The 57,671-nt window shown below is 37.1% G+C and carries 51 protein-coding genes, 1 tRNA gene, 1 pseudogene and 1 other annotated feature (2 of these 54 cut by a window edge); of the genes and pseudogenes, 13 read left to right on the forward strand and 40 right to left on the reverse strand.

Annotation, left to right across the window (positions count from 1 at the left end):
* The 15 genes from dnaJ to AC6R0T_RS07420 form a co-directional block, all read right to left on the reverse strand.
* Positions 1-766, reverse strand: the 5' portion of a protein-coding gene (gene dnaJ / locus AC6R0T_RS07350) for a molecular chaperone DnaJ (RefSeq protein ID WP_206902723.1). It extends 404 nt beyond the left edge of the window; the window shows 766 of its 1,170 coding nt (coding positions 1-766); the start codon lies at positions 764-766; its stop codon lies beyond the left edge, outside the window.
* 144 nt (positions 767-910) lie between these two features.
* The gene (dnaK, locus tag AC6R0T_RS07355) at positions 911-2,740 is read right to left on the reverse strand and encodes a molecular chaperone DnaK (protein ID WP_230710760.1); all 1,830 of its coding nucleotides are present in this window, start codon (positions 2,738-2,740) and stop codon (positions 911-913) included.
* Between the two features lie 43 nt (positions 2,741-2,783).
* On the reverse strand, positions 2,784-3,317 hold the full coding sequence (gene grpE, locus AC6R0T_RS07360) for a nucleotide exchange factor GrpE (RefSeq protein WP_206902721.1): 534 nt from the start codon (positions 3,315-3,317) through the stop codon (positions 2,784-2,786).
* A gap of 34 nt (positions 3,318-3,351) precedes the next feature.
* Positions 3,352-4,392: a heat-inducible transcriptional repressor HrcA gene (hrcA, locus tag AC6R0T_RS07365; protein WP_206902720.1), complete on the reverse strand. Its 1,041-nt coding sequence runs from the start codon at positions 4,390-4,392 to the stop codon at positions 3,352-3,354.
* A gap of 167 nt (positions 4,393-4,559) precedes the next feature.
* A complete protein-coding gene (hemW, locus tag AC6R0T_RS07370; RefSeq protein ID WP_282462498.1) occupies positions 4,560-5,723 on the reverse strand; it encodes a radical SAM family heme chaperone HemW in 1,164 nt (387 codons plus the stop codon).
* 227 nt (positions 5,724-5,950) lie between these two features.
* The gene (trhO, locus tag AC6R0T_RS07375; protein ID WP_303753969.1) at positions 5,951-6,844 is read right to left on the reverse strand and encodes an oxygen-dependent tRNA uridine(34) hydroxylase TrhO; all 894 of its coding nucleotides are present in this window, start codon (positions 6,842-6,844) and stop codon (positions 5,951-5,953) included.
* Positions 6,845-7,386: 542 nt separating this feature from the next.
* Complete coding sequence (locus AC6R0T_RS07380; RefSeq protein ID WP_206902717.1) at positions 7,387-7,899, reverse strand: adenine phosphoribosyltransferase; 513 nt, start codon at positions 7,897-7,899, stop codon at positions 7,387-7,389.
* An 11-nt stretch (positions 7,900-7,910) separates the two neighbouring features.
* Complete coding sequence (gene recJ, locus AC6R0T_RS07385) at positions 7,911-10,211, reverse strand: single-stranded-DNA-specific exonuclease RecJ (protein ID WP_303753968.1); 2,301 nt, start codon at positions 10,209-10,211, stop codon at positions 7,911-7,913.
* Positions 10,212-10,560: 349 nt separating this feature from the next.
* Positions 10,561-11,352 (reverse strand): SDR family NAD(P)-dependent oxidoreductase, encoded by a 792-nt coding sequence (locus tag AC6R0T_RS07390; protein WP_303753967.1) that lies wholly within the window; start codon positions 11,350-11,352, stop codon positions 10,561-10,563.
* Between the two features lie 5 nt (positions 11,353-11,357).
* Positions 11,358-12,296: a ribonuclease Z gene (gene rnz / locus AC6R0T_RS07395; protein ID WP_303753966.1), complete on the reverse strand. Its 939-nt coding sequence runs from the start codon at positions 12,294-12,296 to the stop codon at positions 11,358-11,360.
* 84 nt (positions 12,297-12,380) lie between these two features.
* Positions 12,381-12,953, reverse strand: a complete 573-nt coding sequence (locus tag AC6R0T_RS07400; RefSeq protein ID WP_206902713.1) for a DUF1269 domain-containing protein — start codon at positions 12,951-12,953, stop codon at positions 12,381-12,383.
* Positions 12,954-13,130: 177 nt separating this feature from the next.
* Positions 13,131-14,444 (reverse strand): GTPase ObgE, encoded by a 1,314-nt coding sequence (gene obgE / locus AC6R0T_RS07405; protein ID WP_230710744.1) that lies wholly within the window; start codon positions 14,442-14,444, stop codon positions 13,131-13,133.
* Positions 14,445-14,535: 91 nt separating this feature from the next.
* Complete coding sequence (locus tag AC6R0T_RS07410) at positions 14,536-15,471, reverse strand: alpha/beta hydrolase (RefSeq protein ID WP_303753965.1); 936 nt, start codon at positions 15,469-15,471, stop codon at positions 14,536-14,538.
* 20 nt (positions 15,472-15,491) lie between these two features.
* The gene (locus tag AC6R0T_RS07415) at positions 15,492-16,112 is read right to left on the reverse strand and encodes an NUDIX hydrolase N-terminal domain-containing protein (RefSeq protein ID WP_303753964.1); all 621 of its coding nucleotides are present in this window, start codon (positions 16,110-16,112) and stop codon (positions 15,492-15,494) included.
* A 203-nt stretch (positions 16,113-16,315) separates the two neighbouring features.
* Positions 16,316-17,407 (reverse strand): DUF871 domain-containing protein, encoded by a 1,092-nt coding sequence (locus tag AC6R0T_RS07420; RefSeq protein WP_206902710.1) that lies wholly within the window; start codon positions 17,405-17,407, stop codon positions 16,316-16,318.
* Between the two features lie 175 nt (positions 17,408-17,582).
* Between AC6R0T_RS07420 and AC6R0T_RS07425 the strand changes: the two genes are divergently transcribed.
* A complete protein-coding gene (locus tag AC6R0T_RS07425) occupies positions 17,583-18,323 on the forward strand; it encodes a peptidylprolyl isomerase (RefSeq protein WP_303753963.1) in 741 nt (246 codons plus the stop codon).
* A 63-nt stretch (positions 18,324-18,386) separates the two neighbouring features.
* On the opposite strand, the gene AC6R0T_RS07430 is transcribed toward AC6R0T_RS07425, so the two are convergent.
* Positions 18,387-18,821 (reverse strand): 3-hydroxyacyl-ACP dehydratase FabZ family protein, encoded by a 435-nt coding sequence (locus tag AC6R0T_RS07430; protein ID WP_206902708.1) that lies wholly within the window; start codon positions 18,819-18,821, stop codon positions 18,387-18,389.
* Between the two features lie 210 nt (positions 18,822-19,031).
* On the opposite strand from AC6R0T_RS07430, the gene fabI reads away from it, so the two are divergent.
* From fabI to AC6R0T_RS07445, 3 genes are all read left to right on the forward strand, one after another.
* Positions 19,032-19,787 carry an enoyl-ACP reductase FabI gene (gene fabI / locus AC6R0T_RS07435; RefSeq protein WP_206902707.1) on the forward strand — a complete coding sequence of 252 codons (756 nt, stop codon included), beginning with the start codon at positions 19,032-19,034 and terminating at the stop codon, positions 19,785-19,787.
* 352 nt (positions 19,788-20,139) lie between these two features.
* A complete protein-coding gene (locus AC6R0T_RS07440) occupies positions 20,140-21,861 on the forward strand; it encodes a Na/Pi cotransporter family protein (protein WP_206902706.1) in 1,722 nt (573 codons plus the stop codon).
* A gap of 147 nt (positions 21,862-22,008) precedes the next feature.
* Complete coding sequence (locus AC6R0T_RS07445; RefSeq protein ID WP_303753962.1) at positions 22,009-22,926, forward strand: mechanosensitive ion channel family protein; 918 nt, start codon at positions 22,009-22,011, stop codon at positions 22,924-22,926.
* Positions 22,927-23,025: 99 nt separating this feature from the next.
* Here AC6R0T_RS07445 and cbpB read toward each other — a convergent pair whose 3' ends face one another.
* The 8 genes from cbpB to AC6R0T_RS07485 form a co-directional block, all read right to left on the reverse strand.
* On the reverse strand, positions 23,026-23,523 hold the full coding sequence (cbpB, locus tag AC6R0T_RS07450) for a cyclic-di-AMP-binding protein CbpB (RefSeq protein ID WP_206902704.1): 498 nt from the start codon (positions 23,521-23,523) through the stop codon (positions 23,026-23,028).
* A 98-nt stretch (positions 23,524-23,621) separates the two neighbouring features.
* Positions 23,622-24,134, reverse strand: coding sequence for a metallophosphoesterase (locus AC6R0T_RS07455; protein WP_303753961.1), 513 nt, complete (start codon positions 24,132-24,134; stop codon positions 23,622-23,624).
* 44 nt (positions 24,135-24,178) lie between these two features.
* Complete coding sequence (gene rph / locus AC6R0T_RS07460; protein ID WP_206902702.1) at positions 24,179-25,525, reverse strand: ribonuclease PH; 1,347 nt, start codon at positions 25,523-25,525, stop codon at positions 24,179-24,181.
* A 4-nt stretch (positions 25,526-25,529) separates the two neighbouring features.
* Positions 25,530-26,342, reverse strand: a complete 813-nt coding sequence (racE, locus tag AC6R0T_RS07465; protein WP_303753960.1) for a glutamate racemase — start codon at positions 26,340-26,342, stop codon at positions 25,530-25,532.
* A 233-nt stretch (positions 26,343-26,575) separates the two neighbouring features.
* Positions 26,576-27,232, reverse strand: a complete 657-nt coding sequence (locus AC6R0T_RS07470) for an amino acid ABC transporter permease (RefSeq protein WP_206902700.1) — start codon at positions 27,230-27,232, stop codon at positions 26,576-26,578.
* Positions 27,233-27,247: 15 nt separating this feature from the next.
* Positions 27,248-27,895 carry an amino acid ABC transporter permease gene (locus tag AC6R0T_RS07475; protein ID WP_206902699.1) on the reverse strand — a complete coding sequence of 216 codons (648 nt, stop codon included), beginning with the start codon at positions 27,893-27,895 and terminating at the stop codon, positions 27,248-27,250.
* Between the two features lie 12 nt (positions 27,896-27,907).
* Positions 27,908-28,714: a transporter substrate-binding domain-containing protein gene (locus tag AC6R0T_RS07480; protein WP_303753959.1), complete on the reverse strand. Its 807-nt coding sequence runs from the start codon at positions 28,712-28,714 to the stop codon at positions 27,908-27,910.
* Positions 28,715-28,765: 51 nt separating this feature from the next.
* On the reverse strand, positions 28,766-29,503 hold the full coding sequence (locus AC6R0T_RS07485) for an amino acid ABC transporter ATP-binding protein (protein WP_277988633.1): 738 nt from the start codon (positions 29,501-29,503) through the stop codon (positions 28,766-28,768).
* A 340-nt stretch (positions 29,504-29,843) separates the two neighbouring features.
* Between AC6R0T_RS07485 and trpS the strand changes: the two genes are divergently transcribed.
* Complete coding sequence (gene trpS / locus AC6R0T_RS07490; protein WP_206902697.1) at positions 29,844-30,854, forward strand: tryptophan--tRNA ligase; 1,011 nt, start codon at positions 29,844-29,846, stop codon at positions 30,852-30,854.
* A 389-nt stretch (positions 30,855-31,243) separates the two neighbouring features.
* Positions 31,244-31,911 (forward strand): annotated as a pseudogene (locus AC6R0T_RS07495) (YoaK family protein).
* An 80-nt stretch (positions 31,912-31,991) separates the two neighbouring features.
* Here AC6R0T_RS07495 and pheT read toward each other — a convergent pair.
* From pheT to lepB, 6 genes are all read right to left on the reverse strand, one after another.
* Positions 31,992-34,409 carry a phenylalanine--tRNA ligase subunit beta gene (pheT, locus tag AC6R0T_RS07500; RefSeq protein ID WP_303753956.1) on the reverse strand — a complete coding sequence of 806 codons (2,418 nt, stop codon included), beginning with the start codon at positions 34,407-34,409 and terminating at the stop codon, positions 31,992-31,994.
* Between the two features lie 6 nt (positions 34,410-34,415).
* On the reverse strand, positions 34,416-35,459 hold the full coding sequence (gene pheS / locus AC6R0T_RS07505; protein WP_206902694.1) for a phenylalanine--tRNA ligase subunit alpha: 1,044 nt from the start codon (positions 35,457-35,459) through the stop codon (positions 34,416-34,418).
* Positions 35,460-35,569: 110 nt separating this feature from the next.
* Positions 35,570-35,778: a binding site (T-box leader), on the reverse strand.
* 38 nt (positions 35,779-35,816) lie between these two features.
* The gene (locus AC6R0T_RS07510; RefSeq protein ID WP_206902693.1) at positions 35,817-36,140 is read right to left on the reverse strand and encodes a winged helix-turn-helix transcriptional regulator; all 324 of its coding nucleotides are present in this window, start codon (positions 36,138-36,140) and stop codon (positions 35,817-35,819) included.
* A 60-nt stretch (positions 36,141-36,200) separates the two neighbouring features.
* The gene (gene addA, locus AC6R0T_RS07515; protein ID WP_303753955.1) at positions 36,201-39,881 is read right to left on the reverse strand and encodes a helicase-exonuclease AddAB subunit AddA; all 3,681 of its coding nucleotides are present in this window, start codon (positions 39,879-39,881) and stop codon (positions 36,201-36,203) included.
* On the reverse strand, positions 39,874-43,404 hold the full coding sequence (locus AC6R0T_RS07520; RefSeq protein WP_303753954.1) for a PD-(D/E)XK nuclease family protein: 3,531 nt from the start codon (positions 43,402-43,404) through the stop codon (positions 39,874-39,876). Before AC6R0T_RS07520 ends, addA begins: the two co-directional genes overlap by 8 nt.
* 128 nt (positions 43,405-43,532) lie before the next feature.
* Positions 43,533-44,084 (reverse strand): signal peptidase I, encoded by a 552-nt coding sequence (lepB, locus tag AC6R0T_RS07525; protein WP_303753953.1) that lies wholly within the window; start codon positions 44,082-44,084, stop codon positions 43,533-43,535.
* A gap of 174 nt (positions 44,085-44,258) precedes the next feature.
* Here lepB and AC6R0T_RS07530 point away from each other — a divergent pair, with 174 nt between their 5' ends.
* The gene (locus tag AC6R0T_RS07530) at positions 44,259-44,855 is read left to right on the forward strand and encodes a nitroreductase family protein (RefSeq protein ID WP_206902689.1); all 597 of its coding nucleotides are present in this window, start codon (positions 44,259-44,261) and stop codon (positions 44,853-44,855) included.
* A gap of 48 nt (positions 44,856-44,903) precedes the next feature.
* On the opposite strand, the gene AC6R0T_RS07535 is transcribed toward AC6R0T_RS07530, so the two are convergent.
* Positions 44,904-45,380 carry a hypothetical protein gene (locus AC6R0T_RS07535; RefSeq protein WP_303753952.1) on the reverse strand — a complete coding sequence of 159 codons (477 nt, stop codon included), beginning with the start codon at positions 45,378-45,380 and terminating at the stop codon, positions 44,904-44,906.
* 157 nt (positions 45,381-45,537) lie between these two features.
* On the opposite strand from AC6R0T_RS07535, the gene AC6R0T_RS07540 reads away from it, so the two are divergent.
* On the forward strand, positions 45,538-46,065 hold the full coding sequence (locus tag AC6R0T_RS07540; RefSeq protein WP_230710709.1) for an HdeD family acid-resistance protein: 528 nt from the start codon (positions 45,538-45,540) through the stop codon (positions 46,063-46,065).
* A 101-nt stretch (positions 46,066-46,166) separates the two neighbouring features.
* Complete coding sequence (locus AC6R0T_RS07545) at positions 46,167-46,613, forward strand: hypothetical protein (protein WP_206902686.1); 447 nt, start codon at positions 46,167-46,169, stop codon at positions 46,611-46,613.
* Between the two features lie 142 nt (positions 46,614-46,755).
* On the opposite strand, the gene AC6R0T_RS07550 is transcribed toward AC6R0T_RS07545, so the two are convergent.
* On the reverse strand, positions 46,756-47,694 hold the full coding sequence (locus AC6R0T_RS07550) for a DNA/RNA non-specific endonuclease (RefSeq protein WP_369598790.1): 939 nt from the start codon (positions 47,692-47,694) through the stop codon (positions 46,756-46,758).
* Between the two features lie 180 nt (positions 47,695-47,874).
* On the opposite strand from AC6R0T_RS07550, the gene AC6R0T_RS07555 reads away from it, so the two are divergent.
* The 4 genes from AC6R0T_RS07555 to AC6R0T_RS07570 all read left to right on the forward strand — a co-directional run bounded on the left by AC6R0T_RS07555 (position 47,875) and on the right by AC6R0T_RS07570 (position 49,303).
* Positions 47,875-47,958: transfer RNA gene (locus AC6R0T_RS07555), tRNA-Leu, on the forward strand.
* A 34-nt stretch (positions 47,959-47,992) separates the two neighbouring features.
* The gene (locus AC6R0T_RS07560; protein ID WP_303753951.1) at positions 47,993-48,298 is read left to right on the forward strand and encodes a hypothetical protein; all 306 of its coding nucleotides are present in this window, start codon (positions 47,993-47,995) and stop codon (positions 48,296-48,298) included.
* Between the two features lie 370 nt (positions 48,299-48,668).
* Positions 48,669-49,031, forward strand: coding sequence for a hypothetical protein (locus tag AC6R0T_RS07565; RefSeq protein WP_206902683.1), 363 nt, complete (start codon positions 48,669-48,671; stop codon positions 49,029-49,031).
* 2 nt (positions 49,032-49,033) lie between these two features.
* Entirely contained in the window at positions 49,034-49,303 is a 270-nt protein-coding gene (locus AC6R0T_RS07570) for a hypothetical protein (protein WP_206902682.1), read from the forward strand.
* A gap of 324 nt (positions 49,304-49,627) precedes the next feature.
* On the opposite strand, the gene AC6R0T_RS07575 is transcribed toward AC6R0T_RS07570, so the two are convergent.
* From AC6R0T_RS07575 to AC6R0T_RS07610, 8 genes are all read right to left on the reverse strand, one after another.
* Positions 49,628-51,412: an FAD/NAD(P)-binding protein gene (locus tag AC6R0T_RS07575; RefSeq protein ID WP_303753950.1), complete on the reverse strand. Its 1,785-nt coding sequence runs from the start codon at positions 51,410-51,412 to the stop codon at positions 49,628-49,630.
* 559 nt (positions 51,413-51,971) lie between these two features.
* A complete protein-coding gene (locus tag AC6R0T_RS07580) occupies positions 51,972-52,283 on the reverse strand; it encodes a hypothetical protein (protein WP_206902680.1) in 312 nt (103 codons plus the stop codon).
* Positions 52,284-52,652, reverse strand: coding sequence for a hypothetical protein (locus AC6R0T_RS07585; RefSeq protein ID WP_206902679.1), 369 nt, complete (start codon positions 52,650-52,652; stop codon positions 52,284-52,286).
* A gap of 673 nt (positions 52,653-53,325) precedes the next feature.
* Positions 53,326-54,369 (reverse strand): WxL protein peptidoglycan domain-containing protein, encoded by a 1,044-nt coding sequence (locus AC6R0T_RS07590; RefSeq protein WP_526159204.1) that lies wholly within the window; start codon positions 54,367-54,369, stop codon positions 53,326-53,328.
* 59 nt (positions 54,370-54,428) lie between these two features.
* Complete coding sequence (locus AC6R0T_RS07595; protein ID WP_303753948.1) at positions 54,429-55,067, reverse strand: hypothetical protein; 639 nt, start codon at positions 55,065-55,067, stop codon at positions 54,429-54,431.
* Positions 55,068-55,117: 50 nt separating this feature from the next.
* Complete coding sequence (locus AC6R0T_RS07600) at positions 55,118-55,678, reverse strand: WxL domain-containing protein (protein ID WP_303753947.1); 561 nt, start codon at positions 55,676-55,678, stop codon at positions 55,118-55,120.
* Complete coding sequence (locus tag AC6R0T_RS07605) at positions 55,671-55,985, reverse strand: LPXTG cell wall anchor domain-containing protein (RefSeq protein WP_303753946.1); 315 nt, start codon at positions 55,983-55,985, stop codon at positions 55,671-55,673. The genes AC6R0T_RS07600 and AC6R0T_RS07605 overlap by 8 nt, the downstream gene beginning before the upstream one ends.
* 14 nt (positions 55,986-55,999) lie before the next feature.
* Positions 56,000-57,671, reverse strand: the 3' portion of a protein-coding gene (locus AC6R0T_RS07610) for an L-type lectin family protein (RefSeq protein ID WP_303753945.1). The gene runs 1,154 nt beyond the window's last position; only the last 1,672 of its 2,826 coding nucleotides appear in the window; the start codon falls outside the window, past its right edge; the stop codon is at positions 56,000-56,002.

Here is a 57,671-nt window from a genome sequence, read left to right on the forward strand (position 1 = left end):
GTCCACCGTTTTCACCAGCTTCTCCTTGGTTTTGTAGACGCATTTGTTGCCCATCTTCCACTCCGGCAGGGACAGTCACTTTTACTTCATGAGCTTTCTTTTCATGACCTGATCCATGACAAGTTGGACATGGATCTTTGATTTCTTTACCTGTTCCATGACATACATCACAAGTCTGACGACTCATCATCCGTCCTAGAGGCGTTTGGCGTTCAACATTAATCGTACCAGAACCATGACATTTTGAACACGTCACGGGTTGTGTACCTGGTTTAGCACCATTTCCGCCACAAGTATGACAGACTTCTTCACGATTGTATTTAACCGTTTTTTCCACCCCAAAAATGGCTTCTTCAAACTTTAAATTAACCGCATACTGTAAGTCAGCACCTTGTCTTGGTGCATTGGGATCAGCAGAACGACCGCCGCCACCACCAAAGAAGGATTCAAAAATATCTTCAAAACCGCCAAAACTACCGCCACCGCTGAATCCACCATAATTACCGCCGCCAAAGCCACCATAGCCTCCGCCGTAATTCGGATCAGTACCAGCATGACCATATTGATCATATGCCGCCCGTTTTTGCGGATCGCTTAAAATTTCATAAGCTTCCGAAATTTCTTTGAATTTGTCTTCTGCATCAGGTTCTTTATTAATATCAGGATGATACTTTTTGGAAAGCTTGCGATATGCTTTTTTGATTTCGTCATCGGAAGCTCCCTTTTGTAGCCCGAGGACTTCGTAATAATCACGTTTGTCTGCCATAGGCTTTCCCTCCACATACATTTAGTCTCACTTGGGTATTTTAACACATTTTGTTAGGAAGCTGAACTATCTCATAGAAAAAGCCAAAGCTAGGCCTTGGCTTTTTTCTAATCCTACACAGCGAACTATTTCACTTTTACAAAATTATTTATCGTCGCCGTCAACTTCTTCAAAATCAGCATCGACAACGTCATCAGCGCCACCTTGTGCTTGTGTTGGGTCAGCATCAGCTTGTTGTTGTGCTGCTTGTTCGTATAATTTAACTGTTAAATTTTGGACGATTTCGTTTAACGCATCGCGTTTTGCTTTCATATCTTCTAAATTATTAGCTTCAACAGCAGCTTTTAATTCATCCCGCGCATCTTCTGCTTTTTTCACTTCATCTGCGTCAACTTTACCTTCTAATTCTTTTAATGTTTTATCAACAGAGAATAATAAAGCATCTACATCATTGCGCAAGTCAACTTCTTCTTTACGTGCTTTATCAGCTTCCGCATTTGCTTCTGCATCTTTTACCATGCGTTCGATTTCGTCGTCTGATAAACCTGATGAAGATTTAATCGTAATTTTTTGTTCTTTTTGTGTACCTAAGTCTTTAGCAGATACATTTACAATCCCGTTTTTATCAATATCAAATGTTACTTCGATTTGAGGAATACCACGAGGTGCAGCTGGAATATCTGTCAATTGGAAACGACCTAATGTTTTGTTGTCTGCAGCCATTGGACGTTCACCTTGCAACACATGAATATCAACAGCAGGTTGGTTATCTGCGGCAGTTGAGAATACTTGTGATTTGCTCGTTGGAATGGTTGTATTGCGGTCAATTAATTTTGTAAAGACTCCACCCATTGTTTCAATACCTAATGATAATGGGGTTACATCTAGTAAGACAACATCTTTAACATCACCTGTAATAACACCACCTTGAATAGCAGCACCCATTGCTACAACTTCATCTGGGTTAACAGATTTGTTTGGTTCTTTACCAGTTTCTTTGCGAACTGCTTCAACAACCGCAGGAATACGAGTTGAACCACCTACTAAAATTACTTCGTCTACTTCTGATTGTGATAAACCAGCATCTTTTAGCGCTTGGCGAACTGGTACTTTAGTCCGTTCAACTAAGTCAGCTGTCAATTCATCAAATTTTGCTCGTGTTAATGTCATTTCTAAGTGCAAAGGACCAGCGTCTCCTGCAGTGATAAATGGTAAGCTGATTTGTGTACTTGTCACACCAGATAAGTCTTTTTTGGCTTTTTCTGCAGCATCTTTCAAACGTTGCATTGCCATTTTGTCATTTGAAAGATCGATGCCGTTGTCTTTTTTGAATTCTGCTACCATGTGATCGATGATTTTATTGTCAAAGTCATCCCCACCTAAATGGTTATCCCCAGCAGTTGATAATACGTCAAAGACACCATCGCCTAATTCCAAGATTGATACGTCAAAAGTACCACCACCAAGGTCAAAGACTAAGATTTTTTCATCACGATCTGTTTTATCCAAGCCATATGCTAAAGCAGCGGCGGTTGGTTCATTGACAATCCGTTCTACTTCAAGACCGGCAATTTTACCAGCGTCTTTAGTTGCTTGACGTTGTGCATCGTTAAAGTATGCAGGAACTGTAATAACAGCTTTTTCTACTTTTTCACCTAAGTAGTCTTCTGCAAAGCCTTTAATGTATTGTAATACCATTGCTGAAATTTCTTGTGGTGTATAAGATTTTCCTTCTACTTCAACTTTGTAGCCTGCTTCGCCCATGTGGCGTTTAATAGAAGAAACAGTATTTGGGTTGGTTACAGCTTGACGTTTTGCTACTTCCCCAACTTGAATTTCGCCATTTTTAAATGATACAACAGAAGGAGTTGTTCGGTTACCTTCTGGGTTTGCAATAATTTTTGCTTCGCCGCCTTCTAGGACTGCGACTGCAGAGTTTGTTGTACCTAAGTCAATACCAATAATTTTACTCATAATAAAACGCTCCTTTAATAGTTACTCGTAATTTTTTTAAAATTTATTGGGCTACAATAACCATACTTGGTCGTAAGACGCGATCGTGTAACTTGTAGCCTTTTTGTAGTACCTGCACAATTGTATTGGCAGGTGCATCATCACTTGCTTCAACAGTTTGCACACCTTGATGGAAGTTGGGATCAAAAGCTTCGCCTTCAGCAGCAATCTCTTCAATTCCTTCTTCTTTTAAAGCTTGTTGCAAACTAGCTAAGGTCATTTCAACACCTTTTTTCAAATTAATGCCTTGTTCATCCGAGACATCTGTTGCCATTGCTCGCTCCAAATTGTCAATAGCCGGTAATAGTTTTTTTGCTAAGTCTTGTGAACGATAACGTTGTAAAAGTTCTCTTTCATTACGGTTACGATTGGTAATATTCGCAATTTCTGCTTTTGCCCGTAATAATTGGTCGTCCATTTCATCAATTTTTGCTGTCAGTTCAGTTAATTCATCTGTGACAGATTCTTGTTCCAAATCTTTTTGTTCAGTAGCTTCCGCTACCTCTTGATCTTTTAATTCTTGATCTTTTTCTGACACTGAACTTGCCACCTTTCTACGCAAATTTCTTTTTTTAACTTGTTGCGTCGAGCGAACGATAATACTCCGCCAATTTCTCGGCTAGTTCTCTGGAAAACACATCAAGTAAACCAAACATTTTAGAATACTGCATACTTGCAGGACCTAATAATGCAATCACACCTTTACCATGACCAGAAATATCATAACTGGCTTGAATTAAGCTCATATTATGAAATAAGTCATTGCCCAACTCATCACCAATACGAATATCAATGTTATCTGTTGGTGGAATTAAAAGCTGCATCAACTCTTCAGGGTCTTTCATAAAGCGGTAAATTGATTTGAACTGATCCACATCAGTAGCAGGTTCAAAATCAATCATATTCATGCGACCGCCGACAAAGACCTTTTCTTCAAAAACTTGACCCAACATTAAATCAAATAAATCTAAAATACCTTCTGTTGTTTGAAAGTATTTATGCAAGATCATCGGAATCTCAGTACGCAGACGTTGGTAAACCGTTAGTAACGGCTCACCCACTAATTTGTCGTTGATGATCCGTACCATCTTTTCCAAGTCAGCTCCGCTGACACTTTGCGGCAAGGCAAAGACTTGACTTTCAACATTGCCTTGATCCGTTACGATAATCGCAATCACTTGACGACTATTTAACGGGACAATTCGAAAACCGGTCAGACGTCTATCCTTCATATCCGGACCCAAGGACAAGGCAGTATAGCTGGTTAAATTGGATAAAATTTCAGCAGATTGTTGAATAATATCGTTAATCTCATGAAATTCTTTTCCAAAAGACCGCTTGATTACTTGCATATCCGTTTTTGCTACACGAGTAGGCTTTAAAAGATGGTCAACGTAATAACGGTAACCCACCATCGAAGGAATACGACCAGAAGAAGAATGCGTCTTTTGTAAGAGACCTGCTTCTTCTAAAGCTTTCATATCATTGCGGATCGTTGCTGAACTAGCATTAATTCCTGCTGCCATTAAAGACTTAGAACCCACCGGCAAGCCGGTCTTCGTATAATGTTGGATAATGAGACGCAGAATATCTTGTTGTCTTTTTGTCAACATATTCATCACCTCGTATTTAGCACTCCGTCTATCTAAGTGCTAACACATATTAATATACCACAAGAAAGTTTAATGTCAAGAATTAAGCAACAAAAAATTAGCACTCTTTGATATAGAGTGCTAATCGTTTTTTTCAATCATATCAAGGCTTACATCAATTTAGAAAATCAATCTAATAAAAACTTCTCAAAAATTTCATTTCCAATCAATAACCCTTTTTCAGTGAGCCTGACATTGTCCTTTGTTTCAAGCAACCATTGTTTGCTTACCAAATCTGCCAAAACATTTCCGTAAACAGCCGTCAGCTCTTGCCCAAATTTTTCTGCAAAATGAGCTTTAGAAATACCAGCTTTTTTACGTAATCCCAAAAACATTTCTTCTTCCATTTGGTTATTGCGACTTAACTCTTCTGTTTCATAAATAGGAAGTTGATCGTTTTTCAATGGTTTTAAATAGTGTTGAATTGGACCAAAATTTTTATAACGCGTTTTTCCTAGATAGCCACTTGCTCCAGCGCCAAAACCAAAGTAGTGTTCATTATTCCAATAAACTAAATTATGTTGGGATTCAAATCCTGGCTTAGCAAAATTACTAATTTCATACTGAAATTTTCCGGTATCATGCATAGCTAACATCGTTTCTTCAAACATCTGACCTTCAATTTCTTGATCCGGCATCTCCAAGCGCCCTTGTCTCACCCAGTTCATAAACATCGTCTTGTTTTCTAAAATCAAGGAATACAACGAGTAATGGGGTAAATCTAATTCAATTGCCCGTTTTAAGGTATCGCGAAAACTTGCTAATGTTTGACCCGGAAGCGCATAAATCAAATCAATCGAAACATTTTGAAAATCTGCTTTTTCTAAGAAGTCCATCGTGTCATAGACGTCTTTAGCCGTATGTTTACGTCCAATCTTTTTTAGCAAAACATCGTCAAATGTTTGCACGCCCATAGAAAGACGGTTCACACTGTGATCTTTCATCACTTGTAATTTGTCTAAAGTCAAATCACCAGGATTTGCTTCCACGGTAAATTCAGTAACAGTCTCCATTGGGAAAAGATCATTAATTCCCCTTAAAAGGGTATCTAGTTGGCCAGCTGAAAGTGAAGTTGGTGTTCCACCTCCAACGTATAAAGTTGGACTTTTTTTTATGGGATTTTTTTCTAGCGTAAGTTTCATTTCTTTTAAAAGACAAGCGATGTACTCATCGACAGGCTGCCCTTCTAAAAAGACCTTATTAAAATCGCAATAATAACAGATATGTTCACAAAAGGGAATGTGGATATAGGCTGATATTGCCGCGTCCTTTGGTTTTTTCATTTGTTGCATGGTTTAATTCCTCTCAATTAACATTACTTTTTTAGTAATCGTTTCATTTTCTCGTCTATCTTACCACAAGTAAATTCCTTCGTGGAAAAATGGCGGGTTTTTAACCAACTCTTTTAAAATTACCGTCTATTTTTTTAACTCTATGACAAGCTAAATTGAGAAATTATAAAAAGGTTGAATCTAGATTCAACCTTTTACTTCATATTGTTTTTTTGTTATTACTTGGCTTAAGTATTTTGACGATAACGATTTTGAGGGTGGTTTCGACAAGCTTGACTGCAAGCACCTAAATATTTCGTCTCATTTTCAACCGAAGCCAGAATACGGCGATTACATTCCGGATTGCTGCAATTAATGTAACGCTCACAAGGAGTTCCGTCAAACCAATCACGGCCAACAATCTTTTTATCAACGTGATTGATTTCTACACTAATCCGTTCATCAAAAACATACATTTTACCATCCCATAATTCTCCTTTAACTTCTGGATCTTTGCCATAAGTTGCAATCCCACCATCTAATTGTCCGACATCTTTAAATCCTTCTTTTACTAACCAGCCTGAGAATTTTTCACAGCGAATCCCACCGGTACAATAGGTGACTACCCGTTTTTCCATAAACTCTTCTTTATGTTCTTTGATCCACTGAGGTAATTCGCGAAAATTACGAATTTCTGGTCGCACAGCACCCCGAAAATGGCCCAAATCATATTCATAATCATTGCGAGCGTCAATCACAACGGTATCTTCAGCCAACAAAGCTTCTTTAAATTCTTTTGGCGACAAATATGCGCCTGTAACTTCATTGGGACTAAAATCATCGGATAATTGCAATGACACAATTTCTCGCCGCGGACGGACAAACATCTTTTTGAAGGCGTGTTCCGTTGCTTCATCACTTTTAAACGTAATATTTTTAAAGCGAGGATCATTTTTCAATGCTTTTTTATATGCCGCAGTTGCTTTTTTTAATCCTGAGACAGTGCCGTTAATACCTTCTTTTGCAACTAAAATCCGTCCTTTTAATCCTAATTTTTTACAAAAGGCCAGATGTTCTTGTGCAAATACTTCCGGTTCCTCAATTGTTGTGTATTTATAGTAAAGCAATACTTCATAATCCATCTTCATTCCCCTTTCTTATGTAGTATAGCCAATCACAAACTTGGAAGAAATTTCTCTGCTTGTGGCAAGTATCTCAAAATCCGTCTTTTTTTCTTAAAAAAAACTCTGCCAATTTTAAATTACATTTTTTCTCCTTTCAAAATAACATTTTTACAACAATTCCTTTTCATCTCACAAAGGAAATGATTCACAAAACGCAAAAAAAATATAAAAATAATTTACCCACATTGAAAAGCTGCTATTTTATAAATAGTGATAACCAGATTTTTCATTCTAAACTCACACTAGTATGAGCAATAATTATTTCCTTTCAAATAAACAATAACCACAGCTAAGAAAAGTTTTTCAAACTCTTCACACACCTACAATAAGGCCGAACTTCAATATATTGCATCACAAATTTCTTAAAATTTTAACTTATTTCTTGCAGAGTTAGTGCGATGCTAGATGGCGCTAAAGCAGCTAAATCAATGCTTTTTATTGTAAAAAATCTTAAAAAGATAAAAAAAACCTTGCAATCTTTATTGCAAGGTAAGAGGTGCTTAATATTCCATCAATGTAATCATATCGTAGTCTTTAATTTTGTCTCGACCGTGTAAGTCCATTAGTTCAATTAGAAAAGCACAGCCCACAACTACGCCACCTAATTCTTCAACCAATTCTGTCGTTGCTTTAATCGTTCCCCCGGTTGCCAATAAGTCATCACAAATTAAAACGCGTTGGCCAGGTTTAATAGCATCTTCATGAAGTGTCAGTGTATCTGTCCCATATTCTAAGTCATAGGTTACTTCAATTGTTTTGCGAGGTAATTTACCTTTTTTACGAACCGGAGCAAACCCAACACCTAATTCATAAGCAACTGGACAGCCCACAATAAACCCACGTGCTTCTGGTCCAACTACCATATCAATTCTTTTTTCTTTTGCATAGTCTACGATTTGTTTTGTTGCTTCCCGATAAGCCAGACCATCAGCCATTAAAGGTGAAATATCGCGAAAAACAATACCTTCTGAAGGGTAATCGGGAATACTTGCAATATAATCTTTTAAATCCATGTTTTTTCCTCCTAGTTTTCAAACCAAGTTTTTAAAGTTGCCATATCACTTAGCAATAAAAATTCTTCTGTTTTGATTTTTTGTTGTCTACGTTTATAAACTGCACTGGTAGTAAGATCTTTTTTGCCATCAACTTCTGTCTTGTGTAAAAGACCATCGCTTATTGTAACAAATTCTAAATCAAAAAACACCTGAATCATAAAAATTAATAATTTTTCTGGTATTTTTAAAAATTGCGCAATGCTAGGAAGTTTATATCGGACATCTAGCGTATCTTGTTGTGCAATTAGTTTAAAGAGTCGACCATACTGTTCCCTTGTCCCCAAACCATCTAAATACGCATCATCATCGGCGTTTAAGACTAAATACAACTGATGAAAATCCGTCAGCGACAAAATTTCTTTTAAAACGAGGGCATCCATCGGACAGTCCAAAAATGCAATACTGGAATAATTTTCCTCTTGTACCACCAGTTTTAAATGTGTTAAGTCTTTAAAATGATGCACCTGTGTTAGAATTTGAGTTTTTATATCTGTAGGAACTTTATTACCAAAACAAACAAACAGTGTGTTCGCATCAAATTGAAGATTTTGTCGCTTCTTTTTGGCACGTAAATCCACTAGCTGTAAGCCTACAGCTGCAAAATCTATCAATTGCAACTGTGGTGATTGTCGGCCATTCCATTCATTCAATTGTAGTTGCCCTACAATTAAAAGTTCGTTGTTTTCAATTGAAGTTAATTGATTACCAAAACCAAAGCCAATCGTAGTTAATTGCGTATTTTCACCGTCAGTTGCATTAAATTTCAAATGATTATTATCAGCACCAATCGTTTTTAAATCACGAGCAAAGATATGCTGCAACATAAAATAAGGTTGCGGATTGTCCATGCCAAAAGGCGCCAGTTGTTTCAACTCTTTGATTAAAGGAATTGTGGCATCTGCTATATTCAAAATACCGTCAATAGCTAGCGTGTTACCGACCAGCTGTTCTTTATGTCCAGCAGCATAAGCAGCAACATTTTCTTTGAATTGATCAAGGGCTGCAACAGGAACACTAACACCCACAGCAGCATGATGACCACCAAAGCTTGTGAATAGTTCCCGCATTTCATCTAACATTGCAAACATATTCAATGATGCAATACTACGACCAGAACCTTTTGCGATACCATCTTCTTTTATCGTCAAAACAATTGCCGGCTTACCGGTTTCTTTTAAGATTCTGCCGGCTACAATCCCTAATACCCCTTCATGCCAACCAGAATGCGCGACAATGTGAATTGCATCTTGGCTATTGATTAACGCAAGTGCCTCTTTGGTGATTTCTTCAACTAAGCTTTTACGCTTTTGATTAATTTCATCTAAATCCTTTGCAAGAGAGATTGCTTTTTGTTCATCAAAAGTCTTTAACAAGTCGACAGCTTCATTAGGATCAGACAGGCGACCAATGGCATTTAAACGCGGGGCCAAAGCAAACCCGATACTTTGTTCGTCTAGTTTACTTTCTTCTACCCCACTAATTTTTAACAATGCTTGCAAACCCAATCTTTGCGTCTGCCGCAAAGCTTTTAAACCATAAGTTACTAAAACCCGGTTTTCATCAGTCAATGAAACCATATCAGCAACAGTTCCAATAGCTACTAAGTCAAGAAACTCTGCGGGTACTTCTTCTAGTAACGCACACGCAACTTTAAAAGCCACCCCAACACCGGCTAATTCACCAAAAGGATAACTACCAGCAGGATGCCGGGGGTGAATAATGCCAAATGCAGCTGGTAATTCTTTTGGCAATTCGTGATGATCCGTTACGATAACATCCACACCTTGGCCATTAGCATAATTAATCGCCTCATGACCTGAAACGCCGTTATCGACCGTGATAATTAACTGAATTCCCGCTGTAATTTTTTCTCGATAAACTTCCAAATTAGGTCCGTAACCGTCTTTAAAGCGATTTGGCAAATAAAATGAAACATCCGCTCCTAAAAGCTCTAGTGCTTCTGTCATAATTGTCGTACTGGTTATGCCATCAGCATCGTAATCCCCATAAACTAAAATTCGTTCCCCATTCATAATTGCGGTTTGAATGCGCTCAACGACCTTGTCCATTTCAAACAACGCAAAGGGATCGTGTAACTGATCAATTTGTGGTTGTAAGAAGGCAGTTAACTGGTTTTCTGTTTTTATTTCACGTTGCCAAAGCAGTTTTGCCAAAGTTGTATTTAAATTATATTTTTCGCAAATTTGAACAAATTCTTTTGGCACTTCCTTATTTTCTGGAAGTTGCCAATTATACATAGAGCTACTCAAAAAATCACTCCCAACCAGATTATTATAGCAAAGAGACGAATAGATGGAAAGTTTTCCGGTACTTTAAACCAACTTTCTTTAAATAAAAAATAACATCTTCCTCCTGTAAACAACACGAAAAATTGCCTTTTGAACTCCTTTTGCCTTCAAACTTCAAGAAGAGATTTTAATAAATTGCCTTTCAATTTCTTGAAATTTTTTTTAACCGGTCGGTAAAATCTGTTCGTAAAACCTGATAGGGATTATTTTGCCGCAAGCTGATTTCTTCATTTGAAAATTATTGTATTTCCATATAGTCACAGTCAAAAAAAAGGAGTTAACAACTCCCGCGAGTTGTTAACTCCTTTTACTATTTTTGATTAAACATTCCACCGGCTAACCAGTCGCCAACATGAGGAAATAACGTATAAAATTGACTTGCCACTTGCATAAGGTGGGGCCGATTAATTTCTCTCTTTTGCTTTTTAATACCTTTAATAACAGCTTGTGATAATTTATCTGGTTCTAAGACAAAATTACCAAGACTTTCTAAATAATTTCCGCTAGGATCGGCTTGTTCAAAGAAATGCGTTGCGACAGGTCCTGGGTTAACCGTCATAACGTGAATGTTCGCCGGTTTTAATTCTAAGCGCAAAGCATTTGAAAAACCCAATACAGCAAATTTTGTAGCCGAATAAACAGCAGTTTTAGGCGTAGCCATTTTCCCTGCCATTGAAGCAATATTAACAATACTACCCGAAATGCCAGCTTCTAACATCATTAGAGCAACTTTTTGCGTTACTACCATCATCCCTAAAACATTCACTTCAAACATTTGATAGGCTTTTGTCATATCAAAGGAAGTAAAGTCCTCAAAAATACCAAAGCCGGCATTGTTAATCAAAACATCTACACGACCAACTTCATTTTGTACCTTATCTAACATCGCCTCAACACTTTCTGGTTGTGCGACATCCAATTGAAAAGCATAAGCACTTTTACCACTTAAACTTTCACAGCGTTCTTTTACTTTACCAATTAAATTAATGCGACGGGCACAAACAATCACAATTGCACCATTTCTAGCCGCCTCATAACAAAGCTGTTCACCTAAACCACCTGAACCGCCTGTAACTAAAACTACTTTATCTTGTAAATTCATCATTATCATTCCTTTATTTCATTTTGAAAGGGAATATCAACAATATCAAAATCTTTGGCAATTTTTGTATTAGGAAAAATTTCCTGGGCTTCTTTTTCTAAATTAAGAGCATCTTGAGCTAAATAACGCGCACTAATATGCGTTAGTATTAGGCGTTTAACTTGGGCCCTTTTAGCAACTTCGGCAGCTTGATGGGTTGTGGAGTGATAGTAATTCCGCGCCATTTTTGCCTCGTTTTTATTAAAGGTACTTTCGTGGACTAAGACATCTGAGGTTTTCGCTAAAGCAATGGAGGCATCACTAATTCGTGTATCTCCTAAAATTGTCACGGTACGGCCTGTTTTAGCAGCTCCGACAAAATCTTTGCCACTGACGGTGCGCCCATCTGGTAATGTCACCGTCTCGCCTTTTTTTAATTTGCCAAAAATAGGCCCTGGTTTTATACCTAGCGCTACTAATTTATCCACCTGTAATTGCCCATCATGGTCATGTTCTGCCACGCGATAGCCATAGCTATCAATTCCATGATCTAACAGGTCACAGGTAACAGTAAATTGATCATCATAAAAGATGACTCCTGGTTTTACTTCAATAAACTTTAAACTGTAAGCTAAACGCGTTTGGGAAATTTTAAGCGCATTTAAAACAAATTGTTTAATTCCTGCTGGTCCATATATTTCAAGAGGCTCATCTCCGCCTTGAAAAGAACGGCTACTAATTAACCCCGGTAAACCAAAAATATGGTCCCCGTGTAAATGAGTAATAAAGATTTTTTCAATTTTACGAGGGCGGATATTCGTCCGCAGTATCTGCATCTGCGTTCCTTCCCCACAATCAAACAACCAAACAGCATTGCGTTCATCTAATAACTTTAACGCAATACTGGTTACATTGCGATGCTTTGCCGGCACGCCCGCACCGGTTCCTAAAAACTCTAATTCCATTATCCAACCTGGCTTTCTAAAATTTTAACTACGAAAGGTTCCTTAGTAGTATAACACGCTTCAAAGCCAAATTTTATGCTTGTTTCATTCTTTTTCTGTTGGGTTTGCTTGGGTATGGCTTTTTTCCCAACTGTCTTTGGCTTTTTCCTTGGTTTCTTTTGTCACTTGTTGTGCTTTTTGAATTTCAGCTTGAACTTCTTCAAAGTCAAAACGCGTGATTTCACCATGTAATTGTTCAAATACAATCTTATTTAAGGGACGATTATCTTCTTCTTCTGCGATGACGATTAAGCCGGTTTGACCGGGAGCAATTTTATTTAGTAAAAATTTGAAGATATCTTGCGCTTCGTTGATTTCTTTTGCATCGCGCGTTGCCCCAATCATACTACCGCCAACCCAGCCTAATAAAATTGCCAAAGGACTAATTAATACCCCCACCAACATGCCAATAAAGCCGCCCTTAGAAGCATTATCACTACCAGTAAAATCCATGAAGTCCTCAATTTTAAATTGGTGGCTACCATCATCTTGATGCGTTACTACAGCCATTTGCTCCCCTTTTAATTTTCGATTCATTACCAATTGCTTTACCTCTGAAAAAGCTTGGTAACTTTCTGAGGAAACTTTAAAATTCATCACAATAACGCGTTTACTCATTTTTTATCCTCCTTACTACAACTTGCTGTTATAAAAAATCTATTTCCTTAGTTTGAGTGTACCAGTTAAGGCGGGGAAAGAAAAAAGAAAAGCAATCCAAAATGAAGACTTATTCTAAACCTTTAACCAAAGGGTTTACTTAGAATGCTTCAAAGTGGATTGCTCTTTTATTCTTTTCTATTCAACAAACTCAAATTCAAAATTACCAATGCGGACAATATCTCCATCTTTTGCACCACGGGCCCGTAATGCTTCATCAACTCCCAAGCCTCTTAGTTGGCGGGCAAAACGCATAACGGTTTCATCATGAGCAAAATTGGTCATTTGGAATAGCTTCTCAATTTTATCTCCGCTTAATACCCAAGTTGCATCTGGTTCCCGCGTAATTTCAAACTCAGGTTCATCGGATTGATACCCATAATGCACCACATCTTCTTCAATTTCTTCATCGTACAATGGAAATTCTGGTGTTGTTTCCAATAAATCTGCAGTTGCGTTTAATAATGCTTGCAAACCTTTTTTGGAAACAGCTGAAATTGGAAAAATCGGGATATCCGCTGCAAACTCATCTGTTTTTTGTGCTTGTAATTTTTCTTTGAATGCTTTTAAATTTTCCTCTGATTCTGGCATATCCATTTTATTTGCCACAATAATTTGAGGACGTTCCAACAAGCGTAAGTTATGACTTTCTAACTCTTTGTTAATTGCTAAATAGTCCTCATAAGGATCTCGGCCTTCCATACCACTCATGTCAATCACATGTAAAATCACGCGCGTTCTTTCAATGTGACGTAAAAATTGCGTACCTAGCCCTACACCTTGAGAAGCTCCTTCAATTAATCCAGGTAAGTCAGCCACAGCAAAACTGCGTCCATCTGTTGTTGTTACCATCCCTAAATTTGGTACCAGCGTAGTAAAATGATAAGCACCAATTTTAGGTCGCGCTGAAGAAATTACAGAAAGTAATGTCGATTTTCCCACCGAAGGAAAACCAACTAAGCCCACATCAGCTAAAACTTTTAATTCTAGTTCAATTTTGCGCTCTTGTCCTGGTTCACCGTTTTCCGCCAACTCAGGTGCTGGATTTCGCGGTGATGCAAATCGTGTATTCCCACGTCCACCACGTCCGCCACGAGCGACTACTAGCGTTTGTCCTTCTGTTACCAAATCCCCTAACAGCGCGCCTGTTTCAGCATCACGAACTGTTGTACCTGGTGGAACTTTGACGTAGGTATCTTCTGCACCTCGGCCATGCATTCCTTTACTCATTCCATTTTCACCAGGAGTAGCTTTGAAATGCCGATTAAAGCGAAAATCCATCAAGGTGCGTAACCCTTCATTAACAACTAAAATGACATCACCACCATGACCGCCATCACCGCCGGCAGGTCCTCCGTCTGGCACGTACTTTTCACGACGAAAAGCAACCATACCGTCACCGCCTTTGCCGGCTTTGACATCAATTGTTACTTGATCTAAAAACATGGACATGTTTTGTCCTCCATTCTATTCCCATAAATTAAGTCTTCATTATTGTAACGACCTAACGCTCATTTGTCTATGATTTTAAAATTAAACCATTTTATTCATAACGACTTAAAAAGCTCTTAACTTTTTCTTCATAACGTTTTGGATCTTTATTAAAACTTTGGGCATGTGCTGCGCCATCTACTACCCATTTTTCTTTTGGCACATTAGTCGCATTGTAAACTTTATCCAACATAGTAAATGGTACGAATTTATCGGCAGAACCGTGGATAAACAACATCGGCGTTTCATTTTTTGCCAATTGTTTGGTTACGTCGCCATCAGTAAAGAAAAAACCAGCGCGAAGTCGCGTCACTAAATTGGTGACCGGAATAATTGGAAATGTTGGCAAATCAAACAGTTGGTGATATTGATAAATTAACTCCGCTTGAATGCTAGAATACCCACAATCTTCTATAATAGCTTTGACATTCGTTGGTAATTTTTCACCGGAGGTCATCATGACGGTTGCCGCCCCCATACTGACACCATGTAAAATAATATTTTCCTTAGAACCATTTTGGCTCAAAACCTCGTGAATCCATTTGACATAGTCCTTGCGTTCTGGCCAACCAAAACCAATATAATCTCCTTGGCTTTTACCATGTCCTCTTGCATCAGGTACTAAAACGTTATAGCCCAGCCTGTGATACATGTCAGCAAATTGGTACATAGATTCTGCATCCCCCATGTAACCATGGGCTATAATGGCTGTTTTATCGCTTTTTTTAGAGGCGGGTAAATAAATACCCCGCAACTTTAAGCCATCTTCGCTAGTTATATACCAATTTTTTCTCGTATTACCTTTAAACCACGTTAAAGCCGTATCAGTAGGTTTGTTATCTGCAGCAGCTTGGGCGTCGTTATCATCAGCTAAAAAATCTTTTTCTGATGGTACAAATGCATAGTTATAAAAATAATTGCCAGCAAAAACAAGGCCACCTGCTAATAATAGCAAAACAATACCAATTGTAATCCATACTTTTTTCACTTCTATTCCTCACTTACAAATTAATCGCAAACTGCGTTTTCCGGATGTCGGTGGTAAGTAAAAGCCGCGCTAATATCTTCTTTTGAAGTCCGCGCTAAAGATAACTTTAATTGCTCACATTCTGCTTGAGTAAAAAAACCGACAGCTGTCGTTTCCAGCCCTGATCTAATCGTTGTCTCTAACGCCTCGCAGTAGATAAAAAACTTGTAGACATAGGTCAAACTTGCGGGATAATGGTGTTTTGCTTTATCTTTCACGGCGATTAATTGCAAAGGTTTAACTAAAATCCCGGCTTCTTCCAAAATTTCTTTTGCAGCAATTTCAAACGGAGAATAGCCGATGTCTCCCCAACCGCCGGGAAGCGTCCAGCTATTATCGCTTTTTTCTTTTACTAATAAAAGTTTATCTTCAACAAAAACAACACCGCGAATATCTACTTTAGGCGTAGCATACCCATCATCTGTATAAAGATAATGTTGAATCTGTTTTTCATTCCAATCGGTTAACAAATTCATTAATTTTTCCGTCACTATCAACAGTTGATCATAGCGTTCTTGGTCAAAGACATCCCGGCCATATGTTTTGCCCGATTGTCCAATCCCTTGTAGTTCATTTAATAAAAGTGCCAGCTGATTTTTCATCTACCCACCTCCAACTTTATTATTATACCAAAAAACCCTTTAGACATATGGCATCAAAAGAGAAAAATTATGGGAAATATTAAAAAGTCAGCTTACGCGTTTAAAGATCAGCAAAAAAATACCCAGTTAGTATTCTCGTTAAACAAAAAGAATTTTTAGTTCTTTTTGTTTAACGAAGGAATTGATACAACTGGGTAGTTCAATTATTTATTTTCAATTAATTTAAAACTTGACCAAGGTTTTAAGAAATTCAGCAAGAAAAGTTCATCATCACTGATGCGCCCGACAACGTTCACCCGGCCGTCATTTTTCATCTCTTTTAATGCAATTTGCGTTTCGCCTTTATACTGTCCGTAACCAACATTATCGATCAAAACATCGCCCCGCGTCATATCATGTGTATTATGAGCTGGAAATGGTTTGTCTTTGTAATACACCCGCGTCATCGTTGAACGCAAGATGTATTCTGAACGATCGCCACGATAACTGTGCAAATTATCAAACAAACAAATACGTTCGTCTGCTGTTATGTCCTTAGCAGGGTCGACTTTTAAGCTAGGATATTCAGAAAAGAAAGCTTCAGACATTGCTTTTAACTCTGCTTCTGAGGCATAGGCATTTCCTACTGAGATATCGTCAATCAGCCCTGTCAACATGAAGTGCTTAACTTGGGTAGCTATCTCTAAATCACGGTGATCTTCTAGAGTACATAGACCATCTTGGGTTGGCCACGGTCCAAAAGTCGCCTCATGAGAGTTCACAAATGCCATCGTATTTAAATTGTATTTACGGAATTTTTTCGAACAAAAGACAAAGTGATCATAACTCAAGCCAGAATAACGATGAGGATAAAAATTATGAGAACCTAATAAGTTATTGGTGTTAGGAGAATAGCTCATAATATTATCGACATAATTTGTTCCTTGACTCATATTAATTTCAATTTTAATACCATAAGGATTTCGCGTCATTTTGGCTTCTTCTGCCCCAGTAAAACCAAGATCTAAACGAACGCCATAAGCTCCCATTTCATCAAAAAAAGAAAGATCATCATATGAAATGCCTAATTGTTCAAAAAGACCTGGATTAATATCTACCATGACTTCCATTTCCAAACTGTTAGCATAATCAACTACTTTTTTAAACCCAGCTAAAACTTTTTCTTTATCGCCATCAATTTCTAAAAGACTAGTAAAGACCCGTTTAAACCCATATTTATGAGCCAAATCTAAATATGTCTTGTCCTTTTCAAATGTTGAACGTTCTGGATAAACTGAAATACCTAATTTTCCCATTACTAATTTCCTCCTTGAGGTTTACATTTTTGAATGCTCTTACATTATAACAAAAACGCTCCAATTGGTCTACACCTTTACCTTTGCAATTCCCTATTTAAAAGCCAACCACGACTGGTCAAACATTTTTTTATTTGTTATTCTTTAACTATCATAGATAAAAGGAGCTACACACATGATTAAAAAACGTATTTTAGGGACAGCAGTTTTATTTTCTGCGCTGCTCGTCATTGCAGGTTGTACAAATAACAGTCCAACCTCTTCTAGTTCCAGTTCAGATAAGACTAGTGAAACTTCTGAAAAAGTTGATGTTAATAAATTGGACTTACCTCAACTAGACGCTAAAGTCAAAGATAACGAAGACCTCGTTGAGCTGCAAACAGATAAGGGAAATATCAAAATCAAACTGTTTCCAGAGATCGCACCAAAAGCGGTAGAAAATTTCATGACGCATGCTAAAAAAGGTTATTATGACGGCTTAACTTTCCATCGTGTGATTAATGATTTCATGATTCAAGGTGGTGATCCTAAAGGCGACGGCACTGGCGGTGAAAGTATTTGGGGTAAAGGTTTTGGAGCAGAACCTTCTAATCAGCTTTATCATATTCGCGGGGCACTAGCGATGGCCCAATCCCAACAACCTAATAGCATTGGCAGTCAGTTTTATATCGTCCAAAATAAAGACGATATGAGTGATGGTCTTTTAGAAGATTGGATTCCAAATAAAATTATCGATGCTTATAAAAAAGGCGGTTACCCTTCTTTAGATGGTAGTTACACTGTATTTGGCCAAGTTATTGAAGGGATGGACGTGGTTGATAAAATTGCCGCAGTAAAAACTGACAGTAATGACAAACCCGAATCCCCGGTAAAAATCAAAACAATTAAAATCTTACAAGAAGCTAAAACAAAATAGAAAAAAAGGATGTGACATAAATTTTTGTCACATCCTTTTTCTTAATGAAAAGTTATTCTTTTTTTATTTTGCACCTACAATAAACGTGAAGACACATTCGGCAACTTTTTTACCCGCTACTGTCGCTTTTGCATCGGCAGTCCCGACGTTTCCTTTCATTTTTGTAATTGCAAAACGCAATTGTAAGGTACTACCTGGTCGAACTAAATCGTAAAAATGAGCTGCATTAATCCCGCCAATATAAGCTGTTTGGCCCAAAAATTCTGGAGATTTTAAAATTAAAATTGAACCTGCTTGCGCCAAAGTTTCTAACACTAAAGTTCCTGGCATGTGGGGATTATCTGGCTGGCTTTGGCAAAAATCTTCGTTATAGGTGACTTGTTTTTCCGCTATAATTTCTTTACCAGCTAAAAGCGAGGTAACTTTATCAATATATAAAATTGGGAACCGATTTGGGATCAGCTCTTTAACGTTTGCAACGGTCAATGTTTGGCTCATAAGAACCCTCCTTGTTTTTTTGCTGATAATAAAATAGATGACAAAACAATCTATTTTGATTATCAAAGTATCATATCTCTAATTTTCTTGCAAATTTATAATCTGTAAGAAAAAAATAGTTTGACAATCAAACAATTTTATCTAATAATAAGAAATCATACGGAGCAAAAAAATGAAATTATTTATTTTGATTATTCAAGGAGTGTAAACATGAGTTTATTAGCTGGAAAAAAAGTTGTCGTTATGGGCGTCGCCAATAAGCGCTCAATCGCCTGGGGCTGTGCCAAAGCATTAAGTGATCAAGGTGCAGAAGTTATTTATACTTACCAAAACGACCGCATGGCCAAACAATTAGAAAAATTAGTTGGCACTGAAGCATTCAAAGTAGAATGCGATGTTGCCAGTGATGAAAGTATTGAAGAATGTTTTGCAAAAATCGGGAATTATGCCGGCGAAATCCACGGCGTTGTCCACGCTGTCGCTTATGCCAATAAAGAAGATTTATCTGGTAGCGTAGTCGATATTTCACGAGAGGGTTACGCATTAGCACAAGATATCAGCTCGTATTCATTACTTGCAGTTACCCGCTATGCAAAAAATATTTTAGCTCAAAACAGTGGGATTGTAACTATGAGCTACTTGGGTTCCCAACGAGCAGTACCAAATTATAATATGATGGGAATTGCTAAGGCCGCCTTAGAAGCTGCCGTTCGTTACTTAGCTGCCGAATTATCCCCTGAAGGCATTCGGGTAAACGGAATTTCTGCTGGTGCCATTAAGACTTTAGCTGTAACAGGGGTTAAAGACTATCAAAAATTAATTCAATTATCTGAAGAAAGAACACCAGACAATGTTGGGGTGACCATTGAAGAAGTCGGTAATACCTGCGCCTTTTTAATCAGCCCGGCTTCTAGTGGGATTATTGGAGAAGTTATTTTTGTCGATAAGGGCGTTCATTTATCTTAGAACACCCACTTTTATAAAAGACCGTTGTTTTGAAGCGATTTAAAGTTAGCTTTTCGCTAGACTTTAAAAGACGCTTTATTGCAACGGTCTTTTTTTAACAGCAATTTCTAAGGTAAATCAAAATATCGTTATATGAAGTACTCCCCTTATCTGGCAATCACGTTTTACCAAAGTCAAAAATAATATACGTAAATTAACTTTTATTACATTTATCCCTTATTTCTTTTAACTGAATGTGTCGTCGTTTTTAGTAACAACTGATTTTGTTATTATACAAAAAAATCGTTTACATCCTTTCGTATTTTCGCTATGCTGACTTTAATTGGTTAAAATATTTGCTGGAGGAAATTGTATGTCGTATCAAGAAATGCTCTTTAGCTTTTTAGGTGGTCTGGGAATTTTCCTATTTGGGATTAAATATATGGGAGATGGTCTGCAAAAAGCCGCCGGTGACAGGCTGCGAGAAGTTTTAAATAAATTCACTTCAACACCTTTACGGGCTGTTTTAGCGGGTATTATTGTCACAGGACTAATTCAAAGTAGCTCTGGCACGACCGTTTTAACAGTCGGGCTAGTTAGCGCTGGGTTTATGACGTTGCGCCAAGCAATTGGGGTCATTATGGGAGCCAATGTTGGAACGACGGTAACCGCCTTTATAATTGGGTTTAATTTAAGTGCCTACGCCCTGCCTATCATTGGGATTGGTGCCATTCTTTTATTTTTTACCAAACGAAAATTGTTTCAAAATATCGGTCAAATTTTATTTGGTTTTGGTTGTTTATTTTTTGGCCTTAAATTAATGGGCACCAGTATGGAACCATTAAAAGACTTACCCCAATTTAACGACTTGATGATTGGTGTTTCTCATCATCCTATTTTAGGTGTTGGGATTGGAACGCTTTTAACAATGGTTTTACAGAGTTCTAGTGCCACCATTGGAATTTTGCAACAACTTTATGCCCAAAACAGTTTAGCTTTGGGGGCTGCACTCCCAATTTTATTTGGCGATAATATCGGGACTACGATTACCGCAGTTATTGCTGCGTTAGGCGCTAGTATTGCTGCCAAGCGAACTGCCGGAGCCCACGTAGTCTTTAATCTGGTGGGAGCAGTGATATTCACCTTACTGCTAACCCCTTTTACGCACGTAGTTATTATGATGACAGATGTTTTAAACTTGAACCCTAGCATGCAAATCGCCTTTGCCCACGGACTTTTTAATATTTCAAACTTAGCCATTCAATTTTGGTTTATCCCTCAAATTGAAATGTTAGTCAAAAAAATTATTCCTGGTACCGATAAATCTTTGGATATTCGTGCCGTGGAATTAAACGAAGACTTTTTATATACCTCACCAAGCATTGCACTGCGTCAAGCTTCAAACGAAGTTATTCAAATGGGAAATTATGCACTTCGAGCACTTTCTGCCACTAAGGATTTCTACATTAAACCAACAGACGACAAAAAAGATGATGTTTTACAATATGAGGAGGCCATCAATCAATTTGATGTTGAATTAACCGACTACTTGGCTAAAACTGCCACTGTAGAACTTTCACAAACAGAAAGCCAAGAACAAGCAATGTTGCTAGAATTTACCAAAGACTTCGAGCGGATCGGGGACCACTGTAAAAATATCATCGGTTTTATTGAAGAAGCTTGTCAATTGGAACAAAAGCAGCGGAATAAGGAAAAACGCAATGGCAACGGTATGAAAACTACGCGCACCACACTCATTTTATATGATGAAGATTTAATTTCATTGTTTGATAAAGTTTTAAAAAATATTCGCGATGCACTTTTCGTTTTGGAGACTGACGACCACAACCTTGCAACTAAAATTCTTTCACGGGAAAAAGAAGTAAATGAGTTAGTTGACCTATTGCGGAAAAAATATTTCCGTTTAATGAGTAAAGGCGATGGCCGGGCTGCTGATAGTGTTTTGTTTATTGATATCAGTTCAAACCTAGAACGAAGCAGTGACCGTACGTTGCATATTGCCAAATATATTTTGGGGAATGTATACGGCTTTAAAGCTCCCGCGTCTTATTTGCAACAAACAGACGATGTCTAAAGAACGCTTTTGGAATAACCAAGCCAAACAATTAAAAAATTAAAAAACTGCCAGCAAATTGGCAGTTTTTTTATGCTCTTTTTGTTAAGATAAATAGTGCAGAAGATTTATTAGAATCGGAACAACGGATTTTAAGGGAGGATTTTGATGTTACACATTGCAGCACAAACAACTGACTCTACCAGTTCAGGTATTACAGAGCCAGCAGTCCGACAATTGAATGCTTTTCAACGTTGGTGGGGAACTATCAATTGGGAGAATGTCACTGGATTGCTCATTTCAAAAGGACTAATGATTATCTTTTTGATCATTTTATTTAGCGTCTTATTGCGTCTTTGTGATTTTTTAGTAGAACGCAGCTATCAATCGTATCAAAAAAGACAAAAATTCAGCGAAAGCCGGATGAATACATTGAATACTTTAATCCGCAATGTCATTCATTACACATTAGGCTTTTTCTTCATCTATTCCCTACTTTCTACTCTTGGTGTTCCTGTTGGCTCACTACTAGCTGGGGCAGGAATTGCCGGTTTAGCTATTGGTCTTGGGGCACAGGGCTTCATGAATGATATTATTACCGGTTTTTTCATCATCATGGAACAGCAAATTGATGTAGGCGACTATATTATTTTAAGTAATTTATCTATTGAAGGAACGGTTACTTCTGTCGGCATTCGCACGTTAGAACTACGCTCGGCTAATGGGACTGTTCACTTTATTCCCAACCGTAATATTACTACCATCAGTAATAATTCCCGCTCTAATATGCAAGTCATTGTCGATGTTCGAATTGACCCCAACGAAGGCTTAGATAAAATCAAAACTGCTATAAAACGTGCCAATGATCAAATTGCAAAAACCTATCAAGAAGAAATTCAAACCGAACCCACTATTTTCGGCTTGGTTGATTTAGGCAATAGTAATTATGCGATTCGCACTACTTTTTATGTCTTAAATGGCCAACAGTTCAAAATAAAAGAAGATCTGTTAACAGCCGCCATTAATGAATTAAATGCAGCTGACCTATCCATTCCAGCAACACCAATTTTACCTGCAGCAAAATAAGTTTCAAATTAATCGATTCTAACTACGTTTTTAAAACAAATAACCCGTCAACAATGCCTAATCAGACATTGTTGACGGGTTATTTTTAACTTTCCGTCTTTAAATGACAAAGAGTTTATCTTTCTTTTTTTCTGTCTTATCCACCAATTCATATCGCTTTTCTAGTTCATGAACCAAATGATTCGTAGCTTTTAAAACTTCTTTGCGGGTAATAATTCCCACAAAAATGCGTTCACTGTTTACAATTGGTAAAAAAGCATTATTCACTAAGAGATGTAAAATATCTTCTAGATCAGCATCTTCTCTGGCATAATCTACGCCAATTTCCATCACGTCTGCCACCGTTAACCCTGCTAGATTATCGGTATCAATTCTTCTTAAATCAATCATTTTTCCGACTATATCATTTAAGCCGATTAAACCGACAAAGCGATCATCTTTATCTAAAACCGGAATTTTTGAATAACCGACTTTTGATAAAACTAACAATGCGTGATCTAACGGATTGGAATACATTAAAGATGCAACGTTTTCTGCTGGTACTAAAAAATTATCTTGATTTTCTAACAAAAGTTCTTGGACAGTGGTTCCTATCAAATTGATTGCCTCCATTTCCACCCAACATACAACCTTATTGTACAAAAAATTGTAAGGGGAAACATCTTGTCTTACGCGCCTTATGAAAATCTTACAGATTACTTTTTAAAGTGGAAATGCAAATCACTAACGGCTGCATGGGTGCGGTCGTAATATTGCACTTCCCAACTATCAGCTGAACTTTCGATAATCGCATAGCTTTGAATTTGAATGGGACCTCTTGGTTGTGAGATACTACCCGGATTCAAATACAAACATCCCTTAACTGCTTCGCAACCAATTTGATGCGTATGACCAAAAAGGCAAATATCAGCATTTTCCACTTTAGCCTCTAAAGAAATCTGGGTTAAGCCAAAGCGAACATTAGATAAATGTCCGTGGGTCATATAAATCGTGTCTAGGGGTGTCTTCATAACTAAACGGGACTTAAAACCAGGATCAAAATCACAGTTGCCTGTCACGACATTGTAAGTTTGAAACAATTCATCATTACTTGGTAACTCTGAATCCCCACAATGAAAGAAATAATCCACTTCATCACGGCGACGCTGCAAAATATCAACTAAAATTTCACGATCCCCGTGATTATCACTGACTACTAAATATTTCATATTGCGCTCCTCTTGTTTGTTTTGAAAAACTTTAAAAAGATTTTTTATCCTTCTAACCATGTCTGCCAACTCTTTTGCAGTTTTTTCAGTGCTTGCCCACGATGACTAATCGCATTTTTTTCAGCAGCACTTAATTCGGCAGCTGTCTTTTTCATCCCTTGAGGAATAAATAGCGGGTCATAACCAAAGCCATGATCGCCTCTTGGAATTCGACCAATTTTCCCTGGCCAGTCAGCCGAAACGACAAGACTTTCTTTTTTAGGGGCAGCAAAAACCAACGTGCAGTGAAAATGCGCATTTCTATCTTCATCGGGAACATTGGTTAATTCATGTAACAATTTAGCATTGTTGGCTGCATCACTTTTCATTTCACCGGCAAAACGAGCTGAATAGACACCTGGCATACCATTTAAGGAGTCGACTGCTAAGCCAGAATCATCTGCTAGCACAGGGCGATTTAATAATTGCGCAATTGTTTCAGCCTTTAATCGCGCATTTTCTTCAAAAGTGTGCCCGGTTTCTTCTACTTCAGGAATTTCCGGGTAGTCTAATAATGTTTTAACTTGATAGTCGCTAAAAAGGGCTTCAAATTCCTTTGCTTTACCGGGATTTTTAGTGGCAATTACAATTGATTTGGCATCGTCTTTTGCAAGGACATTTTCAAGTTCAGCGTTTCCTAATAGCGCTTCTTTTTGAAAGGCAACCAAATCATGAATTGCCTGTTTTGCATAAACTAGCATTTCATTTAATTCTTCACCGTTAAAAGTACTTTCTTCACCGGTTCCTTGTAGCTCGACAAATTGCCCACTTTCTGTCATCACAACATTCATATCAACACAAGCTTTAAAATCTTCACTATAATCCAAGTCCGTGACACAAGTGCCATCGGCTAAAATGCCCACGCTAATTGCAGCTAAATGTTCTTTAATCGGATCTTCCGTTAGTTCATTTTTTTGAAGCAGCTTATTTACTGCTAGACGTAAAGCAACAAAGGCACCCGTAATACTTGTGGTTCTAGTGCCGCCATCGGCTTGTAAAACGTCACAGTCAACGATAATACTCCGTTCTCCCAGCTTTTCTAAATCCACGACCGCACGTAACGAACGGGCAATGAGACGTTGAATTTCCATCGTTCGACCAGAAAGTTTGCCTTTGGCACTTTCACGGCGATTGCGAGTTTGGGTCGCGCGAGGCAACATACTATATTCCGCATTTACCCAACCTTTGCCAGTACCTTTTAAAAAAGGTGGCACTCGCTCTTCAATTGTGGCAGAACATACAACTTGTGTATCACCAAATGAAATCATCACTGAACCTTCTGGATGTTTAAATACATTGGTTTTAATTGTTACGGGGCGAATTTGTTGTACCCCACGTCCGTCATGTCTCATTTTATTAATCCCTTTCTAAATCTACATGTTTTGATTTTACCGAAATATTGTCTAACCATTCATTGGCAATCTCATCAAACATTTTAGTTGAACCCGTCGTATAAAATTCATAGTTTGGCGTTTTATTGTCAATGCTATTGGCAATTTCAAAATAATCTAACAAAACACTAACTTCTCCTACTGTTTCCGCACCAGAGTCAATTAAATGCACCTGACTGCCCACCACGTTTTGAATAATCGGCCGCAATAAAGGATAATGTGTACAGCCTAAAATTAAAGTATCCACCCCGCTATATTGCAAAGGTAATAATGTTTCAGCGACCACTTTTTTTGCTACTGGTGATAAAAATTGATTACTTTCCACCAAGGAGACAAATTTGGGACAAGCTAAACTATATACTTTAACGTTTGGCATTTTGCTTTGAATTGCCTTTTGATAAGAAGCGCTTTTAATGGTTCCTTCTGTTCCGATCACAGCAACCTGATGATTTTGGGTAGTTTTCACAGCCGCCCTAGTTCCCGGTAGAATAACACCGACTACTGGAATAGCGACCTCTTGGCGAATAACATCTAAAGCAACCGCAGTAGCGGTGTTACAAGCAATTACGAGTAATTTGATATTTTTTTGAACCAAAAATTGTGTCATCTGTCTTGTAAATTCAATTACCTGATCAGCGGGCCTTGGACCATAAGGACAACGCGCGGTGTCACCAAGATAAATCAAGTTTTCATTTGGTAATTGTTTTAATGCTTCTTTTAAAACGGTCAATCCGCCCACACCGGAATCAATTAGACCGATTGCGTGCTTATTTCCCATACTCTTCATCCTTTGATGTTTGAAATAAGCAAGATATTTCAAACTGGTTTATTTCATTCCAATGTCTCTATTTTCGCTTTTTTTAAGTTTTTTTTCAAGTCCTGTCTCTTTGCCCGCCAAAAAGCCATTTAAGTTTTCTAAAAATAGCAGCAACTTATTTTGCGACAAAAAATCCAGTCTTCTTTTCTTAAGCGTTAAAGTTCACTTAAGAAAAAAAGACTGGCAATGAAGACTTAATAATTATATTGTCTTGTTTCCAAATATTTTGAAACAAGGGACAATGCGTAACAGACGATAAAATATGCAATTGTCATCGCCAAGAACATTGGTAAAACATAATTTTCATTTTGACCGTAAATAATCTTAGCATTATGTGTCAGCTCAGGTAATGAAATAATTACGGCCAAGGAAGTATCTTTAATCAAAGAAATTAACTGACTAACAATTGCAGGGATCATTGATTTGAACGCCTGAGGAATAACAATCGATCGCATTGTCTCAACATAGGTTAGACCGGTGGATAACCCTGCTTCCATCTGACCTTTTGGAACTGCATTTAACCCCGCCCGAAAAACCTCTGACAGCATCGCAGATTCAAAAATAGTCAACGCCACCACAGCTGACCAGAAAATATCAAAGCGGATACCAATTTGCGGCAAAGCAAAATACGTGAAGAAAATAATGAGTAACAACGGTAAATTTCGAATAACATCAATCACTATCCCCAAAATTTTGGATAAAAATGGGATATTACTAAAACGAATCACGCCGATAAAGCCACCAACAATAAAGCTAAAAATAATCGATAACACCGAAACTTCAACCGTTACTCGTAACCCATCCATTAAAAAACGCATATTAACAAATGAAAATGCATCAAAAAAGTTCATTTAATCCGCTCCTTTCTAGCCAGTTATGGCCCATTTTTTCTCTAAGTGATTCATTAAGTATGAAAGTGGCAATGTTAAAACCAAATAAAATAGTGCAACAATGATATACGTATCAAAAGTATTAAACGTCGTGCTGGCAATCAAGTCCCCTTGATACATCAAATCAAGACCAGCTACCATTGCCAAAACAGAAGAGTTTTTCACTAAATTAATAAACTGATTGCCTAATGGCGGCACTACGATTTTGAAAGCTTGTGGTAACACAATGTAGCGCATCGTTTGACTATAAGTTAGGCCTTGTGAAAGTCCCGCTTCTGTCTGTCCGCTTGGCACCGTTTGAATACCAGAACGTACCGTTTCGGCAATAAAAGCTGATGTATAAATAATCAAACCAATCGTTCCGGCTTGAAATCCATCAATTTGCACCCAATATAGCGGAACTACGACAAAGAAAAACATCGCAATAATCAATAATGGAATATTCCGGAAAAACTCAACATAAGCCTGTGCCAAAAATTTTATCACGCGATTGCTGGACAATTGTAAAATTGCCATTAACGTACCGATAATCAGGCTAAAGAAAAGGGCAATTATACTGGAATAAATTGTAAATTTGAACCCTTCAAAAAACATACCGCTGTATTCTTGAAATAATGTCAGCATAACTGGCCTCCTTTATTTTACTTTCCCAGTGTTGTCATTTGGGAACCACTTGCTATAAATTTCATCATACGTGCCATCTCGATGCATTTCATCTAGTGCTTTATTTACTTCTTTTAAAAAGTTGTCTTGACCTTTATTAATGGCAATACCATATGGTTCTTCTGTAAATGTACTACCCGTTAATTTATAGTTTTTATTTTCAGAGGCCATCCCCAACAAGATAGCATTATCAGTCGTCATGGCATCGCCTTGTCCTGACTGTAAAGCAGTGAAAGCTTCGGCATAATTTTCCAACTCCAAAATTTTAGCATCTGGAGCATGTTGCCGAATATTCACGGCAGACGTGGAACCTTTAACTGCTAGTACTGTATCATCACCAGTTAAACTATCCACTCCGGTAATTTTACTATCTTTTGGTACCAGTAAAGATTGGCCAGCATCAAAATAGACTTGGGAAAAATTCACTTGTTTTTTACGTTCTTCTGTAATCGTCATAGTAGCAATAATCGCATCGATGTTTCCGTTTTTTAACAAGGGAATCCGAGTTTTAGAAGTTACTTCCACAAAAATTGCATTGCCGTCCCGTCCAAGAATTTTTTCTGTGATAGCTCTGGCAATATCAATATCAAACCCCTTTACTTCATTGGTCGTGACATCCATCATACCAAACAGACGGGTATCGTATTTTACGCCCCAAATAATCTGGTTGTTTTCTTTACTAACTTTTGAAATATCTTGGTCTGCAACGCTCTTTCCACAACCACTTAATATAAGCAGTACTGCTGCAAGCCCAAACACAAATGAAAAGATTTTTTTCATTAACTTTCCTCCGATCCTTACGATTGCAAAACAAACAAAACCAAAACAATATTAATGATTGATAACTTTACTGATAAATTGTTTTGCTCGGTCCGTTTTCGGATTATTAAAGAAGTTCTCAACGTCGCGACTTTCTTCAACCACTTCACCATCAGCCATGAAGACGACCCGGTCAGCCACTTCTTTGGCAAAGCCCATTTCATGGGTAACTACAATCATGGACATTCCATCTTTGGCGATTTTTTTCATGACATTTAGCACATCACCAATCATTTCTGGATCCAATGCTGAGGTTGGCTCATCAAACAAAAGCATTTGTGGCTGCATTGCAAGACCACGGGCAATAGCAACACGTTGTTGTTGTCCGCCAGATAACATTGACGGATAAGAATCCTTTTTATCTAACATTCCGACACGATCTAACAAGCGTTCTGCAAGGGCGATGGCATCTTGTTCATTTTGTTTCAAAACTTTAATAGGGGCTAATGTAATATTTTCTAACACTGTCTTGTTGGGATATAAATTAAAGTGTTGAAAAACCATCCCGATGTTTTTTCTGATTTCTGTCAGTTTACTATTTTTGCTGTAAAGATCGTGGTCATTTATCAATAAATGACCAGAAGAAATACGTTCTAAACCGTTGATACAGCGCAGCATCGTACTTTTCCCTGAGCCAGAAGGTCCGATAACCACGACTACTTCACCTTTTTCGAAATTTAAATTAATATTTTTTAGCGCATGGAATTTACCGTAGTATTTTTCCACGTTTTGAAATTCGATCATAGACATTGGCGTCACTCCTGTTTTAAGTTTAAAATCTATTGATGTTTTAGTTTAAGTAGTATTATAAGCAAATTAAAAAACGTTTGTAAAGTTTTTTCGCAAAAAAAATTAGAATTGACTAACTTTTCTGACAATAACAACGGAGAATTTTGAGAACTTTTCTGACATAGAAATGTAAGTTGTATGCGTTTTCTAATTCTAAAAAAACTACTTTTCAGCTATTTTCTTATTTTCCCAGTTTTACTTTTCAATTTCCAGTTATTTGCCTTTTTGGCAGTTGCCGGAAAGTTTAAAAAAAGGTACACTGACATATGTGAGAATAGAATTTAGAAAAAGGTGACAACTCTTGAAAAATACCATTTTAACAGGGGATCGCCCCACTGGCAGATTACACTTAGGCCATTATGTCGGTTCATTAAAAAAACGCGTGGAAATGCAAGCAGATCCCAACAACGAACTTTATATCATGATTGCAGATATGCAGGCTTTAACGGATAATGCTAAAAATCCAGAAAAAGTTTCTTCCAATGTTTTGGAAGTGGCCTTGGATTATTTGGCCGTAGGTTTAGATCCAAGTAAGACAACCCTTTTTATCCAATCGCAAATTCCGCAATTAGCAGAACTAACCATGTACTTTTTGAATCTCGTTTCTGTTGGACGGGTCCGTCGTAACCCAACAGTCAAAAGTGAAATCGAGCAAAAGAATTTCGGCGAAGGTGTACCAACAGGATTTTTCATTTATCCAGTTTCCCAAGCAGCCGATATTACAGCTTTCAAAGCCAACCTTGTTCCTGTTGGCGAGGACCAAAAACCAATGTTAGAACAAACACAAGAAATTGTTCATAGCTTTAACAATATCTACAAACCTGTTTTAGTTGAACCAAAAGCTGTTTTACCGCCAAAAGGAATGGGACGACTACCAGGGATTGACGGCAATGGCAAAATGAGTAAATCCTTAGGTAACGGAATTTATATCGCAGATTCTGCCGATGTAATCAAAAAGAAAGTTATGAGTATGTACACAGATCCCAATCACATCCATGTGGAAGACCCTGGCCAAGTTGAAGGCAATATGGTTTTCACCTATTTAGATGTTTTTGGCACCGATAAAGAATATATTGCAAAATTAAAAGACAACTATCGTCGCGGCGGTTTGGGCGATGTCAAAATCAAACGTTATTTGATCGATGTTTTAGAAGCAGAGTTTGCGCCAATCCGAACCAAACGAGAAGAATTAGCAAAAGACCCTGCTGCTATTATGGAAATTTTGCAAAAAGGCTCCCAACAAGCAGAAATGGTTGCTGCCCAAACATTAGCGCAAGTCAAAGAAGCAATGGGCATTGCTTATTTCAGCTAAAATACTTTTTGTCGACTGTATTATAAAAAACAGCTAAAATTCCTACATGGTTAAATTGTTTTACAAAAGATTATCCATGTCTAGCTTTGCAAAAGTACTTTACTTACAATAAATAAATATTAAACATTTGCGACGCAATGTTTAAATATTTCGTTCTTATTGTTCAAAAGTTAAGTACCTTTGCAAAGCCTTTTTTATTTTTTGCCTTGTAGACGCATAAATTTCTCAGCAAAAAGTACAGATTTTAATTTTTTCTTTGAACTTTTCTGCTTTCAAATTTAGATCGTATCACTTTTATTTCACCAATTTTTTCTAAGTCAAATCAGTTGTCAAATGCCCGAAGTGGGGCTAAATTTAATATGTATGGCAAAGATAATGAGGTGATAAAAATGAAGGATAAAGAATATCCTTTACACGAACGATTGATCATTGGTGTTTTTTTAGCCGCCGCAGCTGGTGGTTTAGATGCCTATACTTACCTTTTTCACGGTGAAGTTTTTGCAGGTCTACAAACAGGGAATTTCATTTTATTAGGTTTAAATCTAGGTCACGGTAATTTTGGAGCATTGCTTCGGTTTATTGTGCCGATTAGTGCTTTTTTATCGGTAGTGTTGCCACACGTTTTTTGCAACATCACTTAAAAGATGAAACCAGTTTACGCAGTCGGCAAAAATTAGTCTTAGTTATTGAAATTATTTTAATGCTCCTTACTGCTTTTTTATCTCCTTATATTTCTGATAAACTGGCTAGTGCATTACTTTCTTTTGCTGCGGCTGCGCAGTTACAAGAATTCCGTAAACTTCATGCTGGACCTTTTACCTCTTTGATGATGACGGGAAATTTACGTACCTTAGGAGAAACATCTTGGGATGCCTTTATTCATCACGATAAAAAAGCTAAAGCCAAATTCAATGATACTGCTATTGTTATTTTAAGTTTTGTTACTGGCGCTACTTTAAATAGCCTTTTAGGCAATCGCTTAGGCACAGCTACAATTATCGTGTCAGCAGTTGTCTTAGTGATCCCACTGTTTATCCTCCACACTAAAGAGAATTAAAAAATACGCAGCTCTCATCGGACAAACTAATGAGAGCCGCGTATTTTTTATTCATAATCCTAAACTTTTCCAGCCAATAATTAACGAATTTCCGCTGCTAATTCTTCCGTCAAGTTTTTCGTTACTTTTTCCATCGCCTTATTAATTTCCTCATCTGTCAAGGTTGCTTCTGAATTGACAAATGTTAAACTATAGGCCAATGATTTAGAACCTGCTTTGATGTTTGTGCCTTGGTATACATCAAACAACGTAACTTTATTTAAAAACTTGCCAGCAGCAGCTTTAATTGCCGCCACAACGTCTTGATTGGCAACCTCTTCACTTACTACCATGGCGATATCGCGACTTACTGCCGGGAATTTAGAAACTGCTTGATACACAAGTGGTGTCTTTTCAGCAGCTAATAGCGCAGCTAAGTTCAACTCTGCTACAAAAGTTGCCCCAATATCATAGGCTTTGGCAATTGTCGGATGAACTTGACCAACAAAACCAATCTTATCATCGCCTAAATAAATTTCAGCAGTTTGGCCAGGATGCATTTCTTTCATAGCCGACGTTTTCACGTAAGAAATATCTTTGGCACCTAAAGTTATTAGGAGCATTTCAACAATACCTTTTGCTAAAAAGAAATCAACTTTTTTTCCAGCTTGCTGCCAATCTTTGGTTTGCCATAAGCCAGCTAACGCAAAAGCAACATGATTTTCTTCTAGCGGCAAGTTTTTTAAAGGATCACTGTCTTGATAAAAGACACGACCAATTTCATAAAGGGCGATTTGCTCGTTTTTACGGGCCATGTTGTAGGCAACATCGTCTAGTAAGCCGCTGATTAAGTTCATGCGTAAAACTGCCCGATCTTCTGTCATTGGCCAATCCAAACGAGTAATGTTACTTTCACGCATCATAAATTGACGAGATTTTTCTTCTGTTGTCAAAGCATAACTAATTGCTTCGGTTACACCTGCACCTTCTAAAGCACTACGCACTTCTCGTGTTTTTAGTTGTTCTTTGGTTAATGCACCTGCAACAGTCTCACCACTTGGTAAGGTACTTGGAATTTTATCATAGCCGTAAATACGGGCAACTTCTTCAATGATATCTGCTTCAATGTGGATATCCCAACGTCGCGGTGGAATTGTCACAGAAAATTCTTCATCACTTTCTGTGTATGAAAATTGTAACGCGTTAAAAACTGCACCTACTTCTGATACACTTAAATTCGTTCCCAACGAACGATTAATTTTAGCCAAAGTAATCTTTACTTCTTCGTCTTTTACTGCGACTGTTGACCCAACTACAGCATCTTTTAAAACAGTTCCGCCAGCAAGTTTAGCAATCATAGCAGCAGCTACTTCACAGGCTTCGTTAATATCACCTTTATTAATGCCTTTTTCAAAACGGGCAGAAGATTCACTGCGCAAATTGAATTGTTTTGATGTTAAACGAATTGACAATGGATCAAATAGTGCCGCTTCTAATGCTACGGTGGTTGTTTGCTCTGTAATTTCAGAATCTAAGCCACCCATGACACCAGCTAAAGCTACCGGTTTTACCCCATTTGTAATCACGATGTTTTCTGGCGTTAATTTTCGCTCTTCACCATCTAAGGTCACAAGCGTTTCTTCTTCATTGGCACGACGAACTAAAATCTCTTGACTATCTAATTTCCCATAGTCAAAGGCATGTAACGGTTGACCAAATAAAAGCAAAATGTAATTGGTAATGTCCACAACGTTATTAATTGGACGAATACCTTCATTCATTAAACGATTTTGCAACCATTGTGGTGATGGCGCAATCTTCACATTTTCTATAATCCGAATTTGATAAGCCGGTGCATCTTTTTCATCTGTCACCACGACTTTAATTTTGTCACGAGCAGCTGTACTTTCTTCAATCAATTCTTCATTTTCAAAGTGCGGTTTTTGATTATAAATAGCCCCCACTTCATAGGCAACACCTCTGATAGATAAGGCATCGGCACGATTTGGTGTGATGGATAATTCGATGATGCTGTCATCTAAATCCAAATAAGGAAAAACAGACTCGCCCACAACTGCAGCTTGTGGTAAATAATAAATACCGTCAGCAAATTCTTTTGGTACGACATTTTCAGAAATACCTAGTTCTTGTAAAGAACAAATCATACCATTTGAAACTTCACCGCGCATTTTTCCTTTTTTAATTTTCACATTGCCGGCAATCCGTGCTCCTGGCAGTGCCACAATAACCTTAATACCTTCTTTGACATTAGGTGCACCACAAACAATTTGAGACAATTCTTCTTCACCAATATCCACTTGGCAAATAGACAAATGATCAGAGTTAGGATGCGGAACACACTTTTCTACTTTCCCTACGACAATTTTCTTTAACCCTTCTGCAGGGACTTCAATACCTTCTACTTCAATGCCGGTTACAGACATTTTATCTCCTAATTCTTTGGGAGAAATTTGAGTAAGGTCTAAATATTCATTTAACCATTTATAAGAAACTAACATAAATTTTTACTCTCCTTTGAATTGACTTAAAAAGCGCAAGTCATTTTGATAGAAGTTCCGAATATCATTCACACCGTAACGCAACATTGCGACACGATCTGGGCCAATCCCAAATGCAAACCCAGCATATTCTTCTGGATCAATTCCAGACATTTTTAAGACGTCAGGATGCACCATACCCGCTCCTAGAATTTCGATCCAACCTGTGTATTTGCAGACATTGCAACCTGCACCACCACATTTAAAACAACTAACATCGACTTCAACAGAAGGTTCCGTGAAAGGAAAATAACTTGGGCGTAAACGAATTTTACGATCTTCTCCAAACATTTTTTGCATCATTACTTCCAAAGTACCTTTTAAATCTCCCATCGTTACATGTTTATCGACAACTAAGCCTTCAATTTGATGGAATTGATGGCTATGCGTGGCATCATCGGTATCCCGACGGAAAACTTTTCCTGGTGAAATCATGCGTAGTGGTCCTTTAGAAAAATCGTGTTTTTCCATCGTCCGCGCTTGTACTGGCGAAGTGTGGGTTCTGATTAAAATATCTTCTGAAATATAAAACGTGTCTTGCATATCTCTGGCTGGATGATCCTTTGGTAAATTCATCCGTTCAAAGTTATAATGGTCACTTTCAACTTCATAACCTTCTACAACTTGGTAGCCCATGCCAACAAAGATATCTTCAATCTCTTCCATAATTTGTGTTAACACATGACGATTTCCTTTTTGAACTTGTTGTCCTGGTAACGTTACATCAATGCTTTCTTTCGCTAAAGCAGCGGTTAGTGCAGCTTCTTCTAATACTTGTTTTCTTTCTTCAAGTGCGCGTGTTAACTCATCGCGAATTTCATTGGCAAAACTTCCGACTTTAGGACGTTCTTCTGCCGATAAATCTTTCATTCCCCGCAAAACTTCTGTAATTGGGCCTTTTTTTCCAAGTGTTTCCACTCGAATTTGATTTAACGCCTGTAAATCATTGACGTTGTCAATTTTTTCCATGGTTTCATTTTTCAATGATTCCAATTTGGCTTGTAAAGACATACTTGTTCCTCCTTAATTAAAAAAGTTCAACTTTACCCCATTCATTACTTGGAATTTAAAATGCGGTAGCTGGACTTTTGGCTTTAACGATAAAAAAAGACCTCATTCCCTAAAGGAACGAGGTCTCGCGATACCATCCTAATTCGTCAAAATATGACGCACTTAATTTTAATAACGATTGCTAGACAACCGGCCTGGCTTTCACCAAGCAAGCTAGGAAGTGAATTTCATTTTTCGATTGCGGCCCCTGCTTTCAGTCTATGACAGGACTCCCTTTTTCCGAATCAGCCAAATTACTTGTTTCCATCATTGCTTTTTATCCAATTGTATTTAGTGTACAAAACTTTTGGCTGAAAATCAACTGCATTCTGCAGCATCGATCCATTTGTTGCCCCAATCTTTGACTGCAATCAAACTGGTTTCTAAATCATGGCCTTTTGCTGTTAATTGATATAAATTATCTTCTTTGGCGACAATTCCCTCAGCATCTAACTCCCGCAAACGTTCAACCAATACGCGATCACTTACTTCGGGAATTTTATTTGCCAAATCAACAAAACGTTGGGCCCCATCTTCTAATAAAACATCGAGAATCAAACCGTTCCATTTTTTTCCCAAAATCGAAAAAGCTTTTTCAAATTTTGGACACAAACAAAATTCTGTTTCTACAACTTGTTCCACTTTCGGTCACCTCTTTTGACACATTATAGCACGCTTCTTACATTTTGTAAGCACAAAAGATTACAAAAGAGAAATTATTTTACGTCCCTTTAAAAAAATCAGATAACTCTCTGTAACAGGACGGTTATACGTTTCTGTTAATGCTTTTTTATAAAGGTTAATCTGACCTTGATAACGTTTTATAAGTTGTCCTTCATTCTCTTTTGTTAAATGATCGGTTTTAAAATCATAAAGTAAAATTTCATCTGCTAGAATATATCCATCGATAATCCCATGAATAAGCAACTCATCATTTTCATTATCGTAGTCGTTAAAAATTGTCGTTGTTTTTTGCAACATGGCAAAAGGTTCTTCTCGATGCACGTTGCTTTGTTGGGCGATCAGCTTTTGACCCAAGGGCGTGTCAAAAAACCAAAGGATATCTGGTACAACTACTTCTGCGGCAAGTTCTGTAGTTAAAATTCCTTCCGTGACAAGTTTAGCAATAAATTGCTCCAATTGCGTTTCAGTGGGAGCTTTGTTTAAATCTAACAATTGCAACACCGTATGGGTAGCCGTTCCAATGCTAGCGGCATCACGTTTTGTTTCAGCCATAAACTTCGGTGTCGCTAAAGTTTCAGCTGTATAACGGTTACCAGTCGCCTGTTTTTCCAAACTACTTTGCCAATCTAAGCGATTTTCTTGGGTATTATCTGGGTCCTCAAAAACCCGCTTAATCTCTGTTACGGATTGATAACTTGTCGTTTGTGTTGCTTTTTCATAAGGATAAATAAAATCTAAGCGTTTTTTGACTGTTGTTAAATCTGCTTGGTTTTGCTCTTTTATTTTCTCGTCCATAGGCGCAATTACATTTTCTTCATAATTTTCGCGCCAGGCTTTCACATCGGCTTGGTTAAACCAATAAATGGTGAACTGGGCCGGACTTTGCACGGTATAACTGCGATCTTTTGCTTCACTAAAAACAGCTTCCATATCCGGATGACGCATCAATGTCATCCCCACCCAATTTAGCAAAACATGGCTACCTTTTAAACGCAAGGCAGGATTTAACACTTTCTTTTCTTGTGTTAGGGCTCCTTGCCACGCTTGCAATGCTTTTTCTTTGTTTTCATAAGAGCCAACTAAATACAATTTTTGTTCGGCACGCGTCAAAGCAACATAAAGTTTACGCATTTCTTCTGAAAAAGCTTTGTTTAAACGAGCTTGCTTAATTCCTTTGTAGGGCATAGTTTCATAGCTGACTTGTCTTTCTTGGTCCACATATTTAATACCTGCCCCTAGATGCTCTTCAAAAATATAATTGCGGTTAAAGTCCAAACGATTGATATCGCGGGCCATATCTAATAAAAAGACAATTGGAAATTCCAACCCCTTACTACCGTGAATGGTCATAACCCGCACCGCATTCTCCACTGATTTTGTCGCAGGTTCAGCCAAATCTAAATCTTTTTCCTGCATTTTTTCAATCAGACTGATGAATTGATATAAACCGCGAAAATTACTTTTTTCATAATTTTTTGCCCGTTCTACCAAAGCAATCAAATTTGCGTGGCGCTGAATTCCGTTTGGTAAGCCCAAACAATAATCCAAATAGGCTGTTTCTTCATAAAGACGCCAAATTAAATCCGGTAAAGCGTTGCGTTTTGAGAAGGCCCGCCAACTTTCTAATTGGCTTAAAAAAAGATTGATCTTTTCTTTTAGCTCTTCTTTTTTTCCATAAAGGCTATAGTCACTTAAAGCTTCATAATAAAAACCATTTTTATTTTGCAGGCGAATTTGCGCCAGTTCATCTTCTAGTAACCCTACAATTGGCGAACGTAATACAGAAGCCAGCGGTATATCGTTATAAGGATTATCAATAATTTTTAACAAGCTAATAATAGTTTGAATCTCAGTTGCTTGAAAATAACTTTCGGCATCCGTAATCTCCAGTGGAATATCTAAGTCGTAAAAAGTGTCGACAATAACTTGATTGTTTCCCTTTGTTGGGGTAAGTAACACGATATCGCCATATTCAAGTTTTCGCATCATTTTTTTGTCTTTATCATAAATTTGAAAAGATTGGCTAATTAATTCTTTGATTTTTAATGCTGTGATTTGAATTTCGCCAGCTTGACGTGTCTCGAAATGCTTGACATCATCTTTTGTCCCTTTTTCAAACAAAAGTAATTCCGTCTTAAACGCATCGCTTGCTGGAAAATTAGGAAAACCAGGAATTAACGCCGCTGCTTGGTCATAATCGATTTGCCCGACCTGTTGATCCATCAATTGTTCAAAAACTAAATTGGTGAAATCCAAGACTTCTTTGCGGGAGCGGAAATTTTCTGCTAAAACGATTCTGCGGCCATTTTTCTCATTACCATAGTCATTGTATTTTTCAATAAATAATGTAGGATCTGCCAAACGAAAAGCGTAAATAGACTGCTTTACATCCCCTACCATAAACATATTTCCGGCACTTTCTGTATTGTCTCTAACATAACTTAAAATCGCTTCTTGCAAACGATTGACATCTTGATATTCATCCACCATCACTTCAGTAAACTTGCTCTTATAATAAGTGGTAGCAGGGCTATTTTCTACCTTTAAAATTGCCAGTGTATAGTGTTCCAAATCATTAAAGTCTAAAACACCTTTCGCCAATTTTTTTTTAGTATAGGCTTGACTAAAAGCTTGCGTAACTTCACTCATTTTTGCAACTAACGCATGGGACTTCACCAATAAATCATTCATCATAGCCTCAGGATAAGGAAAATAAGTCACCACTTGGGCTACACTTTCTTTTGCGATTCCTTGAAATTCTTTGACACTCACAGAAAGATCCGCCAGCTCTCCCCTTTTTTTTCGGACATTCGTTTTTAAATCGAGTCCTTCAATTTGGGCAAAAAGTGCTGCCATATCGTCTGCTACAAGCGCTGCTTGCAATCGCATCACCTGATTTAGCTGTGTTGTTAACAATGCAACATCTTTTGTCAACTTCTCTTCATTTTGGCAAATAGCGATTGCCTGCTCATAGTTTGCGACTGCTAATTCTAACTCTGCCACTACAGCAGGCTTGATTGCTGATTGGTACAATGCAGTTGTTTGAAAACCATCTTGCGCTTGATAATTTTTGGGTAACTCTTCTAGCCAATAAGCAGGATCAGGGGCTGCACAAGCAAATTGATACAAACGCATAACCAAATCCGTTAACCCCTCATCGGAACGATCGCTGCCAAAGTTTTCCGTTAATTTAAAGAAATCCTCGTCGTCATTGGCATAATAATCTTCTCTTAAACCCGTCCAAACTTCTTCTTGCAACAATAATTTTTCAGTTTCATCACTTAAGAGACGGAAAACCGGATCAAGGTCAATCAAATAATAAAAGCGTTTAATCACTGTCATACAAAAAGCATGGAGTGTGGAGATATTGGCTTGTGGCAATAACACTAACTGTTTCACGTAATGTGCGCGTAAATTACTATTTCCTTCTTCATTAATACTTTGCCGCAGCGCCTTTTCAATTCGTTCTTTCATTTCACTAGCAGCAGCTTCTGTAAAGGTTACAATTAATAAACGATCAATATCGACCCCACTTTTTAACTTTTCAATGACGCGTCTGACTAGGACAGTGGTCTTACCAGAACCTGCCGAAGCAGAAACCAATAGATTATCCCCGCCGTCAAAAACGGCTTGCCATTGTCGGTCTGTAAAGCGTTCGTTTTCCGGCCTTACCGGAATAACTGGATTTGTTTTAGACATCGCCGTTTTCCTCCTTGATTTCATTTAAAATTTCTGATTTTGGTAAATTGGGAATTTCGTGATAATCATTTTGTGCAAGCATGACATCAAAGCCACACAAACTACGGAAAGGACAAAAATTGCACGCCTTTTCCCCACTACTTTTCTTGTAAGGATTTAAGAAAATTTCGCCGGTGACAATATTTTCTGCTGCATTTTTCATTAAATGGCGATTATGTTGCCTTAAAAGCTCCAACTCCTCTTCTTGATAAAAAGCTTTTGAATTACTTTCTTTAGCCAAAACACCATCTTTATTACTTAAAATTGGATAAACAAAAGAGCGCTCTTTTACCTCCAATGTGTCATCTAACAAAGGATATAATTCACTATCTTCTGCAAAAATCCCTTTATATTTATAAGCTTTTAAAACTTCAGCCAAGCTTGCCTCTTCTGCTTTTAAAACTGGATCATGAATGCGCATATAATACGCCCCCGCAGCCTTAACATCAGTTGTTCCTACTAGTTCAGCCGCGTTTATTAAGGCAACATCTAGATAGGTCAACAATTGCATCGCCAAACCAAAATAAGCGTCGGTTAAATTGAAATCTTTTACACCTGATTTGTAATCAATCACTGCAAGCCAAGTGTGCTCGCTACTTTGGGCCATATCCAGTCGGTCAATTTTTCCTCGTACGGCTAAGTGGCCGCCGGTTGATAAAGGTTCTTCAATACCTTTAATACCACTAGTTCCAGCTAACTGACCAAAAACAATTTCAGTTGCAAGCGGGGTCATCTTAGTGCGCTTACTTTGCTTATGCAACGCCCAAATCACTTTTTTAATCGTCTTGCCAAGACGATAACGCAAATAATGCATGCGGGCAGAACTTTGTAAAATCATAAAGCGCGGTTCCGCAAAAATTTGCTGTAAAACAGTATCGATTAACTGCTGAGCTTCATTTTCATCTAATTCTACCAACAATTTTTGTTTCGCAAAAACAGCTTGCAAAAACAAATCCAACGCATCGTGAAAAAGCGTTCCAGTTGTAAGTGCATCAAGACCAAATAACTCCCGCTCTTTTAAGCGCAAGCCATAATTAGCAAAATAACGGTACCCACACTGATAAAAACTTTCCATCTGGGAAATCGATGAATACAAATCTTTGCCGTAAAGTTTTGTTGCGACTTCCTTTGGTAATGTTACTGGCACATTCAGGTACTCTCGGCTGGCAAAAGCGCGTTGTGCCAAATTACGATAAGAAGAGGCCAGCAACAGCTCTTCTAAAGCGCGCCATTTTGCGTTTACTGTTAACTTTTCATCTTTTGCATTCCGATACAATAAATTCAGCTGGCCCACTAAATTACGATAAGTCGCCACAAAATTTTCTGGTTCACTTGTTAAAGATAGCTCCTCTAGAGGAATTACTTTTAAATTTCCTTGAGTGACAAAACGTTGCAAATACGGCGAAATGCGTAAGTTTTGCTCCGTGTCATGATTAGCCGCATAGCTTAAAAAGAGTTCATCACAAGCTGATAAAAAAACTTTGTAGGCAACAAAAGGTGCTTTTGCTACGCTCTCTGTTCGAAGATCCCGTAATTGTTTTTCATCCGTTAAGCTTGTGTTTAATACTTCCCTGTCTTCTATTGTTAACAAACTATCGTCTGAAACCGGAGCGGGAAAATTCTTATCATTTAGGCCCATGGCAAAGGTAATCTTTGCTTGCCCAATTCGAGCCAGGCCTAACTGATTTAACTGGACTTGGTCAATTGCAGAAGGAACTTTACCATAAAAGGTATTGTCCAATCCCGTAGTAAAAAGCAAACTGAAATTCGTTAAATTAAACGAATCTTCTCCATAAATTTCAACGTAGTCATCCATCAAGTCCATCAGTGCTGACCACGTCTGTTCGTGGTTACGCGCTAATTCCAAGTCACCTGCTGCAATATCTTTTTGGCGCCAATCTTTGATGCGCTCGTCAGCTTTAATCGTCATTAAAAATTGATACAGCTTACTAACAGCTTCTTTTGCTGTTTTACTTTTTTGCAGATTTTGTAAAAAATCTGCAATCTCTGTCGCAAAAGCCCGACGCAGTCGATTACTATCTTGTGACAGTTGGTCAGCATCTTCTTGTTCTTCATTTTCAAAATCATATTGAATGATCTGCCAATCTTCTCTTCGTGTCCAAAAACTTCCTTGAAAATTGAATTTCAAAGCAATATTTTCCGTCTGATCCACGATATTGCGATAGTTTTGTAGTGGATTATCAGTCTCAAAAAAATACGCGGGAATGAATAGTTCTGTTTTCAATAGCCGCATGATATCACTAAGCCGATAATGGTATTCACCTAAAGCAAATAACGCTTGTAAAAATTCTACAAGAGGATGTTGGGCCATCGAAATCTGTTGATCCAGATAAAACGGAATTGCTAACTCGTTAAAAACCGGTGGGATCAAATGCCCATAAGTCTCTAAATCGTTTGTTAAGAGTTGAATATCTTGATAGCGATATTGCCCACTAGCCACCAGTTTGCGAATTTCAGTTGCAATGTAATTGACCTCATCGGTAGGTTTTAATGCTTGCCATAAGTGGATACTTTCTTTTGGTAAAGCCGCAGCAGACTCATTGCCTGCATTTTGTGTTTGACGCCAAAAACTTTCTACTGCAACTTGTAAAGTAGCTTCTGGTAACGGCGCAGCCGTTAAATCAACTAAAACTTTCGTTCCATTCTCTTTTGCTGTTTGCAAGAGTTGGTAATAAATTTTACCGGTATCGTGAAATAGATCCAATGCTTCAGGGGGATTTGTTACATAAGCCTTGTCTAACACCAAATCCAATAAAACATGGCCATTTTTGGCCAAAGTCGTCAAAAGACAACGCTCTTGGGCATAAAGTTCTTGAAAATCAGTCGCAATAAATAATGTTTTACTTAAATTAGGTGGCGCAAAAAGACTGCTCGCATCACCACTCAAATAACTCGTCAATAAGGCTAATGGATCTACCACTTGTAATTGACGTTTTGCAAGTTCTGTCTCATAGCGGGTCAAGATTAAACGCAATTCGGCAAACTTTAAGCTTTGATCAGCGTTCACGCTTTCTTTGGATAAAGTAGCTACTAAGTCTTCTGGTGTTAAATTACCTACTTTTAACTCTTGATATAAACCTAATAATTTCCCACAAAAACCTGATTTTTCCACTTCACCACGATACAGCAATAAGTCTTCTTTACTTTCTTCCAATACTTTTTGTAAAAGCATGAGACTTCCAGCCTCTGAAAGTGTTTGATTGGCCAATTGACCTGTTTTTTGTAAATAAAACCAAGCCAGACGATAAAAACTAAAAACTTGGGCACGAATCGTGGAAAAAGATAACGTATTCTCAGGTTTCAGCGCTTTTAAAATTTCTTGTTCTTGCTCAAATTTATTGTAGTTAGGGACTAGAAAAAAAACTTGATTTTCTGCGTCTTGCTCAAGCCATGCTTGTGCTTTTTTTATATAAGTATGGCGATGATCTAAAGCACCATTGCCAATTAAAAATTGTAAAGTCATCTCAAACTCCTTCCTTCAAAAAAAGCAATTGAAGTTATCTTGTTACTAGCATAGTATAACAAAAAAAAGTCGATAAATTGAACGCAGCGGTTCATTTACCAACTTTATTTTCATTCTTAAACTTTTACTTATTTATTAATAAAACCAATTTCTTTTAAAGGCCAAAAAACAAATTTCACATCACCAGAAACTGTCTTTTCATCGATAAAGCCAATCGAGCGCGTATCTTTTGAAATGCGCCTGTTATCCCCTAAAACTAAAATTTTGCCGGCGGGTACTTTTTCAAATTTAAAACTTGCTTCTTGATTTGGACTTAAAGTTAACGGCATACCATCGGTTAAATCTTTTTTATATTGATTTAAATAAGGCTCCGCCACCTTTTTGCCATTAATCAGCAATTGGTCATTTTGATAACTGACCGTATCTCCTGGCAGTCCAATCACGCGCTTAATATAATATTTATCAGGTTCATCTGGGGCCGGAAAAGTTACAATATCAAAGCGTTTTACTTTTGTATTCAATAAGGCAATCACTCTTTCGCCATCTTGTAAGGTGGGATCCATAGAATCGCCTTTAACGACTACCGGGGTGAAAATAAATAGACGCACTGCTACTAATACTACAACTAAGCCGATTAGAAAAAGTGCCGATTTAAGCCATTCATAATTTTTATCTTTCAAGCGTTTTATCCTTCTTCCTCAAAGTTTCATACATTAATAGTACCATAGAGTCTTTTTTTCACCAAAGTTTGCGACTAGTAATAAGAAAAATTTAAATGAGCATATTAGTTTACTAACTAATTGTAAGTATGTATACTGACGATGTTACTTAATTAAACAAAGGTGGTTATTTACATGTCAAACTTTTTAGAAGCAATCAAAAACCGTCGTTCAATCTACGCATTAGGACGCAACGTTAATCTTAAGGAAACTGAAATTGAAAGCCTGATTAAAGAAGCTGTTAAATATAGCCCAACAGCATTTAACGCGCAATCTCCACGTGTTGTCATCTTATTTGGTCAAGCACATGAAAAATTATGGGAAATGACAGAAGAAGCATTAAAACCTTTAACTCCTCCAGAAGCATTCCCTAATACTCAAGCAAAATTAGCTGGTTTCAAAGCTGGTTTTGGTACAGTTTTATTCTTTAAAAACACAGATACAGTGAAAACTTTGCAAGAGCAATTTGCTTTATATGCTGATAACTTCCCTGATTGGGCAGAACAATCAAATGGTATTGCAACAGCAAATACTTGGACTGCTTTAGAAGAAGCTGGACTTGGTGCTAACCTACAACATTACAATCCAGTTATTGATGCCGCTGTTGCAAAAGAATGGAATATTCCTGAAAACTGGCAATTGCGTTCACAATTAGTATTCGGTTCAAAAGAAGCTGAAGCTGGCGAAAAAGAATTCTTAAGTGACGACGAACGTTTCTTAACTTTTAAATAATTTGAACACAAAAATAGACTAGCTGCTAAACTGTTGTTTGGCGCTAGCCTATTTTTTTTCATCTAATAAAATATCAATTGGTGTTCCCTCTTTTAAATGTGTTGCCAAAAACGCCACAATTTCTTCTAGCGGTTCATTCAAAACAAATAGCGGTCCGCGCATGCCCCGGCGAAAAAAATTCACCTTCACTTGATTCTTGGTTTTTAATAAAACAATACGATCTACCTCAGCATAGGGAATTCCTTTTTTATCCATTGCATTAATACTAATATGATTTTCCGAAAAACCTTTGGCATCAATTAAAAAGCTTAAGATAATCAACCCTGCCAAAATACCCCGGACGTTCTCGTCTAAGGTTGTAGGGTTTAAACCAACCAGCACAATTGTTCCCACTCCTAAAGCTAAAATCAAATAAAAACTGGTGGACTTACGGCGAGACTTGAAAATAATTTCTTTTTCGATCAAGAATAAATAGGCAAAAAGCACCAGTACAAAAATTAACAGCAAAATGGTAAATGTCGACAAATACTTTTCCCCCTCCTTTTCTTCATCTTACCATAAAAACGCTATCAGCCAAATTGGTAGTGTCTTTTACCGTTGCAAAAGCGAACCAAGTATTTTCTTTATTCTTCAAATTTCGTTACAATAAAGAAGAGAATAGAAAAATAGAGGAGTTTTGATTATGGATAATTTTTTTAAAACATTTCGTGAAAATTTATTATTAAGTGGCGTCGCCTACGGTATTTTGGGAATCTTGATTTTAATTAAACCTGAACCTTTCTTCAATATGATTGTTTATATTTTTGCTGCTTTCTTTTTTGTTATGGGAATTATTAACTTAGTGAACCATTACCGAGCACAAAAGCGTGGCTATTCTGGTTCCCAATTAACAACTGGAATTTTACTTTTAGCCGCAGCTTTGCTGATTTTGATTTTTGCAAAGGGAATTGTGTCTATTATTCCCTTTTTCTTGGGCTTATTCATTTTAATTAGTGGAATTACCCAGTTGTTACAGGAATTGCAATTAAAAAAAGACGGCACAGCACGTACGGGTTGGTTTGTCTTTAGTATCTTAATGATTGTAGCCGGTGCGTTACTCCTATTTAACCCTTTCCGTAGTGTTTTATTAGTTTTTCAAATTTTTGGCGGCCTGTTAGTTGTCTTGGGTGTTTCTCGTTTAGTTGATTTCTTTCGTTTAAGAAATATTTAAAGTTTTAATTATGACAATCTTTTTAAAGATTTCCGTCGCTTTTTTTAATCATTTCCCTTTATAATACTTTTGTTATCAATGAAGTATGAGGAGGTGGAAATATGCCAATTGAAAAAAGCCAACTAAAACAGCAACCAGTAATTATCGTCAAAGACAAAAACGGACAGATCTTACGGAAAGTCTCCGTGAAAGAATGGCTGGAAAATCATCCTCTTGACGCGACTAAAGAAGACTTTGAATTAAAACTTTATCGCGAAGCGTTAAATTACTTTTACTTAAAACAGTATGATCAAGCCGAAGATTTACTAATCTACCTTTGTGAAGGGACCCATTATCAACGTTATGAATACAGCGAACGTTTGGCTACGTTGTATCACACGCAAAACCGCTTGGACAAAGAACGGTGTATTTTACTCCTAGCTAAAAGAGCACAGGAAAAAAATCATGCGCCCAAAGAATTGTTACAACGTATCACAAGACGTTTGGACAAAGTCGACAAACAATTAAATCACTATCAAAAAACCATCAATCTACTCGCTTTAAGTTAACAAAAGCAAAACAAAGTCTTTTAGCTTTTGCGCAATAAGCCAAAATATTTCGAATTTGTTTGTGTGAAAGTTTTATACTTTCCTGACAATTAACCAAAAACACCCAACTAGTTAGTTGGGTGTTTTTTTCATCTATTGCTGCTTATTTTTCAGCAGAATTTCCGCTTTTCAATATTTGACTTGTGCCATCAGCATAATTTAATTTCACATTATCTTGAACATTGAAAATATAAACATTAAATTTAATTGCTTCACTATTTACAGACTGTGCCATCAAATGGACACCCCGCGCCAAAAGTTCATCATTGCGAAAGATTGGTGTAACTTCATAACGAACAAAATGATTTTTATCTTGCTCTAAATAATACTTGATATCCATTTCAAAACGTAACATTTCAGGGTTATTCAACTGGCGTGTACCGGTAATTAAATTTTGCCAATTTGCATTTTCACCTGCTAATGCAAAGCCAATTAAATGGGAGCGATTATACAAATAGCTACCACCAATTTTTTTATTGCGCCAGCCAGTCGGGGTAACACTTGAAATACTGCCGCGTTTTTCTTTGGGCATTAAACTTTGATTCAATAATGCCTCCGCACCTGTGGCCCGATTTAGTGCATCTAGGGGATAATACTTTTCCCATGCCCCACTTGTCGTAGCTAATTCGGCTTTTGAAAAAGTTGGCTTTCCTTGATTAATTTCAATCGTTTGTTTTCCTGCATAATTTAATTGGGCTAGTTCTTGTTTTAAAGCTGTCAGTTTAGCGTCACTTTGCAAGGGGCTTGCGCTTTTTTCTTCTGTTGCTCCCTCATCTTCTCTTTGATTACTACTGCTTTTCTCTTCTGAAGCTTCAGATTGCAAAGTAGTGCTGGCCGCCGTAGTATTTGGGTTATCTTTGGGTGCTATTGATTGAAGATTTTCAGTGTTTAATAACCCACTGCCAGATAATACGGCTGCAATTGATGCGGCCACCAAAATGAAGCTTGGCTTTTTCTTGCGATGTTTGGTCGTAGCTTGAATTAAGGTAACAATTCCAATAATTATCCCCAATAGACCACCTAATATTAAAACAGTATCCATTTTTTTCCTTCTTTTCTGTAAATTTAATCTACCTTTATACCCTAGCAAATGGCCTTCTTGAAAACAAGTAGAAATACGCTCAGATCGCCTACTTTTTCATTTTTGTCAAATGCTTGTCACCAGCCCTTTTTCTTGAAATAAAAATTTCATTGGCATAAAATAAAGCATGATACTTTTTTGGCGGAGTTGGTGGAACGGCAGACACGTATGCTTCAGGCGCATATGCCTATAATAGGCGTGAGGGTTCAAATCCCTTACTCCGCATTTTATTACTCAAAAATTGACAAGGAGCAAATTTATGCCATTTATTGCGATTTTAATTGATGTATTGACCTTGGGAGCGTATTTTTTACAGTTGAATAATGATTCGCGTACATTACGTTTTTTAGGCCTAATCTTTCAAGGAATTATGACGATTTTACTACTGATCGTAATGATTGCCTATCACGGTAAACGTTATAGTAATTATCGGCCAGCCGGTTATTCTTATTTAACAATTCGGTATGCCCTTATCATCTTCTCTTTTTTGATTAATGCCATCGTCTTGTTTCTTTATATTTTAAACTTTACCGGTGCCAACGATTTAATTTTTTCAAGCTTTTAAAAGTTATTAACTTTTTCATAAGTTCCTTTGTCCAATCATTTTAAGATAGAAATTGTGCTATACTTAATCCTACGCGAAAAATATTGTTATGCGATAGATTGATTTATTTCGGTGAATTTAATCAAACTGGCGTAACTTAGGAGTTACATGGATGTATTAGAGGTTAGGGAATACATCGTTTAAACGAGAAATAACATGAATTTTAGTAATAGTCTTGATCCAACCTTAAATAATAATATTGATTAGTTAGATAGCCTTCTCTAGTAATAGAGAGGGCTATTGTCCATTTTAGCAGATTTTTTTACTTCTCTCTTTACAAAACAAACATACGTTCGTATAATAAGAGTATCAAAAAGTTGGAAGTGATTTTATGCGTATCCCACCTTCTTATCAAGATCGCAAATTATTAAAGTGGAATGGCTTTTACTTATCTGAACATACGCGTCAAATGGCTGAAACCAAAGCTGCGCAAGCTTTTCTTTGGCCCGCCAAACCGATAATGGATAAAGAAGCTATCGCACAAGTTTTATATGAAGCGCGCTTAAAAGAGCGCAGTATTGCACTTCAAAAAGAAGAAGTAGATGCTGAAGGCCACTATTTCCCAGATATTGTTGGGAAAATACAAGGCTATGATGAATTAGGGATTTATATTGCCAATCAAAAAATTGATTACGACGAAATCCGCAGTGTCACCTTTACAACTGTTGCCAAGTGGTCTGCATTGGAGGAATAATGATGATTAATTTAAAGGGTACTATTTCTCAAATCAAAGTATTGAAAATGTCTGATCACCCCCTAGTTTACTTTCAATTGAATGAACACCACTGTTTAATCGCTACTCACGCATTGAATTTTTTAGCTGACGTTGCTGTTAATAGCACAATCAGCGTTGTTGGTCATTACAATGCTCGTAAACAATTTGTTGTAAAAAAATATAGTGTCTTAGGCAAACCTCAAATCGTGATTGAATTTGAAAAAAGTCTCTATCCGCCGAAACACATTTAGTTTCTAGTAAGAAAAGCCAAATTTGGCTAATCACTCGCCTGCAATAAGGCGGAATTTCAATAAATTGCTTTTCAAATTTCTTGAAATTTTGACTTATTGTTACAGCGAGTTCGTTTGAAAAGCTAGACAGTACGAAAAGCTTTTCTAACTCGCTTTACTCGCCTGCAATAAGGCGGAATTTCAATAAATTGCTTTTCAAATTTCTTGAAATTTTGACTTATTGCCACAGCGAGTTCGTTTGAAAAGCTAGACAGTACGAAACTAGCCAAATCAATATTTTTCTTGTGAAGAATTTATGCACTCGCCTGATAAAAAAGAAACGTCTTAGCGCTTCTTTGCAAAAATTGTTTCAATTATTTGATCAGCCAAATAAAAAACGCGATCATCACTTTTGGGCCGCGGTGACGCAGCGTTGAGCCAATCTAATCCTTCCAGCGGAATGCCATAACAAAAAAGATGCGGTTGAATTTGCCCATTGTTATCAATGATTTGGTGTGTTTTGCGACTAACCAAGATTGCCCCTGTTACATGGCTTTTAGCGTCAAAAGTTACCTTATGTGGGGCTAGATAACCTTTTTTTCTCATATTCTTTAATAAGGGATTCTTTGTCGTTGCAAAACTTGGTTGCGGTAAACGCGCCTCAATCAAATTTTTTCCATTAAATCTTCGCTTTTCATCTTGCTTACTGTAGGCAACAAATTGCCCGTTTTGTTTTGTTACCGTCATCTCTGGAGCTAGAAATTCGACAATTTCCGCTTCTACTAACGCCGCTAATTGTTTTTGTCGTACAACAGGTGCACCGATAGCTAGAAAGCTATAGCTACGATTGAAATCTCCCCAGAAATCTTCATAGTACTCTCTTTCAGAAAATTTTTCATGATCTAACATATAATCAAAAGGTGCCTGCAGTTCTTTAAATGTATCAATCGCCGAGGCAATAGCTCCTGTTTTGTTGCCTAATTCAGCTGATTTTATATCTGCTTTTAAATATCCAAGAACAAAACTAGGGAAATGTTCTGGTGAAATATTTCCTGCCGGCTGTAATAACTGCTCCCAATTTAATTGTAGTTCTTTGGGTACACGATATTTTCTTAAAACGGCAGCAGCATCTTTACAACGATATTCTGTTAGAAAGTTAGTCAAATCAAATTTAACATCCTTTAAAACCTTTTGATAATAGACTAATTCGGCTTCTTTTTTTACTAATGTGACTAATTCTTTTACTGATCCTTGAAATTGAGACATAAAATGCGGCGTCAAAATCTCAGGCTTAGCGTCTTCGCCAGGTTCTTTTTGATTAATAGGACGCGCATGATAAGGCAGACCGCGACCTGAGCCAACAATTATTTTTGCTTCTTTACCTGAAGGCTGGTAACACAAATCCCCCTCCTTTTCAATAAATTTCCCGCCCCACTTGTCAATTAGTAACGGCAGATAGTCATAAAAACTCAAACCCAACCCTCGAATAATAATTGGTCCATTAACTAATTTTTTTAATGGTGTATTGGCTGGATTTCCCGGTCTTTGATAAAACAAGTTATTTTTTTGGGCAAAATTCTGATTTTCGCGCTCTTCTTCACTGGCTTCATTTTGCGAATGTCCCGTTGCCAAAATCACATCAGAAACGAGATATTCTTTTGAGCCAATTAGACTGATTTTTTCTTTTTTTAGCGTTAAATCCGTAATTTTTTCTTTAACCAAGTGTACTTGTATTTTTTTTGTGGTTTTCTTTAAAATTTCTGCATAAAACCACCGTTGATAAATACCGTAGTAGCGGCGAGAACAATAGTCGTTTTTAGCTAATCTGGTTTCTGACATAAATTTTTCTTGCTCTGTTCGATCTAACGTAGCTAAAAAAGCGGCGGCCTCCCTTTGACTCCATTCTCCTAGATTAGGACCTTCATCTTCAGAAAATAACGTTACATGTTGCAACACGGTGTTCATGATAACAGCTTTATTTTGATCACTACGCCAGACATTTCCTCCTGGCCCATACGGATCAAAAATAAAAATTTCAAATGCTTCTTTACTTTCCACGGCTCTCTTTATAAGCTTTGACAAGGCAATCAAACCAAATGGCCCCGCACCAATAATCGCGATTTTTTTCATATCCGTCCTCCTTAGTAAAAAAGCCTATAGTTTCTAATCCAGCATATACCTCGCTATAACAGTTATTCTTATTATTAGAGTAAAGAATAATGCAAGCATGTGCAAATCTGAACCTTTGATTATTTCAACTTAATTCGCTTATAAAAAAAGAAAAAAGCTCTATTTTGACCACAAACGCAACATAATAGAAATTGTTTCTCAAAATCATATCAATTTTCAAAAATATACTTCTATCATCTTGTATGCAAAAAAACTGGTATCAACGTCAGCAAGACATCAATACCAGTTTTTTTCTAACTATAAGGAGGGACAAATCGTTTTATATCAGGACTATATGTCTAATTTTACGAACTAACTTTCTTTGATGTTAAGTCGAAATTTCAAGAAATTTTAAAGGCAATTTATCAAGATTCCATCTTATCGTAGAGAGTTCACTCCGAGTATGAGGCCTTTCTAGCAGACCCGTTTCGCAAAACAACTCTTCAAAAATAAGGACAATATTTTTCCGAAAATATCGCTCTTTTACTGATAACGGAATGCAGTTTACTTAACTTTTTTGCTACGCAATTTTTTCTATTCGGATAAAATAACCGTCGATTGATTCACTGATTTGTCTTAAAACATGGAAACCTTGTTCTTCTTTCTGACGGGGAACCTCAATCAATTTAACTTCTTGGCGATTGATAGGAATACCTACAATTAATTCGTCTGAAACCATATGCATCGCCATGATATGAGAAATTTGAGCGCCCAATTTCATTATTTCTTGCTGATTTTTATTCACACGCCAATGCGAATTTTGCATTAAGCGTAAACCACTCGTTAAAACACCACTCTTAACAACCTTTTCTGAAATGACTGGACGCCACATTTAAGCCACCTGCTTTAAAGGGTAATCTTCGATTGTTATAGCGGTGTCACTTGCTACAGTGACAGTAACTAAGCTGCGATATTTTGCTGCAATTTTTTTTAGTTGTTCTGCCTCTTTTTTTGAACAATCAACATAAAAAATCACGCCATCATACTGGTCTTCAAACTTTGCTAAAAACGCTTCTGCTTGTTTCAACCATTTATTCTTAATCGTCAGACTTTCATAAAACGTCACTTGCTTATTCCGCAAATAGTTTTCTGGCAGTTTTTTAGGAAATCCTACGACTGCGATTTTTTCACCTGTATGTTGTTTTTTTATATGATTCCAAACATGACTAATTTTTCTTTGGTTACCGTAAATAATATACATTTTGCTTGCTCCTTAATTTATGATTATTCTATTATGACGGCAATAGCCTACCGTCGAATATTCAGCTTGCAAGACTATCCCCTCCTCTAATCATAAATAAAGTAACGCTCTTTATTTATCCACCATACCAAAGATATTATTTAAAGCAAGCAACGTAAGAAATTGGTAAGAAGATAACTTACCAATTTCTTACAAAGTAAAATAAGACCGCTACTTCTTCCACTAAATAAAAGTGTGATAAAACAATTGCGAGCAAAACAAAAAATACCATTGTTCATTGGTAATAAAAAAAACTAGCAAAATTACTCCTTCAATAATAGGGATAATACTTTTTGGTATCCCCCTTGATATTTAGACTATTTTTATCGCCATGAGTCGCGATACTTTCACTTTGCCAAAATATTTTCCAAGAATCACACAATCTAACTTAGACATCCCCCAATTATTCGGACCATCTATCATCCTTACTTCTACAAGTCTGGTTGTAGTTCCTACTTTGTAGATTAATCGATCCCCGCAATTAAAAAAATCGCTAGTATACCTTCTTACCCCTCGGTGAAATCTATCGTTGACTATCTTTATTACTTCCATATTAAAAAACCACCTTATTCATTTAACAATCGCTAATGATCATCTCTAAAACACCTGAAATTTACTACCGCTTCATAAATAGCTATTGCTCTCTTCTTTTTCTTTTTACAAAATAGATGATTAGGAAAATTATTATCATAACGAGTAACGCTACGAGAATTCCAATAATTATAAAAAGCAAAGTATTATCTTTTTTAACCGTGAATACTTTTGTATTAACAGTTTGTGCTTCCTTTTTTGAAATATCAAATTTCTGTTCAAAATGCCATTGTTTATTAAAAACATCTGTAAAATCTAACTTCAACAGATATTTACCGGCATCAAGTGGCTTAGTCGCACCAACAGTACCGTTAAAAAAATTAATCGTAAACGAAGATGAAGGTGCTATGCCACCATCTTTAATTTCTCTAGAAATAACCGGATTTTTTTGATCTTCCTCTTTATATATCTTCCCAATCATGTGCACTTTACTAATATTTACCGGTTGGGTGTTCTTCAGCTTTACCGTTATACCGGCATTTTTACTAATGGCCTCAGGAGATATACTTATTAGCTCTAAATTTGGATTAACTTTTGTTTCATTTTGCGAGAGCATTAATCCTAAAACGTAATCGTAATCCGTTGTCAGTCCAGCTTTCTTTTTTTGCTGAGATTCTCTTTTTACTTGAATACCACCTAGAATCATTCCATCAAATTTTTGATTGGGAACTGATATATCAAAAGAAACAAGCCCTGCTTTTTTACCGGGAATCGTTACTGTTTTCGGATATTTTACCCACTTTTGAATATCCATCTCATTTGAAGGACTCGATTTATTTATTTCACCACTATAATCAATCACTAAATTACCATTTGTTTCAGCCCTATTCACGTCAATTGCGAACTTTTGCTGTTGCTCTGAAAAATTATTGATTTTAACTTTTACAGTTGTTTTTTCTTCAGGTTTAACGCTTAAATCAAAAAAAGAATTTCCGCGCTCAAGTTGATTGGCAGAAAAGATGGGCTCAACGCTAAAATTTACTAATTCAGCTTCTTGCTCGGCATAGACCACTCCAGTTGTAGCAAATAGTCCAATGATTAATACAATACACATGTAAAAAGTCCTTTTCACTATGTCTTCCCCCATTTTTAAAATAATAGAACGGCAAACCATTAATAGTCTGCCGTTCTAAAACCTGCACTTGCTTATAAGGCGTTTACTGCTGAATAGGTGATTGTACCATTGTATGTTTGAATACTTAAATTATTATTCGCAATAGTAAGAACCGGTTCTTTCAATTCATAAGCCTTTGTTCCAACAGGTGCTGATGAAGGTTCATCAACAACCGTACCACTGGCGGTCAATACTTCAACAGAACCAATTGTAAGAGAAGTGCCGATTCCACTTAAAACAGTTGCTTTTGCATCAATTTTCCAAGGAGAAGCTGCAATAGCCTTTGTCCATTTGTCTTGTGATGCATTAATATCTTCTTGCGTTACCTTATCATTAGGAACAACTTTCCCAATTTCACCAAGAGCAGAATCAATCGAATCTTGTGTTGGACGTGTATCTGTCACTTTCAAATCTTTATCGTAGGTTCCTGTGAATGTCGCATTCGTCGCTGCAATGCTATCTAATGAATGTTTTCCAAAATCAATATTTGGCACTTCATTTAAAGCAAACGCACCTGGGTCAGAAGGCAATCCAGTATCTGGATCAATGGTATAGTCTGTAATTTCTAATTTTGTTGTTCCTTCTTTGGTATCCAAATCCGCTGCAAATGCATTAGTTCCCGTTCCTAATAAAATTCCTGTTAGTAATAAACCACTCATAATTTTTTTCATTTTAAATTCCTCCATTTATTGTATTAACAATGCAATATTGTCAACTCTGATTAAAATTTTGCATTAATAAAACGCCATTGGTTTAGGGCTTGATACTCACCAACCCTATTATTCTTACCAAAATTCAGATTAATTTCGTCGCGATTAATTGTATAGGTAATCCAGCCATGAGCAGAATTACTGTCTGAGCGTAAAACGGTTTGAAATATCGGTTCATCAAGATTTTGATAAAGTGGATAAGTCTTAAGGGATTGTCCTTTTTCCGTAGTAACTGTTCCTGGTTTTAGCGATATATTCGCATGAGTTAAAGGACTGTCACTTTTTTGTGTTAAACTAGAAAAATTCACTTGTAGATCCCAAGGTATTGATGTTAATCGCGCATCTAAAATTTTTATAGTTAAATTTTCTGTCGCTTTTATATCTTTGCCATACTCTGTTAGCTCGTGATTTCCAAAATCCAAATCATTAATTGCATAAATTCTTGGATATTTTTCATTTAAGGGTAAAATCTCGAGGGTTGTTTTTCCTTCTGCTGCTAAAACATCTAACGGAAAAAGAAATAAGGACAGTCCAATCATAGCAATAGGGATGATTTTCTTCTTTTTACGCATCTTTTTCCCTCCTTCTTTTACATAGAAGAAACAAGATTGCGAGCAATAGCGTTCCTAAAAATGAAAATGCAAAAGATTGGATTTCATTTGTCTTGGGATAACGTTTTCTGGAATTTCCATTAGCTAAAGTATTATCACCATTAGATGTATGCTGGCTCTTATCAGATATTACAAGTGTCGTTTTATTGGTCATCGTATCTGTAGCTGCTACTACAGAGTTAGGTGCTAACACCAATCCTGAAAAGGTAAGCCAGAGAAGGAACAAAATTCTGCATAACTTTTTTACGTTACTCTTTTTCTCATTCATTCTTCTGACCCCCTTTATGGTGCATCGATTATTGTCCAAACCAATTTGCCACTCACTGTTCCAATTTCACTCGTATTATCTAATTTCAGCAGCAATCCTGCGTCTTTATCATAATTCAGCTCTTTATTTACGGGAAATTCTGTCTCCCCTAGACTTTGATTATTAAACGTAAATTGATCGCTTAGTAATGCCTTACTTGCTGATTTTGCCTCCATCTTTACACGAATAAAGCTTTCTTTTTTTAAATTGCGTGTATCTCGAATCTTAATTTTCATCTTTTCTTGCCGTGACATTGGTGTTTTTGTATCACTTAATTCCGTTCTTGAATATTTCCAAGAATAGTCCTGCGTCAATTCTTCAAAACCCAGATAACCATTAAGTATAAATTTGCTTTCCATTGTTTCAGCTGGATGAATGCCATCATTTATTGAAACAGAGATCGTATTAATCCCAACCACAAATGGTGTATTAGTAGCAAGTAAATTAATATTTGAATCTAGCGTGCCTTCAAATAATTGATCAGAAATATCGCTATCCAATACTGTTTGATCATTAATCGTTTTACCATTAATTTTTACCGCATAAGAAAGTTTGTCTCTATCCGCATCTCTATACTTAAAGCTGTAGTGAAAACTATCCAGATAGTCAGTATATTCTTTTTTGTCAGTAGTTAGCTCACTTAGTATCGGTGCTTGATTTCCTTTGATCCAAAATGGAACTTGTTGACTCAAAAAATCATTTACCGTCTTATTGCCTACTTCTTCAGTAGTCACATGACTAGAAAAATGTGTTTTCTTGGTTTCAGTGTGTTTAGTGGGATTTAATTCATAAGACATATAGACATCTTCTCCAGGATGAACTTCAAGATTTGAAAAAGTTGTCTTTATTTCGCCTGTTTCTCGATTAACAGTAGCTGTACCTGTATATTTTTTTGCGCCAATTTGCGCTATTACATTTTTAACAGTTTTAGTTAAATCAATATCTACTGGACTAACATATGACTTCCACTCGTTAATTTTCAAAGCTGCCTCACCCTCAGAGACTGTAAATCTTGTTTGAAAAGTAAGTAGATCGCTATCTTGAGCAGCGGGTAATTGTGGATTATACGTATCGTGGTCTTCAATATCCACCACTGATTTACCAAGGTTCAGTACATCATTTTCAATTTTTGCACTTAAATCAACAGGGACTTGTGTAAAGACAAATTTCACCTGGCCACTTGCTGCACCATTTGCACCAGTAAATCCCCAATATGCCATATTATTTGAATCTGACAGATTCAATTCCGCACTTAAATCCGCCCATGGTATTGTTACAGGTTGCGTTTGAGCACCAGTAATTGGATTTTTTAAATAATAAGAAAATGTATGCGTCGGTTGATCAAAATCATAACGAAATTCATACCATGTATTATCACGAATATTGTCACCCACTACACCGTTGAGTAACCTAAAGCCATTATGTCGAATTACGGCATCGGCACCATTAGTACTTAAAGCACCACCTTCCCATTTATCTCCATTTCCTTGGGGTCTATACCCTTTGGATAAATTTGAGGGGAAACTGTAAGCCATGTGTGGTGTTTGAGGATTATCTTTATCATAATCGTGTCCGCGTCCATCACTATTGGAATATAAATCAAATTCGATCGCAACTGATTTTTTTATCGCGTATGTCTCTGGGGTC

This window comes from Enterococcus sp. S86.2, assembly GCF_059834485.2.

Bases quoted from the DNA above. Each gene is read 5' to 3' on its own strand.
- pheS (WP_206902694.1), bottom strand. From the start codon at position 35,459: ATGTCTTTACAAGCCAAATTGGAATCATTGAAAAATGAAACCATGGAA.
- racE (WP_303753960.1), bottom strand. From the start codon at position 26,342: ATGGGAAATAAGCACGCAATCGGTCTAATTGATTCCGGTGTGGGCGGA.
- AC6R0T_RS07425 (WP_303753963.1), top strand. From the start codon at position 17,583: ATGATTAAAAAACGTATTTTAGGGACAGCAGTTTTATTTTCTGCGCTG.
- fabI (WP_206902707.1), top strand. From the start codon at position 19,032: ATGAGTTTATTAGCTGGAAAAAAAGTTGTCGTTATGGGCGTCGCCAAT.
- rph (WP_206902702.1), bottom strand. From the start codon at position 25,525: ATGAGACATGACGGACGTGGGGTACAACAAATTCGCCCCGTAACAATT.
- pheT (WP_303753956.1), bottom strand. From the start codon at position 34,409: ATGTTAGTTTCTTATAAATGGTTAAATGAATATTTAGACCTTACTCAA.
- AC6R0T_RS07540 (WP_230710709.1), top strand. From the start codon at position 45,538: ATGGATAATTTTTTTAAAACATTTCGTGAAAATTTATTATTAAGTGGC.
- AC6R0T_RS07480 (WP_303753959.1), bottom strand. From the start codon at position 28,714: ATGAAAAAAATCTTTTCATTTGTGTTTGGGCTTGCAGCAGTACTGCTT.
- AC6R0T_RS07420 (WP_206902710.1), bottom strand. From the start codon at position 17,407: ATGGGAAAATTAGGTATTTCAGTTTATCCAGAACGTTCAACATTTGAA.
- obgE (WP_230710744.1), bottom strand. From the start codon at position 14,444: ATGTCCATGTTTTTAGATCAAGTAACAATTGATGTCAAAGCCGGCAAA.
- AC6R0T_RS07550 (WP_369598790.1), bottom strand. From the start codon at position 47,694: ATGGATACTGTTTTAATATTAGGTGGTCTATTGGGGATAATTATTGGA.
- hemW (WP_282462498.1), bottom strand. From the start codon at position 5,723: ATGCAACAAATGAAAAAACCAAAGGACGCGGCAATATCAGCCTATATC.
- AC6R0T_RS07470 (WP_206902700.1), bottom strand. From the start codon at position 27,232: ATGAACTTTTTTGATGCATTTTCATTTGTTAATATGCGTTTTTTAATG.
- AC6R0T_RS07455 (WP_303753961.1), bottom strand. From the start codon at position 24,134: ATGAAATATTTAGTAGTCAGTGATAATCACGGGGATCGTGAAATTTTA.
- rnz (WP_303753966.1), bottom strand. From the start codon at position 12,296: ATGGAATTAGAGTTTTTAGGAACCGGTGCGGGCGTGCCGGCAAAGCAT.
- AC6R0T_RS07380 (WP_206902717.1), bottom strand. From the start codon at position 7,899: ATGGATTTAAAAGATTATATTGCAAGTATTCCCGATTACCCTTCAGAA.
- AC6R0T_RS07600 (WP_303753947.1), bottom strand. From the start codon at position 55,678: ATGCGTAAAAAGAAGAAAATCATCCCTATTGCTATGATTGGACTGTCC.
- AC6R0T_RS07475 (WP_206902699.1), bottom strand. From the start codon at position 27,895: ATGCTGACATTATTTCAAGAATACAGCGGTATGTTTTTTGAAGGGTTC.
- AC6R0T_RS07390 (WP_303753967.1), bottom strand. From the start codon at position 11,352: ATGAATTTACAAGATAAAGTAGTTTTAGTTACAGGCGGTTCAGGTGGT.
- AC6R0T_RS07445 (WP_303753962.1), top strand. From the start codon at position 22,009: ATGTTACACATTGCAGCACAAACAACTGACTCTACCAGTTCAGGTATT.
- trhO (WP_303753969.1), bottom strand. From the start codon at position 6,844: ATGGATTATGAAGTATTGCTTTACTATAAATACACAACAATTGAGGAA.
- AC6R0T_RS07565 (WP_206902683.1), top strand. From the start codon at position 48,669: ATGCGTATCCCACCTTCTTATCAAGATCGCAAATTATTAAAGTGGAAT.
- AC6R0T_RS07580 (WP_206902680.1), bottom strand. From the start codon at position 52,283: ATGTGGCGTCCAGTCATTTCAGAAAAGGTTGTTAAGAGTGGTGTTTTA.
- AC6R0T_RS07530 (WP_206902689.1), top strand. From the start codon at position 44,259: ATGTCAAACTTTTTAGAAGCAATCAAAAACCGTCGTTCAATCTACGCA.
- AC6R0T_RS07585 (WP_206902679.1), bottom strand. From the start codon at position 52,652: ATGTATATTATTTACGGTAACCAAAGAAAAATTAGTCATGTTTGGAAT.
- AC6R0T_RS07440 (WP_206902706.1), top strand. From the start codon at position 20,140: ATGTCGTATCAAGAAATGCTCTTTAGCTTTTTAGGTGGTCTGGGAATT.
- AC6R0T_RS07520 (WP_303753954.1), bottom strand. From the start codon at position 43,404: ATGACTTTACAATTTTTAATTGGCAATGGTGCTTTAGATCATCGCCAT.
- AC6R0T_RS07595 (WP_303753948.1), bottom strand. From the start codon at position 55,067: ATGAAAAAAATTATGAGTGGTTTATTACTAACAGGAATTTTATTAGGA.
- hrcA (WP_206902720.1), bottom strand. From the start codon at position 4,392: ATGTTGACAAAAAGACAACAAGATATTCTGCGTCTCATTATCCAACAT.
- AC6R0T_RS07570 (WP_206902682.1), top strand. From the start codon at position 49,034: ATGATTAATTTAAAGGGTACTATTTCTCAAATCAAAGTATTGAAAATG.
- AC6R0T_RS07485 (WP_277988633.1), bottom strand. From the start codon at position 29,503: ATGTCTATGATCGAATTTCAAAACGTGGAAAAATACTACGGTAAATTC.
- AC6R0T_RS07545 (WP_206902686.1), top strand. From the start codon at position 46,167: ATGCCAATTGAAAAAAGCCAACTAAAACAGCAACCAGTAATTATCGTC.
- AC6R0T_RS07605 (WP_303753946.1), bottom strand. From the start codon at position 55,985: ATGAATGAGAAAAAGAGTAACGTAAAAAAGTTATGCAGAATTTTGTTC.
- AC6R0T_RS07575 (WP_303753950.1), bottom strand. From the start codon at position 51,412: ATGAAAAAAATCGCGATTATTGGTGCGGGGCCATTTGGTTTGATTGCC.
- AC6R0T_RS07415 (WP_303753964.1), bottom strand. From the start codon at position 16,112: ATGAAAAATCAGCTGGCACTTTTATTAAATGAACTACAAGGGATTGGA.
- AC6R0T_RS07430 (WP_206902708.1), bottom strand. From the start codon at position 18,821: ATGAGCCAAACATTGACCGTTGCAAACGTTAAAGAGCTGATCCCAAAT.
- dnaK (WP_230710760.1), bottom strand. From the start codon at position 2,740: ATGAGTAAAATTATTGGTATTGACTTAGGTACAACAAACTCTGCAGTC.
- AC6R0T_RS07590 (WP_526159204.1), bottom strand. From the start codon at position 54,369: ATGGGGGAAGACATAGTGAAAAGGACTTTTTACATGTGTATTGTATTA.
- AC6R0T_RS07400 (WP_206902713.1), bottom strand. From the start codon at position 12,953: ATGAGTAAACGCGTTATTGTGATGAATTTTAAAGTTTCCTCAGAAAGT.
- addA (WP_303753955.1), bottom strand. From the start codon at position 39,881: ATGTCTAAAACAAATCCAGTTATTCCGGTAAGGCCGGAAAACGAACGC.
- AC6R0T_RS07560 (WP_303753951.1), top strand. From the start codon at position 47,993: ATGCCATTTATTGCGATTTTAATTGATGTATTGACCTTGGGAGCGTAT.